Annotated in this window: 51 protein-coding genes and 1 tRNA gene; 28 read left to right on the plus strand and 24 right to left on the minus strand. The window is 57.3% G+C overall.

Annotation, left to right across the window (positions count from 1 at the left end; translation table 11 throughout):
• Window positions 1-625: 625 nt before the first annotated feature.
• On the minus strand, window positions 626-3088 hold the full coding sequence (locus WCS52_16170; GenBank protein MEI6168718.1) for a DUF4962 domain-containing protein: 2463 nt from the start codon (window positions 3086-3088) through the stop codon (window positions 626-628).
• 507 nt (window positions 3089-3595) lie between these two features.
• On the opposite strand from WCS52_16170, the gene WCS52_16175 reads away from it, so the two are divergent.
• Complete coding sequence (locus tag WCS52_16175; GenBank protein MEI6168719.1) at window positions 3596-3856, plus strand: TIGR03905 family TSCPD domain-containing protein; 261 nt, start codon at window positions 3596-3598, stop codon at window positions 3854-3856.
• Between the two features lie 6 nt (window positions 3857-3862).
• On the opposite strand, the gene WCS52_16180 is transcribed toward WCS52_16175, so the two are convergent.
• Window positions 3863-4303 (minus strand): type II secretion system protein, encoded by a 441-nt coding sequence (locus tag WCS52_16180; GenBank protein ID MEI6168720.1) that lies wholly within the window; start codon window positions 4301-4303, stop codon window positions 3863-3865.
• Between the two features lie 154 nt (window positions 4304-4457).
• On the opposite strand from WCS52_16180, the gene WCS52_16185 reads away from it, so the two are divergent.
• The 5 genes from WCS52_16185 to WCS52_16205 all read left to right on the plus strand — a co-directional run bounded on the left by WCS52_16185 (window position 4458) and on the right by WCS52_16205 (window position 8417).
• On the plus strand, window positions 4458-4883 hold the full coding sequence (locus WCS52_16185) for an Rrf2 family transcriptional regulator (protein ID MEI6168721.1): 426 nt from the start codon (window positions 4458-4460) through the stop codon (window positions 4881-4883).
• Window positions 4884-4894: 11 nt separating this feature from the next.
• Window positions 4895-5116: a NifU family protein gene (locus WCS52_16190; protein MEI6168722.1), complete on the plus strand. Its 222-nt coding sequence runs from the start codon at window positions 4895-4897 to the stop codon at window positions 5114-5116.
• Between the two features lie 73 nt (window positions 5117-5189).
• Window positions 5190-6152, plus strand: coding sequence for a hypothetical protein (locus WCS52_16195; GenBank protein MEI6168723.1), 963 nt, complete (start codon window positions 5190-5192; stop codon window positions 6150-6152).
• Window positions 6153-6183: 31 nt separating this feature from the next.
• Entirely contained in the window at window positions 6184-7050 is an 867-nt protein-coding gene (locus WCS52_16200; GenBank protein MEI6168724.1) for an ABC transporter ATP-binding protein, read from the plus strand.
• On the plus strand, window positions 7050-8417 hold the full coding sequence (locus WCS52_16205) for a hypothetical protein (GenBank protein MEI6168725.1): 1368 nt from the start codon (window positions 7050-7052) through the stop codon (window positions 8415-8417). The genes WCS52_16200 and WCS52_16205 overlap by 1 nt, the downstream gene beginning before the upstream one ends.
• 75 nt (window positions 8418-8492) lie before the next feature.
• On the opposite strand, the gene WCS52_16210 is transcribed toward WCS52_16205, so the two are convergent.
• On the minus strand, window positions 8493-8903 hold the full coding sequence (locus WCS52_16210; protein ID MEI6168726.1) for a phosphoribosyl-AMP cyclohydrolase: 411 nt from the start codon (window positions 8901-8903) through the stop codon (window positions 8493-8495).
• Between the two features lie 87 nt (window positions 8904-8990).
• Here WCS52_16210 and WCS52_16215 point away from each other — a divergent pair.
• Window positions 8991-9067 (plus strand) — tRNA-Val (locus tag WCS52_16215).
• Between the two features lie 64 nt (window positions 9068-9131).
• Here WCS52_16215 and WCS52_16220 read toward each other — a convergent pair.
• The 6 genes from WCS52_16220 to WCS52_16245 form a co-directional block, all read right to left on the minus strand.
• Entirely contained in the window at window positions 9132-9752 is a 621-nt protein-coding gene (locus WCS52_16220; protein ID MEI6168727.1) for a hypothetical protein, read from the minus strand.
• A gap of 148 nt (window positions 9753-9900) precedes the next feature.
• The gene (gene rplT / locus WCS52_16225; protein ID MEI6168728.1) at window positions 9901-10272 is read right to left on the minus strand and encodes a 50S ribosomal protein L20; all 372 of its coding nucleotides are present in this window, start codon (window positions 10270-10272) and stop codon (window positions 9901-9903) included.
• A gap of 21 nt (window positions 10273-10293) precedes the next feature.
• Window positions 10294-10503 (minus strand): 50S ribosomal protein L35, encoded by a 210-nt coding sequence (gene rpmI, locus WCS52_16230; GenBank protein MEI6168729.1) that lies wholly within the window; start codon window positions 10501-10503, stop codon window positions 10294-10296.
• Between the two features lie 120 nt (window positions 10504-10623).
• Window positions 10624-11265 carry a translation initiation factor IF-3 gene (gene infC / locus WCS52_16235; protein MEI6168730.1) on the minus strand — a complete coding sequence of 214 codons (642 nt, stop codon included), beginning with the start codon at window positions 11263-11265 and terminating at the stop codon, window positions 10624-10626.
• Between the two features lie 3 nt (window positions 11266-11268).
• Window positions 11269-13050 (minus strand): threonine--tRNA ligase, encoded by a 1782-nt coding sequence (thrS, locus tag WCS52_16240; protein ID MEI6168731.1) that lies wholly within the window; start codon window positions 13048-13050, stop codon window positions 11269-11271.
• Between the two features lie 101 nt (window positions 13051-13151).
• Complete coding sequence (locus tag WCS52_16245) at window positions 13152-13556, minus strand: biopolymer transporter ExbD (protein ID MEI6168732.1); 405 nt, start codon at window positions 13554-13556, stop codon at window positions 13152-13154.
• A gap of 154 nt (window positions 13557-13710) precedes the next feature.
• Between WCS52_16245 and WCS52_16250 the strand changes: the two genes are divergently transcribed.
• The 3 genes from WCS52_16250 to WCS52_16260 all read left to right on the plus strand — a co-directional run bounded on the left by WCS52_16250 (window position 13711) and on the right by WCS52_16260 (window position 16027).
• Window positions 13711-14016, plus strand: a complete 306-nt coding sequence (locus tag WCS52_16250; protein MEI6168733.1) for a hypothetical protein — start codon at window positions 13711-13713, stop codon at window positions 14014-14016.
• 3 nt (window positions 14017-14019) lie between these two features.
• Window positions 14020-14298, plus strand: a complete 279-nt coding sequence (locus tag WCS52_16255; protein MEI6168734.1) for a hypothetical protein — start codon at window positions 14020-14022, stop codon at window positions 14296-14298.
• A gap of 133 nt (window positions 14299-14431) precedes the next feature.
• Window positions 14432-16027, plus strand: a complete 1596-nt coding sequence (locus WCS52_16260) for an NAD(P)/FAD-dependent oxidoreductase (protein ID MEI6168735.1) — start codon at window positions 14432-14434, stop codon at window positions 16025-16027.
• An 18-nt stretch (window positions 16028-16045) separates the two neighbouring features.
• Here the strand turns inward: WCS52_16260 and thiE are convergent, their stop codons facing one another.
• Genes thiE through thiS form a run of 4 tightly spaced genes read right to left on the minus strand, consistent with a single transcriptional unit; the run spans window position 16046 to window position 18837 of the window.
• Complete coding sequence (thiE, locus tag WCS52_16265; GenBank protein ID MEI6168736.1) at window positions 16046-16717, minus strand: thiamine phosphate synthase; 672 nt, start codon at window positions 16715-16717, stop codon at window positions 16046-16048.
• The gene (gene thiH / locus WCS52_16270; GenBank protein MEI6168737.1) at window positions 16714-17841 is read right to left on the minus strand and encodes a 2-iminoacetate synthase ThiH; all 1128 of its coding nucleotides are present in this window, start codon (window positions 17839-17841) and stop codon (window positions 16714-16716) included. Before thiH ends, thiE begins: the two co-directional genes overlap by 4 nt.
• On the minus strand, window positions 17841-18629 hold the full coding sequence (locus WCS52_16275) for a thiazole synthase (protein ID MEI6168738.1): 789 nt from the start codon (window positions 18627-18629) through the stop codon (window positions 17841-17843). Before WCS52_16275 ends, thiH begins: the two co-directional genes overlap by 1 nt.
• Window positions 18630-18636: 7 nt before the next feature.
• Window positions 18637-18837, minus strand: a complete 201-nt coding sequence (gene thiS / locus WCS52_16280; protein ID MEI6168739.1) for a sulfur carrier protein ThiS — start codon at window positions 18835-18837, stop codon at window positions 18637-18639.
• 123 nt (window positions 18838-18960) lie between these two features.
• On the opposite strand from thiS, the gene WCS52_16285 reads away from it, so the two are divergent.
• The 13 genes from WCS52_16285 to cydB all read left to right on the plus strand — a co-directional run bounded on the left by WCS52_16285 (window position 18961) and on the right by cydB (window position 35604).
• A complete protein-coding gene (locus WCS52_16285; GenBank protein ID MEI6168740.1) occupies window positions 18961-20970 on the plus strand; it encodes a response regulator in 2010 nt (669 codons plus the stop codon).
• 19 nt (window positions 20971-20989) lie between these two features.
• Window positions 20990-21946, plus strand: a complete 957-nt coding sequence (locus WCS52_16290; GenBank protein ID MEI6168741.1) for a UDP-glucuronic acid decarboxylase family protein — start codon at window positions 20990-20992, stop codon at window positions 21944-21946.
• A gap of 9 nt (window positions 21947-21955) precedes the next feature.
• Window positions 21956-22483 carry a GrpB family protein gene (locus WCS52_16295; protein ID MEI6168742.1) on the plus strand — a complete coding sequence of 176 codons (528 nt, stop codon included), beginning with the start codon at window positions 21956-21958 and terminating at the stop codon, window positions 22481-22483.
• Between the two features lie 162 nt (window positions 22484-22645).
• On the plus strand, window positions 22646-23287 hold the full coding sequence (locus WCS52_16300) for a TetR/AcrR family transcriptional regulator (protein MEI6168743.1): 642 nt from the start codon (window positions 22646-22648) through the stop codon (window positions 23285-23287).
• Between the two features lie 64 nt (window positions 23288-23351).
• A complete protein-coding gene (locus tag WCS52_16305; protein MEI6168744.1) occupies window positions 23352-24761 on the plus strand; it encodes a KamA family radical SAM protein in 1410 nt (469 codons plus the stop codon).
• A 7-nt stretch (window positions 24762-24768) separates the two neighbouring features.
• Window positions 24769-25761, plus strand: coding sequence for a D-alanine--D-alanine ligase (locus tag WCS52_16310; GenBank protein ID MEI6168745.1), 993 nt, complete (start codon window positions 24769-24771; stop codon window positions 25759-25761).
• On the plus strand, window positions 25758-27326 hold the full coding sequence (locus tag WCS52_16315) for a GNAT family N-acetyltransferase (protein MEI6168746.1): 1569 nt from the start codon (window positions 25758-25760) through the stop codon (window positions 27324-27326). Before WCS52_16310 ends, WCS52_16315 begins: the two co-directional genes overlap by 4 nt.
• Before the next feature lie 143 nt (window positions 27327-27469).
• On the plus strand, window positions 27470-28246 hold the full coding sequence (locus WCS52_16320; protein MEI6168747.1) for a TlpA disulfide reductase family protein: 777 nt from the start codon (window positions 27470-27472) through the stop codon (window positions 28244-28246).
• Window positions 28243-29193 carry a hypothetical protein gene (locus tag WCS52_16325; GenBank protein MEI6168748.1) on the plus strand — a complete coding sequence of 317 codons (951 nt, stop codon included), beginning with the start codon at window positions 28243-28245 and terminating at the stop codon, window positions 29191-29193. Before WCS52_16320 ends, WCS52_16325 begins: the two co-directional genes overlap by 4 nt.
• Window positions 29194-29207: 14 nt before the next feature.
• Complete coding sequence (locus WCS52_16330; GenBank protein ID MEI6168749.1) at window positions 29208-31226, plus strand: PhnD/SsuA/transferrin family substrate-binding protein; 2019 nt, start codon at window positions 29208-29210, stop codon at window positions 31224-31226.
• Between the two features lie 123 nt (window positions 31227-31349).
• The gene (locus WCS52_16335; GenBank protein ID MEI6168750.1) at window positions 31350-33155 is read left to right on the plus strand and encodes an ATP-binding protein; all 1806 of its coding nucleotides are present in this window, start codon (window positions 31350-31352) and stop codon (window positions 33153-33155) included.
• Between the two features lie 69 nt (window positions 33156-33224).
• Complete coding sequence (locus WCS52_16340) at window positions 33225-34574, plus strand: cytochrome ubiquinol oxidase subunit I (GenBank protein ID MEI6168751.1); 1350 nt, start codon at window positions 33225-33227, stop codon at window positions 34572-34574.
• Window position 34575: 1 nt separating this feature from the next.
• Window positions 34576-35604: a cytochrome d ubiquinol oxidase subunit II gene (gene cydB, locus WCS52_16345; protein ID MEI6168752.1), complete on the plus strand. Its 1029-nt coding sequence runs from the start codon at window positions 34576-34578 to the stop codon at window positions 35602-35604.
• Here the strand turns inward: cydB and WCS52_16350 are convergent.
• Window positions 35598-36422, minus strand: coding sequence for a nitroreductase family protein (locus tag WCS52_16350; protein ID MEI6168753.1), 825 nt, complete (start codon window positions 36420-36422; stop codon window positions 35598-35600). The genes cydB and WCS52_16350 overlap by 7 nt on opposite strands.
• Window positions 36423-36646: 224 nt before the next feature.
• Here WCS52_16350 and WCS52_16355 point away from each other — a divergent pair, with 224 nt between their 5' ends.
• Entirely contained in the window at window positions 36647-40012 is a 3366-nt protein-coding gene (locus WCS52_16355) for a protein kinase (protein MEI6168754.1), read from the plus strand.
• On the opposite strand, the gene WCS52_16360 is transcribed toward WCS52_16355, so the two are convergent.
• Together WCS52_16360 and WCS52_16365 are read right to left on the minus strand one after the other, a co-directional pair.
• Window positions 39989-40834 carry a histidinol-phosphatase gene (locus WCS52_16360; GenBank protein MEI6168755.1) on the minus strand — a complete coding sequence of 282 codons (846 nt, stop codon included), beginning with the start codon at window positions 40832-40834 and terminating at the stop codon, window positions 39989-39991. The two genes, WCS52_16355 and WCS52_16360, sit on opposite strands and share 24 nt — an antisense overlap.
• Window positions 40834-41601 (minus strand): hypothetical protein, encoded by a 768-nt coding sequence (locus WCS52_16365; protein MEI6168756.1) that lies wholly within the window; start codon window positions 41599-41601, stop codon window positions 40834-40836. The genes WCS52_16360 and WCS52_16365 overlap by 1 nt, the downstream gene beginning before the upstream one ends.
• Before the next feature lie 108 nt (window positions 41602-41709).
• On the opposite strand from WCS52_16365, the gene WCS52_16370 reads away from it, so the two are divergent.
• The 3 genes from WCS52_16370 to WCS52_16380 all read left to right on the plus strand — a co-directional run bounded on the left by WCS52_16370 (window position 41710) and on the right by WCS52_16380 (window position 47917).
• The gene (locus WCS52_16370; protein MEI6168757.1) at window positions 41710-44319 is read left to right on the plus strand and encodes a cellulase N-terminal Ig-like domain-containing protein; all 2610 of its coding nucleotides are present in this window, start codon (window positions 41710-41712) and stop codon (window positions 44317-44319) included.
• A gap of 149 nt (window positions 44320-44468) precedes the next feature.
• On the plus strand, window positions 44469-45002 hold the full coding sequence (locus tag WCS52_16375; protein MEI6168758.1) for a hypothetical protein: 534 nt from the start codon (window positions 44469-44471) through the stop codon (window positions 45000-45002).
• A complete protein-coding gene (locus WCS52_16380; protein MEI6168759.1) occupies window positions 44999-47917 on the plus strand; it encodes a glycoside hydrolase family 9 protein in 2919 nt (972 codons plus the stop codon). The genes WCS52_16375 and WCS52_16380 overlap by 4 nt, the downstream gene beginning before the upstream one ends.
• A 44-nt stretch (window positions 47918-47961) precedes the next feature.
• Here WCS52_16380 and WCS52_16385 read toward each other — a convergent pair whose 3' ends face one another.
• The 8 genes from WCS52_16385 to WCS52_16420 all read right to left on the minus strand — a co-directional run bounded on the left by WCS52_16385 (window position 47962) and on the right by WCS52_16420 (window position 53161).
• The gene (locus tag WCS52_16385) at window positions 47962-48225 is read right to left on the minus strand and encodes a hypothetical protein (protein ID MEI6168760.1); all 264 of its coding nucleotides are present in this window, start codon (window positions 48223-48225) and stop codon (window positions 47962-47964) included.
• Window positions 48226-48293: 68 nt separating this feature from the next.
• A complete protein-coding gene (locus WCS52_16390; protein MEI6168761.1) occupies window positions 48294-48419 on the minus strand; it encodes a hypothetical protein in 126 nt (41 codons plus the stop codon).
• 173 nt (window positions 48420-48592) lie between these two features.
• Window positions 48593-49690: an SUMF1/EgtB/PvdO family nonheme iron enzyme gene (locus tag WCS52_16395; protein ID MEI6168762.1), complete on the minus strand. Its 1098-nt coding sequence runs from the start codon at window positions 49688-49690 to the stop codon at window positions 48593-48595.
• 172 nt (window positions 49691-49862) lie between these two features.
• Complete coding sequence (locus tag WCS52_16400; GenBank protein ID MEI6168763.1) at window positions 49863-50222, minus strand: hypothetical protein; 360 nt, start codon at window positions 50220-50222, stop codon at window positions 49863-49865.
• Window positions 50223-50360: 138 nt separating this feature from the next.
• Window positions 50361-50822 carry a putative toxin-antitoxin system toxin component, PIN family gene (locus WCS52_16405; GenBank protein ID MEI6168764.1) on the minus strand — a complete coding sequence of 154 codons (462 nt, stop codon included), beginning with the start codon at window positions 50820-50822 and terminating at the stop codon, window positions 50361-50363.
• Window positions 50819-51109 carry a ribbon-helix-helix domain-containing protein gene (locus WCS52_16410; GenBank protein ID MEI6168765.1) on the minus strand — a complete coding sequence of 97 codons (291 nt, stop codon included), beginning with the start codon at window positions 51107-51109 and terminating at the stop codon, window positions 50819-50821. Before WCS52_16410 ends, WCS52_16405 begins: the two co-directional genes overlap by 4 nt.
• Window positions 51110-51475: 366 nt before the next feature.
• Window positions 51476-51679 carry a hypothetical protein gene (locus tag WCS52_16415; protein ID MEI6168766.1) on the minus strand — a complete coding sequence of 68 codons (204 nt, stop codon included), beginning with the start codon at window positions 51677-51679 and terminating at the stop codon, window positions 51476-51478.
• A gap of 1341 nt (window positions 51680-53020) precedes the next feature.
• Entirely contained in the window at window positions 53021-53161 is a 141-nt protein-coding gene (locus WCS52_16420; GenBank protein MEI6168767.1) for a hypothetical protein, read from the minus strand.
• 614 nt (window positions 53162-53775) lie between these two features.
• Here WCS52_16420 and WCS52_16425 point away from each other — a divergent pair.
• Window positions 53776-56706: a hypothetical protein gene (locus WCS52_16425; GenBank protein ID MEI6168768.1), complete on the plus strand. Its 2931-nt coding sequence runs from the start codon at window positions 53776-53778 to the stop codon at window positions 56704-56706.
• The last annotated feature ends 277 nt before the right edge of the window (window positions 56707-56983 follow it).

Consider the following 56983-nt stretch of genomic DNA (forward strand, 5'->3'; position numbering starts at 1 on the left):
ATGCGCATCCGCCCCTCAAAATGTACACTTGAATCTGTCACTACGTGTTATAAGGAGCATCCAGCCCCGTGGGCGGCTCGACAGTTGTCCATGCACCTTTCCACACATGGGAAGGTGCCTGCAAGGTTCGTGGGGAGCAAAAGTGCCATGCGGCCAAGGTGTGACTTCCTCAGTGGCTCATTCCCTAAGAACCATATGGACAGCGCCAATGGCAGGCAGTAGAGTTTCAGGCTGGAAAGGGAAGAATCACTATGAACTCAGCAGGATTGACTCATTTTCAAAAAAGATTATTTTCCAAGATCTCGCGATTATTGACGGGTAGAACAGGATGGATGTTGGTTCTTCTATTGTGGGCCACCGCAGTAACTGCATCGTCAACCTATGATTTGAACACAACTTGGGGTAACGGGGCAGGCACAAGCAATCCGCAGGGGCAGTGGTCAGGACCAAATCTGAAAGGCCGATTACGGGTCTGATAACAGCCTAATCGAGGGCGGCATGATCCCTATCGGTATCGCAGACACCATCTTGGTTCATGCGATAGAAGTCTTCGTGAAAACCATCGGAGTTGGGGCGACGGCCATCATCATGGTCCACCATCAGTTGAGGACGTATCCGCCCGGCGTCAGTCGTCAACGAGTTCGATGATGGTGCGCCATTGCGCGTGCTGCTGTTTCTCCCTGTTTGCCAAAGATAGAACCCGTCCCCCATTTTCCGATGTGACAACATAGTCCTTACCCTTAACGGGTTCAAAACACATCCTCGCGGAAACGCCTCCCCCGTCCAAACGGTATTCTGTACCAGACACCTTGTGAGCCGGATGCTCCAAATGGAACCTCGCCTCAAACATTACCGGTCTATCCGCCTCAAGGTCATCGACAATCTCCAGCCGGTGAGGCTTGCAGAAGCGAAACGTCCTCACAAACTTCGTCAAGCCACAATCCTGTGGATAAGCCGGCGCCACATCGCACTCAACAATATCCACGTTATTTTCCGAGCGTACTGACAGAATGCGTGGCGAGCGCCGGTCCGTCAGCCATGGAGCAAAGTCGAACCACATCCGGCCTTCTCCTTTCTGTCCCCTGCCGTCGACCAGCACGGTATTGTGATCCGAAGTGAGTTTCATGTGGGAGTAACCTTCATCCCGCAACAGGAATTGGCCGCGGCTCAGAAACACAAAGTGCCCCGCATCCGGATGAACATGCCCTGCGCCATAGTCATAGGGGGCCTGTTCCTGCCGATGCCCGAGCGGCGGGCCACACTTGATCACCAGCATACTTGCCGAATCCGTCCAGTCACTCCGATCCGAGACGATATCCAAGTCGCTGAAATGGTACAGAGTGGGCCATGTTCCAGGAGCCTTCTGCGGCAGGGCCGGATCACTCCATAGCAGGTTCAGGTAGTGACTGCTCCAGACCGCATCGACATCTCCTTCCTCGGTTTGACGGGCAAGCCATTGGGCCAAACCCGCCTGAGAAGAAAAGGGATAACGCCGGGCAAGATTATGCAGGATATGACTCGGCCCATACCAGTGAGTTCGGGGGCAATCCCCGATATCGATGAGGCTCTGCCGCTCAGTCCAAGTCCCACGGGGCAAGGCCAAATACAGGGCAGAGAGGGGGGCTAACTCCAACCCGGGATGAGCAACACCCCGACTCTCGTACAGGTTTATGCCCAAAAGATCATGCGCCAGTTCCATATATCGCATCATCGCCTCGGTGCCATACTCCCAGTACCCATACCCTTCCTGGCTGGCTCCATCCACGCCGACCTGCGTGAGCGACTCCAGGAACTTCTCGTGAGCAATTCGTATCCAACCCCTAGCCTCGTCAACTTCATCGCAAAGGGCAAAGCCCGCTGTCGCCAAACCAGCACAATTGACCCAGAGATGATTCTGCATATAGCTTCCCTGCCAATGAGTTTGTCTGGCGAGTACAGCCCGAGCCATCACGCCAGCACGCTGTTGTAGTCCCTGGCGAATGATGGCACGGGTCGCGGGCGTCAAATCGGCGTAGAGCCAGTCATATGCCAGTCCGATGCCAGCCAATTGGTGGCCGGCGGCCAAGTCCAGCCCATCACAGCCAGCCAACCCCCACGTCTTATACGACAGCGACGCCAGAATCCACTGATTGGCCGCATCCAGATATCGTTGGTCATGACTCAGGAGATAGGCCAGCGCTAGGTGAGGAATCATATTGCCGACATTACGTTGCCACAATTGTTCCTCGGAGCCGTCCCCGGATAAGTCAAGATCCTCCTTCACTTGCCGGGAATAATCCGGCGGCCCTTTCCTGAGGCCGGCATCGGCAATTCTAAACAGTGTACGCCGCGCCCAGGCCCACCGGGGATCAGAATTAATCTGTTGTCCCCGTTCACGGAGAAACTGTGCATTCATGTAGAGCCGGGGATGGACATGCGCCAGGGATGCGGTTATGGGACCACAGAGTTGACCACCGGTCAATGCGGCTTCGCCTGTAAACTCCCGGATCTCCTCGACCGTAAACCCCGCAATGGACAGGTCTATCGAGGCCGGTGACTCCGATCCCTTCTCGATGGCGGCCCAGACCCCATGGCAGTTTGGTGGCACCACGAATTCAACGCTCGTGCCAAGCCACTGCCCGGTCTTATCGGGCAATGTAGGCGGACTGTTTACCTGCATGCTGGATTTGTCATCATTCACCAGCTCAACCTTGAAATAGATCGGACGGCTTCCCTTCGGGCTCGACTCAATCCGGAACCTCATGGAAGCGCGGTACTTGTGCCCAGGTTCCACCACAATAGATGGGGACACAGCGAAATTCCAATGCGAGGGATCGTTTCCCATGAGACGGAGGATTCCGCCGTCTCCCGCATCCCCGTGGATACAAGAGATTTTTACATCCGGATGACGGGGAAGCCACCCTTGAGGACCATCTGTAAAGTCGAACTTCGCCACCGTCCTGACCACAGAACCGAATACCTCCACAAAAACGGGGAGACGCATTTCAGGAGAAGGCATCCATCCCGACGCACGCTCCTGGCCACGTGACTCCAACGACAGCCCGATGGCCATTGCTAAACACAACATCTGCATCTGATTGATTCTCATGCGTCCTCACTTATCACCATTTCACTTTCTAAAGGGATTCTCCTCCTCCTCGATGCCTTGTCAATCCTGGGGACACCCCATCCCCACGGGTTCCTTGGAGCATCCAGCCCCGTGGGCGGCTCCACAGGAGTCCATGCTCCTTTACCGGCCAATAAGGCGACCTGCCTTATTGGCCGGTAAAGGAGCAGGCAGCAACGCTAGTGGCCCTGACTTTGCTTCACCTTGACACAGCGGTAACATCCTTCTTGCACGACAGCGGATGGATAGTCCGCCGCTGAAACACAAGGAGGAGTAGAGCTCTAAGGGCCAATAGGTCACCTGCACCTGAAATGGACCTGACACCGATTCCGGCGCTGACAGAGCAGCGCCCTCCATAGAGTTCCGGAAGGCACCAATGGATCATCAAAAACATTGCTCAAGCCTTATTCACAAGCTTGAGCAGCGAACATCGCATTGACTAACCCTACGCATTGACCGCCATGACACTCTCAGTTTATCCTTCACTCCATGAAAAAACACCTCTATATCCCTGAAGGGGTCTGCCCCACAGAAATCCATTTCGAAATTGAAAATGGGATTTTGAAGCACGTCCAGTTTGAAGGCGGTTGTTCAGGCAATCTTCAAGCCTTGGCCAAGCTCGTTGAAGGCATGCGGATTGAAGACGTGCGCTCCAAACTTAAGGGGATTGATTGCGATGAACGCGGAACATCCTGCGCCGATCAACTGGCCCGGGCATTAGAAACGATCACGGGAGAATCGGACGCCTAATACGCTCTACGGCACAATGACTTGAATGTATTCGCCACCGTATTTAATGAAGTTCCCGAGTTTTGCCATCTCTTCATCCGTTCTTGATGCCCCGTATACCCCGATCCCGCAAGTCATACCCCAATTGTAATCGTAGTCCCAGTAGCCTCCGATCGGCGTCGGCTGGGTCCAATCCATGTGCTTGAGGTAAGGGGCGATTTCCGGTGGAATAATTTTCTCATTCACATCCGCCGGATAAGTCTTGTTTTCGACAATATATTGATTGATGGCCCCATCGATAATCCGCAGGTCGTTCATGAACGCGGAGTTCTGCGAATTGATCCGGGCTTTTTGAAAACTGGGGATGGCAAGGGCGGCCAGCATGCCAATAATCGCCACCACGATCATGATCTCTACAAGCGTAAACCCCAGGGAACGAGGGTATGGAACCAGACGCTGATTTTTCATGTGCTTCAACCCCTTTCTGTAGTTCAACGCGATTACATCATATTTAAAATCCAATACAAGGCTTAACACGAGTTCCGCCACGGCCGGCACATCCAACGAATCCTTGACACAACCCCTGATTGTGGATCAAAATGCGGAACAATAAAGAGGTGTTATGTTTGTAACTCGCAAAATGGATTACGGTTTAAGAATTCTTCTCACTCTGGGATGCCGGCCCAATGACCGGTTGACGAGTGAAGAACTCGCGGAAACCATCGAGGTTCCGCGTCAGTTCACCTTGAAAATCGCGCAAAGCCTGACCAAGGCTGGCATCATCAAGGCCCAACGGGGTGTGGGTGGCGGCATTCAGCTGGCCCGGGATCCCGAGACGATCACCCTTCGTGACATATTTAATGCCACAGACACCCCCAGGGCATTGAATGAATGCCTCATTGATCCGGCCTCATGTACACGCGCCTGTATCTGCGCCACCCATCAGGCACTTCAGAAAGTCCAGGTTATTCTGGACCAGCACCTGACCCGGCTCACGCTGGGGGAATTGATACGCGACCAGAAAATGTTGAATTTGAAGCAAAAATAAAAGGAGCATCCGTGGAAGCGAAAATTAGAGCGACATTGGAAGAGTTGAGAGGGTTTCTGCAGGCTGACGGCGGGGATATGGAAGTCATCAGCATTGTGGGTACCGATGTGAAACTGAAATTACAGGGCGCCTGCGGCTGTTGCCCGCACGCGACCATGACCATTAAACATGGAATTGAGCGCGCGTTGCGCGAAAAGGTCGACGAAAAGATTGTCGTCGAGCAGGTTCGCTAACCGCTTTTCTATCGCCCACTATCCGGCTCAGTGTCCTGCATGCCGGCTTAGTGGGCTCTTGATACGCCCTGCCATGATCTCACGACTCAAGCCATTCACCGCGCTTGCAGGGCTGGCGTTGACGGAATTATTCCGGCAACCGGCCACCTTCCTTCTCATCCTGACCCATATCGCGCTCACGGTGCTGGTTCCCCTGTGCGTGTCTCACCAGCTTGGGCAGCAAACACATCTGGCGGTGGACAGTGCGCTGGCCTTTGAATTCGTCATTGGACTGATTCTGGCCGGCTATGCCGCCTCGTCTACCCTGCACAACGAGTGCCGGTCCGGCACCATCCTTATCGTCTTCAGCAAACCCGTGGGCCGCCTGATGTTCTTTCTGGCGAAATTCACTGCAGTTGCCCTGCTGCTGGCCTTTTTCGTGTTCTGTTCAAGTGCGGCCGCCGTCCTGGCCGAGCGATTAACTCCTAGAAACTTTGAATTCGACCGCCTCGGATTGAGGCTCCTGCTGGCGGCCCCGTTTGTCGCCTTCATTCCTGCCGCGCTGCTGAACCTCCGGACCCGGCGTTCTTTTGTGCCCACCGCCCTATTCTTCTCCGCTCTGGTGCTAACCGCCCTGGTGCTGGTGCTGTCGGCCATTGACCGGGAGGGACACCGGGTCGCCCTGGGCAGCATGATTGAGTGGCGGATCATTCCCGCCTGCCTGCTGGAGGGACTCGCCCTGCTGCTTCTGGCGGCCATCGCCATCAGTCTTTCCACCCGTTTAGCCGCCCCCGCGACCGTCGCCACCCTGCTCCTCCTGCTGTTTACGGGCCTGGTTTCGGACCATCTGGCCAGCCTGCTGGCCACCGCCCCCCCTTCCGGTTTTTTCCTTAAGATGATCCTGCCTGATCTTCAGAGTTTCTGGCCGGCCGATCAACTTGCCGACGGCGGCCGCATTCCTGGGGCCCTGATCGGGCATGCGGCGGTCTATACCGCGGCTTACGGAAGCGGCGTGCTCTGCCTCGGCTATACTGCATTCAGGGACCGGCAGTTTTGAGAGTGTTTCGACAAAATGATTTGAAGGAAATATGATGGACGAAAAGAAAGAAGTGGTGATTGAGGCACGGAACCTGACCAAGGTCTTCCGCGACTTCTGGCATCGGCCCAAGGTCCAGGCCGTCAAGGGCATTGATCTTGAAATCAGGCAGGGCGAAATCTTCGGACTTCTAGGGCCCAATGGATCCGGGAAAAGCACCACCATCAAGATGATTCTCGGGTTGCTCCATCCCACGGCGGGTCACCTCACCGTTCTGGGGAAATCCCCCCGTGATGTGGCCGTGAAGGCCCGGATCGGCTTCATGCCCGAAGACTCCTATCTGTATAAATACCTCACCCCCGTCGAAATCCTCAACTTCTACGCCAACCTCTATGGGCTCTCTGGTCGCATCCAAAAGGACCGTGTAGCCGGGTTGATCGCCCAGGTGGGCCTCACGGCCGCCCAACACCGGCCCATTGGCGAGTTTTCCAAGGGGATGGCACGCAGGGTGGGTCTGGCGCAATGCCTGCTGAATGATCCGGATCTGATCCTGCTGGACGAACCCACTTCGGGGTTGGATCCGATTGCCTGCCGCGAAGTGAAGGATCTGTTACTAAGTCTGGCCAGGAGGGGAAAAAGCATCCTGATCTGCTCCCATCACCTGGCCGATATGCAGGATATCTGCGACCGGGTGGCCATCCTGCTGAATGGCGAGATCTGCACCCAGGGCCCGGTCAAAGACCTGTTGGTCACCCCTGACACCCTCCGCTTTTCGTTGCAATCACCGTCCCGGGAAACCCTGTCGGCGATTCTAGACTTCATTGAGCGGGAGACCGGCCAGCGGCCGCTGGTGGATCATACGGGGCGTACACTGGAATCCGTGTTTATAGAAACCGTTACGCGCCGCCCCCCCGCCTGATGATCACCCGGACCCTAGCCATTGCCTGGTTGACCCTGCAGGAAGCCATCAGGTCGAAACTCCTGCTCTCACTGGCCACCCTGCTGGTGGCCGGCCTGGTGGGCCTTCCCCTCCTGATTGCCGGCGACAATACCCTGGCGGGCCAGATACAAGTCATCCTGACCTACACGCTGGCCTTCACCACCGGCATGCTCTCCATCACCACGCTCTGGACGGCCTGTGGCGGCCTCTCCATGGAAATCCAGGATCGCCGCCTCTACCTCGTTATCACCAAGCCGCTTCATCGCTATGAACTCTGGTTGGGGAAATGGGCGGGAATGATGGCCATGAATGCGGGCTTGCTCCTCCTCACCGGACTGATCATCAGCGCCATGATCCGCTACACGATCACCCACTCGCAGGAGTCGCCCCAGGTGAAACGCGGGGTCACCCAGCAATTCCTCATGGCCCGCCAGGCCCTCACGCCCCTCACTCCTGACTGGTCGACAGCGGCCGCAGAAGCTGCCCGGAAACTGATTCAATCAGGGCAGGCCCCCGAGGGAATACCCCGTGGCGCGCTCGAGCAGAGACTGATTGAAGAAATGGGTATCCGGCGGTTCATTGTCCCGCCCGGCGGCAGCATCCAATTTGCGTTTGCCCGACCTGACCTGCAGGACCGGACGCAGGACCTGATTCTGAGCTATCGCTTTGACTCCACCCGGCCCGAGCGCAAGCCGGTGGCCGCCCGCTGGACAGTGGGGAGTGCCCCTGAAAACCGGAGTTCCTTTACCGTCACCAATTACCCCGGTCTCCCCGCCACGCTGGTTCTGGAAAACAAGGAGGCCTGGGGAACCCATGACTTATCCGTTACCTACCAGCGGCTGGACACCGGCAGTCAGGCGACTCTTATTCTGGCCGACCGAACGCAGCACCCGGAGTTGCTGGTCCCCTGCGGGAGTTTTGAAATGAATCTGATGCGTGGCCTTTTCGTCATCCTCTGCCGACTGGCCTTCCTGGCGGCATTAGGATTGGCCGCCGGGTGCCTGCTCTCCACGCCAGTCGCCATCTTTGCGGCCTTTTTCGTCATCATCCTGATGGCCTCAGCAGGCTATATTGATACCGTGGCCACCTCGGGAGTCTTCTATGTGCCCCATGAGGGGCCTGCGGAGGCACCCACCTGGCTGGACCAGGCGATCCTGCATCTATTCAGGGGGTTCAATGCCGTGACCCATCCCGTTACCCGGCTCGACCCGGTGCCACTGCTGGCGGCAGGCAGGGTGGTAAGTGGGGAACTGACCCTTCTGGCCCTGGGCTGGCTGGCAGGCCTCTACACGGCCATCACCGCCCTCATAGGCATTGCCCTGTTCAACCGCAGGGAGCTGGGGTAGTTGGTTTTGACAGAGCAAAACCCTCCATTAAGGGAATAAATGGAGGGCGCCGCTCCGTCGGCGCCGGTACCCCCATCACTGATCGATATTTTCCAGCGTCAACGTCTCTGGATTGATCCGGCGGTAGTAACAATTCCGGGGCTGGGCCTTGGCATTTTTGGTATGGCAGATGCCACCCCGGCGCGGCCGAACCGTATAGACCAGCGAGTTCTGCTCGCAATTCACAAAGGCCTCCACGAGGTCAAAGGTTTCACCGGAGGTCTTGCCTTTTTCCCACAATTCATTACGCGATGTACTCCACAGCACCACCGTGCGGGTAGCGAGCGTCTGCTTCATCGCGATTTCGTTGGTATAGGCCACCAGGATGACCTCGCGGGTATCCGCATTCTGGAGCGCAACCGGAATCACATCCGGGCACACTTTGGCGACTTTGGCGATCTTGCTGAAGTCCAAGGTTAACGCGAGACCTTCTTCTAATGCTTTCATTTATTCTCCTTAAATTTTAAATTTAAATTATCTTGAACCTCTGCTTGACACCAGATGCCGGGCACGGCATTATCCGCATCTCATTTCGGGTGTTTAGCTCAGTTGGTTAGAGCGCTTGCCTCACATGCAAGAGGTCACAGGTTCAAGTCCTGTAACGCCCACCATCCTTCGTTCCGCGCCTCCGGCTTGAACTACGGATGGTCTTCGACCGAATCCCTTTTCGTCCCCTTACCGGATACTCAGGCCAATCCCCGCGTACAGGCCATCAACATAGTTGGCTTCCGTGAAGAGGGTGAAATTTTCATTGAACTGGTAAGACAAGCCCAGCGACAAGGCCGGATTGATCTCATTCTGTTTCGAGCTGGCACCCCATCGGGTTTCAATGGATTTATGAACATAATCCAAACCGATTCCGCCATGGCAGAAAAGATGCGTCAAGACCGTCTCATCACTGAACACGACCATCCCGTTGCAACCGGTCAGTCCCAACAAATCGGTATTTGCCGAATAGCCGGCACCCCGGACACCGAGATCAATGAAATCGTTCGACATCAAGGTGTAGAGCATCCCGCCCTGAACGGCGAAATTGGCATCCCCCTCCCGGATATCAACCTGTCCCACATCCACGAATATCCGGAATTCATCCAACACCGACAGGGTGGTCCGGGCACCGTAAAAGTTCATATCCTGACCGACCACGACGCCGGGCAACAGTTCCAGATTCCCCTGATCACGCGGTGTCGCCGTATCCATCACCGGCAACCCGACCATCTGGGCCGAGGCAAGTCCGACTGATCCCAGGAACAATCCCGCCACAACCCATCCCAAAGCCAACGTCTTTGTTCTCATGCTACGCTTCTCCTTAAACCATGCGTTCTCTTTCACCGCCGCCACTGCCCCGCATACTGCCCCAACAAGGAACCGGGGTCAAGTATTCCAAAAAAAAGGCCGCCCTTTCGAGCGGCCACAACAGGTCCATACTACGTATTTACCTGAATCAAGCCGTCGCCTTCTTGGCCAGGCCCTTTTTCGCCAACAGCACGATCTGGATGAACCCATCGGGATCGTTGAAGGCAATCTCGGCCATCATCTTGCGATTCAAGTCGATGCCGGCCGCTTTCAGGCCCTCGATCAATCGGCTGTAGGCCAGCCCCTGCTCACGGCAGGCGGCGGACACGCGCAACGTCCAGAGCCGACGATAGTCGTTCTTGACATTCTTGCGATGCACATAGGCCAACCGCATCGCGCGATCAACGGCCTCGGTGGCCTGACGGAATAATTTGCTGCGTGACCCGCGGAACCCGCTGGCGGCTTTTAATCTTACTTTCCGGCGCTTACGCGACGCCGGTGCATTGGTTGCTCTTGGCATAGTCTCGTCCTTTCAATTCGTTCAGATCATTTCCGCAATACGCTTGTGATCGGTATCATGAACGACTTTACCACCGCGCATGTTCCGTTTACGTTTCCTCGACTTGCTGCTCAGAAGATGACCGCTGCCAGGACGCTGATAAATCAACTTCCCTGTGGCCGTCACTTTGATTCGCTTCGTCACCATCTTCTTCGTTTTTTTCTTAATCTTCTTCGCTTTTTTCTTAGCCATGATACTCCTCATTCCGGGGTCGACGCCACGTATTGGCACGAATGGTCCGCCATCCGGAAAAACAAGGGGGGGACTCTACCTGAGAGACCTTGCCCCGTAAAGCTTTTTCAAAAAATAACCTTAACGCGGAGGAATCGGCCTTGGCGCCATCACGGGTGACACGGGCGTCGAAACGCCGGACACCGCTGATGGAATAGGCAATCCCGTTCCCAGTCCCGCCGGGCGTGCTGCCCCGGGCGTAACCGGTTTTCCCGACCGCGGTCCCAGCACCATCACGATACTGCTGCCGATCAATTTCGGAGGCATATCCGGCTGAGCCACCTCTTCGCAGCTCTTCATCACGCGGTTGATCACCTCGAACCCGAGTTCACGGTGCGCATTCTCACGGCCACGGAAGTACAGGGAACACTTCACCTTCATCCCCTTTTCGAGGAATCCGTGAATGTGATTCACCTTCGTCTCAAAATCATGATCCGCCACATTCGCATGGAATTTAACTTCCTTCATTTCGGCGGCATGCTGATGCTTGCGGGCATCCCGCTCCTTGCGGGCCTGCTCATACTTGAACTTCCCGAAGTCCATGATGCGACAGACGGGCGGCTCAGCATTGGGCGACACCTCAACCAGGTCAAGCCCGGCACGAACGGCCATGGACATGGCCTCACTGACGGTGACCACACCGAGCATATTCCCCTGCGAGTCAAGCAACCTGACCTGCGGACACCGAATCCGGTGATTTACTCTGATAGCTTGTGGACGAATTTCCTACCTCCTTGTTACGGGGCTTTCTGGGGCCCCTCGTTTACAACCAACGGCTTTGCTCACCACTTCCTCGCGCAGCATGCCAACCAACTCTTCAACTTTCATCGTACCCAGGTCCCCGGCCGTCCGGCTCCGGACCGAGACCAGGCCGGCCTCCGCCTCACGGGCACCCAAGATCAACATATAGGGAATCTTATCCATCTGGGCGTTACGGATCTTCGCGCCCAGTTTGTCGGAGCTCCGGTCGACCGCCACCCGGAATAACTCCTGGTTCAGGGTCGCCGCCAAGGCCTCCGCCGCCGGAAGCACCTTATCATTGATGGGCAGCACCCGGACCTGTTCCGGTGCCAGCCATAACGGAAACGCCCCGGCATAGTGCTCAATCAACACCCCGAAGAACCGTTCCAGACTACCCAGGAGTGCCCGGTGCACCATGTAGGGGCGATGCTCTTTCCCGTCATCGCCGTGATAGGCCAGTTCAAAGCGCTCCGGCAGATTAAAGTCAAACTGGATGGTGCTCATCTGCCATTCCCGGCCGATGGCATCCTTGACCTTCAAGTCGATCTTGGGCCCGTAAAAGGCGCCGCCCCCCTCATCGAGGACGAAGGGAATGTGTTCCGCTTCGAGGGCCTGTTTGAGGGATTCGGTGGCCTGCTCCCAGCGGGCGGGTTCGCCCACGGCCTTGGCAGGCTTGGTCGCCAGGTACGCGGTGATTTCGGTGAACCCGAATGAACGCCAGATCTGGAGGGCAAAAGCCACCGTCCGCTTGATTTCATCCACGATCTGATCCGGGGTGCAGAAAATATGGGCATCGTCCTGGGTAAAGCCCCGCACCCGCAACAGGCCGTGCAACACGCCCGTCTTCTCGTAGCGGTAGACCGTTCCCATCTCCGCCCAACGCAACGGCAGGTCGCGATAGGAGCGTTTATGACTCTTGTAGATCTGGATATGGAACGGGCAATTCATGGGCTTGGCGTAATAGGACACGTCATCCACCTTCATGGGCGCATACATATTCTCCGCGTAGAAGCCCAGATGGCCCGAGGTCTCCCACAGGCCGGCCCGCCCGATATGCGGGGTATAGAGCAACTCGTAACCGCCCTTGAAATGCTCCTGGCGCCAATAGTCCTCAATGATCGAGCGGACACGGGCGCCTTTGGGATGCCAATGGACCAACCCCGGTCCGACATCCTCCTGGATACTGAAGAGATCCAGCTCTTTACCTAATTTCCGGTGATCCCGCTTCAGCGCCTCTTCCTGTTGAAGCATCTGCGCATCGAGATCCGCCTGGGACAAGGCCACCATCCCGTAGACGCGCTGGAGCATCGGATTGGTCTCGATCCCGCGGAAATAGGATCCGGCCACGGACAGGAGTTTGAACGCCTTCAGTTCGCCTGTACTGGCCAGATGAGGGCCGCGGCACAAGTCGAGGAAATCACCACACCGGTAGAAGCTGATGGTCTCCCCTGCCGGAATGTCATTCAGCCGCTCCAGCTTATAACGCTGGCCCTTGGCCTTCAACGCGGCCTCCGCCTGGGCGCGATCCATTTCCATCCGTTCAAACGGAAGATTGGCAGCCACGATCCGGGCCATTTCGGCCTCGATGGCAGGAAAATCCTCAGGAGTAAGACGTTTCGAGAGATCGAAATCGTAATAGAACCCGCTGTCGATAGCTGGTCCGATGTCCAACTGGACGTTCTCATACAGCCGGCAAATGGCAGCGGCCATGACATGCGCCGTACTATGGCGCAGAGTTTCTAAATCCAAGTGTATTACCTCTTCCAAAATTGATTAACAACCTGTCTATATAACAGAAATCAAAGCCCTGGTGTCAACTGTTATAAAACAGAAGAGGGACGTCGAACGCCATCCTGAACCGGTATGTTTCAGCTCCCGCCGGAACTGACCACTGAAAGATTCGTCAAACCGAGTCGGGCGCACACATCCAGGAAGCCCACCAGTTGGCCATGCTGAGATTCGCTAGTGCATTGGATGAGAATGGTTTGCGACTTATCGATGCGGGACAGCCGTCCCAGTTTTTCGGAGAGGGTCGTCAGCGACATGGCGGCCCCATTGACCGTATACCCGCCAGGGAACACGGTGACCCGGATCGCTGAGATTCCTTGCCCCCCCTCCTCGGCCATGGGACGGTATACATTCAGATTCGCCATTACGTCGACGGGGTGGGCGGTGAGGATAAAAAAGGCCAATAATTGAAACGCCACGTCAATCATCGCCGTGAGATTAAGCTCGCCTGCCTGAAACCCATTGAGTCTGCGTTGCCTGGCCATGAGAACCTCCCTCTATCCATGATTGGATCTCTTTCCCCTTATTACGCAAAATCAGGAGTTCATTACAAAATAATCCGCCTGTTAATGGATATTGCATAAGGGGCCTGTTTCGTGCAAATTCAGCAGTCAATCAAACCAACCTATGGGGATTATCATGAAACAATGGCAGTATACGACATGCGTGATTCTGGGAGCGGCTTGCGTCGCTCTAAGCGCGGTGATTATTTTCACCTCACAGAGCAATATCACCCTGCAGAACACCATTCAGGCCCGCCAGCAGCAACTGAACAACAGCGTGCTGGGCGAACAGACCCAGCAGGTCGCCAACAATATCCTGCAGGACATGGCGGCCACGGCGGCCGGCAATGAAAAAATGCGCAGCTTGCTTGCCAAATACGGCTACAACATCCCGGCCGTTTCCGCGCCGAAACCAACGCCTGCGAAAGAGGAGGAGAAATAATCCATGACCACTCAACCTGCCGTCAAATCCTATAGCGCCTTTCTTCCAGTGGTATTGATCGCCCTCGGGGTCATCACCCTGTTTTCATGGAACCTGATCATCGCCCTGAAACAGCACTCCTCCGGCCTGCGCATCAGCATCCAGCAGGAGCTCCAACTGACTCAAGCCACGCAGACCGAGGTGAAACTGAAAGCCATGATGTCGGACCTGCTTGATCTTTCCAAACAGGACAAGGACGCTCAAAAGATCGTCACCCGTTACAAAATCGCGATCAATAAATAAGCGTCATTTGGCTCGCCTGCTGAGGCGGAAAACAGTAATATGATCCTGGCGGGACGGAGAGTGCTCCTCTCCTTAAAGGTGCCTGCCGGACCCTGGCTGTAAGGCTGGGGTCTTTAGGTAGTTCCGGATTCTGATGAGAATTCAAATTCAACAAGTGTCGGTTCCCCTCATCTATGAGGACGACGTCATCCTGCAACGTGTCAGCCGGAAAATAGGGTGCTCCCCCTCTGATCTCTCCCATCTCCAGATTCTCCGCCGCTCACTGGATGCCCGGCCGCGCAACCCGGAACCGGTGTTCGTCCTCTCGGTAGCCGTTGACCTCAGTCTGGCGGCGCTCCCCAAAGAGGCGCATCTTCCCAGCATTGAGATCCTCACCCCTCTCACCCCGCCCGTCCGCCTTCCCCCGCACCCCCGACCCTCTGGTACCCCCCGCCCCATTGTCGTGGGGGCCGGCCCAGCCGGCCTGATGGCGGCGTACACGCTGGCGATGGCCGGAGCCCGCCCGCTTTTGATTGAACGCGGGGAGGAGGCCACCGCCCGCGGCGCCAGGGTGGCACGTTTCTGGAATGACGGGACCTTGGACCCGGAAAGTAATGCTCTCTACGGCGAAGGCGGGGCCGGACTGTTTTCGGACGGGAAACTCACCGCCCGCAGCAAGGAACGGGGCCGGATCCGGGAGTTCATGGAACTGCTCCACGCCTGCGGCGCCAGCGACTCCGTGCTGATTGACGCTGAACCCCATGTGGGAAGCGACCTCCTGCTGGAGATTGTGCCCCGGATACGCCAGCGCATTATTGACGCAGGCGGCGAGGTCCGCTTCGGGGCGCGGTTGGACAACGTGATTCTCGAGAATGGGCGCCTTCACGGGGTGATCATCAATGGGCAGGCCACGCCTTGTGAGGTCTGTGTATTGGCGGTCGGTCATAGTGCCCGGGATGTGTATGCCGTGCTGGCCCGGGCGGGGGTGGCGCTTTCACCCAAGCCGTTTGCCGTCGGGATCCGGTTGGAATTGCCACAAGCCACGATTGACAAGGCCCAGTACGGACGTTTTGCGGGGAGCCCGTTACTCGGTGCCGCCAGCTTCCGGCTGACCCGGCGCGAGGAACACGGACTCCGGGCCTGTTACAGTTTTTGCATGTGTCCGGGCGGCAAGGTGATCAGTTGCGCTTCGGAACCCGGCCGGTTGACCACCAATGGCATGAGCTATTCCAAGCGCTCATTGGCCATGGGGAATGCCGCCTTTCTCGTTCCCGTCGGGCCGGCCGATTATGCCGCGCATGAAATCCCGGCGCTAGCGGGGCTGGTCTTCCAACAGAAACTCGAAGAGGCGGCCTTTACGGCCGCCGGCGGCCAGTATCTCGTCCCCGCCACCCGGCTCGTTGATTTTCTGGCTGGCAAAGCCCCGAAGACACTGCCCGATCAGCGATCCTGTCCCCGCTCGGTCCCAGTTGAGTTCCGTAAAATCCTCCCCGACTTTGTCACCCGCACGTTGACCTCGGCCATTCCCCCCATGCTCAAGGAGCTGAACGGGAGCAGACTGGATGAAGTGCTGCTGTATGCCCCCGAGACCCGCAGTTCAAGTCCGCTCTGGATCACACGGAATCCCGAGGGGGAATCCATCAATACCCCGGGCTTGTATCCCGCAGGCGAAGGGGCGGGCTATGCCGGCGGCATCGTCAGCTCAGCCCTGGATGGAATGCGGGCGGGAGAAAAGATAGTTGAAAGTTGAAAGTTCAGAGAAGAACTCTTAACTTTCAACTTTCAACTTTGAACTCGCAACTTCCCTCATCAACGCCCGCGTGGCGGCTTCCGGATCCGGGGCGGCGGTCACGGCAGTAACCAGAGCGATGATGCGGGCCCCCGCCTGGATGAGGCCGGGGAAATGACTCTGCTTAATTCCCCCCATTACCGTAAACGGCACCCGCGCCACGGCGGCAATAGTGCGAAGCCCTTCCAGACCAAGATACTCGCCCTCCCAGACCTTGGTGCCCGTGGGATAAATCGGCCCGATATTGATATAGGACGCCCCTTCGTTCTGGGCCAGCAGCGCCTCCTCGACGGTATGAGTCGAAGCCCCGATGATCAACTCAGGGGCCAGACGCCGGGCCGCAGGAATGGGGAAATCATCCTGCCCCAGATGAACGCCATCCGCTCCGACGGCCAGCGCCACATCCACGCGGTCATTGATCATCAGGAGGCAGCCGGCAGATGCCGTCATGACCCTGACCTGTTCCGCCAGCTTCAGATACTCGCGCAACGGCATCTCCTTTTCCCTGAGTTGAATCAGTTTCACCCCGCCGGCCAGGGCCGCGCTCACAATCTCGCCGGTGCTCCGCCCCGCCGACAACGCCTGCGAGGTAACCAGGTAAAGCCCCGCCGCCCGGAACCGTTCCATCCGCTCTGCATGCAATCCACTCATAATTTCCGTGTTTCGATTCCGGAATAGATCCGGTCCCAATTCTTGAACACCGGTTCCAGTCCTTTGGCCCGCAACGCAGTAAAGAACGTCTCTACATCGCGGTTGTCATTCACTTGAAACTGACCGTCGGGCGACGAGGCAGGATCCCCATAGCCGCCCACGGTGGTCCGGCTGGCAATACTCATTTTGGAAACCCCGACCCCGGCAATTCCGTCTCGGAATCTGGCGCTTTCGCGGGTGGACATATTCAAGGGCACATCCGGCATGCAAATTCTGAAAGCGAAAATGATCCGGGCCAGAAGCCGCTCATCCACCGGGAATGGGGGCTGATAGCCCCCCTCCTGGGGACACACCCGCGGAAAGGAAATCGTCACCCCGGATTGCCAGTATTTCCGGCGCAAGGCGCGGGCATGGCGGAACAGGGCCAGTGTATCAAACATAGGGTCGCTGATCCCCAGGAGCGCGCCCAGGCCAACCTGACGGATTCCCGCCGCCAACACCCGGGCGGGCGCGTCCAGCCGGTTGGGATAATCACGCTTGGGGCCCCAGCGGTGCAGGGCCTCATATTGAACCGGTTCATAGGTTTCCTGATACAGCGTCACGCCGACACAGCCGACCTCGGCCAGGCCGCGATACTCGGCAGTGGTCATGGGGAACGCTTCAACGGTGACGGCTGAAAAATGGTTGGCCGCTGCCGCCACGGCGTCACGCAGATAGGCGAAATCGGCCTTGGGGGAACGCTCCCCGGTGAGCAACAGCACCTCCTCAAAGCCCATCGCCTTAAGTGCCGCGAATTCATTCAGCATCTGGGCGGGAGTCAACCGGCTCCGCGGCTGGGTGCGGTCGGCGGCAAACCCGCAATAGGCACAGCCACCGGGGCAGTAATCGGAGAGGTAAAGGGGGGCATAGAGGGAGATGGTCCGTCCAAAATGACTTTCCGTCAACCGCTTCGCCCGCTGCGCGAGCTCTTCCAACAGTCCCCCGGCGGCGGGAGACACCAGCGCGGCAAAATCCGCTTCCGTCGGGGACGAGGCGGCCAGTGCCCGCCGCACATCCAATTCGGAGGCCGCATGGGCAAGGGACAACCAGGCGGACGGATCCAACTCTGCCGGAAGCCCCTGCATCACACCTGATCCCCGGACAGGAACGACGTCAGGGGACTGGTGGCTACGGCCTGTCCGCTCTGAGCCATGAGGCCGGCCTGCCGGGCCAGCGTACCCGCCTTGACCGCCATGGCAAAAGCGGACGCCATGGCCACAGGATCACCCGCGGCGGCAATCGCGCTATTGACGAGCACCGCACTGCAGCCCATCTCCATGGACGTCGCCGCTTCGGAAGGAGACCGGATGCCGGCATCCACAATGACCGGGATCCCGCTATCCGCGATAATCAACTTGACCATTTCCGCAGTGGATAAGCCATGGCCTGACCCAATGGCCGAACCCAGCGGCATCACCGCCGCACATCCCACATCCTCCAGACGCTTGGCCAGCACGGGATCAGCCGGCATATAGGGCAACACGATAAATCCCTCTTTGGCCAGTTGTCGGCAGGCCTCATAGGTCTCGATCGGATCCGGCATCAGATGATGCGGGTTGGGATGAATTTCCACTTTCACAAACCGGCTCCTGGAGAGTTCACGACCCAGCATGGCCGCCCGCACCGCTTCCGAGGCATTACGGGCTCCGGAGGTATTGGGAACCAACGTCACGCCCAGTTTGATGAGGGGCCCCAACAAGTCATCCGACGGACGTTCCCGGTTAAACCGGCGCAACGCCACCGTCACCAATTGCGCGCCCGACGCCTTGATCGCGGCCAGCATCACCTCAACAGATGAGAATTTTCCCGTGCCTACCAGCAATCGGGACTCAAACGCCTGCCCACCCAACTTGAATGTTTTGTCGCTATTCATCACGCCATCAGCCCCCGCCCATAAATGAGAGTATTTCGACACGATCCCCGGTGTTGATTACAATGCTGGCGCGTTCAGCTCTAGGGATCATCTGTTCGTTCAGCATGAGCGCCACCGCCGCTGGATTGGCTCCCAGCTCCTGCAGGAGGGAATCCAACGTGCCCCCCCCCTTATGTTCATGCGTTTGTCCATTCACTATAATAGTCATAGAATAAATAATCATACCCGACCCCTTCTCTCTGTCAAGCCAGCCACTCCAGAGGTCACTCCAGAGATGCCCTGCGAAGCCCTCTTGACGCCGCCAGCCTAAAAGAGATAAAGTATATCCACTATGAGCAAAGGTTTTCAATCGCCTGTCAATCTGGCCTTTCGACTGGAAAGCCTGACCCAGTCACTGGCTAAGCTGGAGGCCCAGCCTTCCGCTGAATCTGAAAATGAAGCGCGCCGGTTGGTGACCCTCTTACGTGCCTCCAGCGAATTTCGCGGCATGGATTCCCTGCTTGCCGCCGCCCGGACGACGGAACAAGCCTCCTCCCGTGATTTTGTCGCCAAACTACAGGAGCTGATTGCGGAACTCCAACGGGCCATTGAACTCGCCCCCAGCCATCCCGGCATCATCCTGATTGTGTCATCCGACAAAAATTATACCGCCCGTCTGCAGGAATCCTTGAAGGCCCAGAACCTTGAGGCACTCGTGGCAGACTCTCCGCGCGTGGCGCGGGAACTCCTCGCGGGTTCCCCGGTCGCCTTCTGTATTGTCGACATCGTTCTGGCCGATCTGGACGGCCGGTCGTTCATCGCCGACTTACGCACGCATCCGGCGACTGCGGCCCTGCCGGTAATCGCCATCACGCCGAGCCCTTCCGAAGCCCACGGCCATACGCCGTTTGCTGTAACGGGTGCAGACAGTATCTTCTCAAAGAGCACCGCCCTTGAGGATGTCGCCAATTACCTGACACTGCGACTCAAACGGAGCCACATGAAAGGGTTGCAGGCGCGGCGCGATCAGGTCACCGGCCTCCCCAACCGCGCCGCCTGTCATGAAATTTTCCGTCAGCTTCAACGGTCAATTCAGGTTAATGACCCACTCGCTTTTGTCCTGGTCGGGATCCACCAGTTTTCCGCCAAGAGTACCCACTGTTCCTCCTTTGCCTGCGACGAACTCATCAGGAAAATGGGAGCCATCCTGTCTTCCGCGCTCCGGGCCACCGATGTCGTCGCACGCTGGGGGGCATCGGAATTCGCCATTCTCCTGACCGGGGAGGATCATTTCGGGGCGACGAAGGCCATTGAAAAATTACTGCCGAACCTTTCAGGCCTGACCCTCACCACCGAAACGGGGAGCATTCTCCCCATCACCGCCTGCGCGGGCATTACCATTAATGACTCCCGCACCTCGATTGAAGATGCCGCCCTCCGGGCCGAAAGCCACCTGTTCATGGCCTACAGTGATAGCGACGCCCCTTCGGGCGGTCAGCAGATTGTGTCGGACGCCGCCCCTATCTCCCACCGCGAAGAACCCGTGGCACTCTGCCTGACGAATCCAGGCATGGCCAAGGTGATCAAGCAGATTCTCGAGCGGGAAACGTTTCGTGTGGAAATTTTCCCCGACACCGAAAGCGTCTTTCAGCGCACCACGCAAACCCCGTTCAGCCTGCTCATTCTGGATGACGAACTTCCCGGGGAAAGCGGCTTCAAGTTGCTGCAACAGCTGAACGCGCAGGCCAATACCAGTAACCTGGGTACCATGATGATGATCAGCCGGCAGAGCAGCATTGAGCGCGTCATGAAACTGGGGGCGAATGATTATTTCCTCAAGCCGCCCACCATGCCGGAATTTCTCAGCCAGATCAGGCGGGTCATCAGCCACAACAGTTCCGTCAATTCCAGTCCGGCGATCACGATCATGATTGCCGATCACGAATTCCCCCAGTTATTGCTGGCAGGGACCACCCTCCACCAATTGGGAACCTGCCAGATTCTGCTGGCCAAGGGGGCGGCGGACACCCTGCAGCGGCTCAAAACCTCACATCCTGAATATCTGATCCTGAACCCCCTGATGCCCCACATCAGCCTGACCGAGTTCTTAAAACAAGTCGGTTACATGGAGTGGTTGAAACACACCAAAATTATCCTGGCCACTCCTGTGCCAACGGACCCGCTCCCCGCTTCCGACCGCCCCCTGCTGGGCGCCATCTCGCGCCCCTTCAAGCCGGTCACGCTGCTTGAGGAATTGCATCGCCTGATTCCGGCCCTCCCCAAAAACGCAAAAGGGCGTACTCCCACCGATCCCCGCCTGCTGGAACTTGAAATTCAAAGAATTCTGGCTCTCTCCGTGTAAAGCCTGTATATTGCCGGCCATGAAAACACTGACATCCAAACGCATTCTAGTCACCGGCGGCGCCGGGTTTGTAGGATCCCATCTGTGCGAAACGCTTCTGGCGCAGGGACACGAAGTGATTTGTGTTGATAATTATTTCACCGGCTCAAAGGCCAATATTGCGCATCTCCTGACCAATCCTTATTTCGAATTGATGCGACATGACGTCACCTTTCCGCTCTATGTTGAGGTAGATGAAATTTACAACATGGCCTGCCCTGCCTCGCCCGTTCATTATCAATATGATCCCGTGCAAACCACCAAGACCAGCGTGCATGGGGCCATCAATATGCTCGGACTCGCCAAGCGCGTGCGGGCCAAAATCCTGCAGGCCTCCACCAGCGAAGTCTATGGCGACCCCCATGTCCACCCGCAACGAGAGGACTACTGGGGCCATGTCAATCCCATTGGAATCCGTTCCTGTTATGACGAAGGTAAGCGTTGCGCGGAAACCCTGTTCTTTGACTATCACCGCCAGAACAAGGTGCGTATCAAAGTGGCGCGAATTTTCAACACCTACGGACCCCGCATGCATCCCCATGACGGACGGGTCGTCTCCAACTTTATCGTACAGGCCCTGCGCAATGATCCCATCACCATTTACGGGGATGGACGACAGACCCGCTCGTTCTGCTTTGTGAATGATCTGGTCAGCGGCCTGATGAGCCTCATGAACTCGTCGGATGACGTGACCGGTCCGATCAACCTGGGTAATCCCGGCGAATTCACCATGCTGGAATTGGCTGAAAAGGTCATCGCGTTCTCAGGTTCTAAATCCAAGCTCAACTTCATGCCCCTGCCCGCCGATGATCCCAAGCAGCGGCAGCCGGATATCACCTTGGCCAAGAACGTGCTCAACTGGCAACCCACCATCGCACTAGATGAGGGACTGACCCGGACGATCACCTATTTCAGAGATCTGCTGAGTCGCAGTTGAGGCAAGAACATGATTGGCCTCAAACCTGGCACAGTTAAACTGAGCCATTACACCACCCTCTGGCAAAAACGCTATCGGGCTGAAGCCCGGCGCCTGATCCGTTATACCGCAGGAGCCGGTTATCAACTCGAGCATATCGGCAGCACCGCCATTCACGGACTGGATGCCAAGCCGATCATTGATCTGGCGATGATGATTCCCAGCCTGCATCACCTCTCGCGCTGGATCAAAAGACTTGAAGACGCCGGCTATAACTACAAAGGGGAATATGGACTTCCCGGCCGACATTTTTTCACACGTGGGACCCCCGTGACGCATCATCTGCATCTCGTAGCCAAAGGCAGCGAACACTGGATGAACTGGATTGTTTTCAGGGATTTTCTGCGCACCCACCCTGAAGAAGCGGAAAAATACAATGCCCTCAAACAGGCTCTGGCAAAAAAATACAGCCATAACCGTGACGCCTATACTCAGGCCAAAACCCCTCTGGTCACGCAAATCCTCGCCAAAGCGTTGAAAAGGCAAAAAAAACATTAAAGTTTGTTGACGGTATGGTCAGTAGCGACTAAGTTGCCTCTCAACACGAGCAAAAAAGAAACCACAAGCTATTGTGGCTCTTTTCTGAAATTAGCAACAATTGACGCAACTGAAACGATAAAAGCGACTGGGCAGTCATACTTGACCGACTGGCGATTAAAAATGGACGACGAACCAGACCCTAGAACTGAGGGCAGAGCATCGCGAAGGGCCACCAAAACCCGGAACCGATTGCTGGACGCTGCCCTCTATATCTTCAATACCAAAGGGATTGAAGGTTGCGCAATTGAAGATATCACCGAAAGTGCTGATGTGGGTAAAGGCACCTTTTATCGCCATTTCATGGACAAACTGGATATTCTCCGGACCCTTCTTGATCTGGCGGCCGATGACCTGATCGGGCGACTGCCGCCTGCGGATGCTCCTGCGCTCTCCTATGAAGACCGGATTACCCAGCTTTTCAATGCGCATGTTACCTTCCTGGCCGAGCGCTCAGACCTGTTTTTCGTTTTTTTACAAGGGCAAACGATGGTCGCCACCCGCTCATCCGCCCTGCCGGGGCTTCAACCCCCGTTCGCCCGCTACATTGCCGAATTGGAACGGCGCGTCACGCCGGTCCTTCCGGTTCCTCCTGACGCCGGTGAAGCCCGGCGCATGGCCGTGACCATCAGCGCCCTGATTTGCGGCAACATTACCGTAGGCATGTCCATTTTAAGCAGCAAACATGACGTGATCAACACCCTTGAACTGGCACGACAGTCGTGGCTGGTCGGCACGTCGCAACGACTGAGGTGCGCCGTGTAGATCGGCCGTCGAGGTGTAGTTTTTCCGGAATTGAAACTGTTTTTTGAATGAAGGATTTTTTTAAATGAATAGCAATAATATGACGCAAGAATCTGTATCCGTTAAAGAAGAGCCTCCGCTTAGTAGTAGTGACGAGCCTGCAAGTACAAGCTCTGCCGCGCCCCTGACCGCCTCCACTCTCAACCCCCTACAGCATCCGAAATGGAATGATTGGCGCTGGCAGGTTCGGAACCGTATCCGGACGTTCAATGATTTGACTGAATTTTTCCCGTCGCTCAAGACCAATAAGGGCATCGCCCGGGTATGCGAAAAATATCCGATGGCCATCACCCCTTATTATGCCTCCCTCATCAAAACGACGGACCTGTCTGATCCCGTCTTCCAGATGAGTGTGCCGCAGGGTCAGGAATTGTTTGCCCCCGATTTCCTGCATGCCGATCCCCTGGAGGAAGAGGAAGATATGCCCGTGCCGGGCCTGATTCACCGCTATCGCGACCGGGCGCTCCTCATGGCGACGACCATGTGCTCGATGTATTGCCGCCACTGCACCCGGAAGCGCGTGGCCGGCTATCAGGAATCCTGTATTGATCTCGCCCAGCTCAACGCCATCACCGGCTATCTCCGCGCCCATCCGGAAATCAAGGATGTGGTCATCTCCGGCGGGGACCCGCTGACCATGGCCACCTCCCTGCTGGAACGGATTCTGGCGGCGGTGCGTTCGGTTCCCAGTGTGGACATCATCCGCATCGGCACCCGCGTGCCGGTGGTGCTACCCCAGCGGATCAATTCGGAACTGACCCAGATGCTGGCGAAATACCACCCGGTATGGGTGAACACCCATTTCAATCATCCGAACGAGATCACCCCGGAATCCACGGCCGCCTGCGCGAAGCTGGTCAATGCCGGGATTCCACTCGGGAATCAAACCGTGCTGTTGCGGGGCATCAACGACACCCCGCAGGTAATGGAAGAACTCCTGCGCGGGCTCGTCAAAATCCGCGTACGGCCCTACTACTTATTCCAGTGCGATCTGGTACGGGGGGTGGAACATTTCCGTACGCCGATCAGCAAGGGGATTGAGATCATGGAATATCTCCGCGGCCGCTTGAGCGGTCTGGCCATCCCGGCGTATGTGGTGGATGCCCCGCACGGCGGCGGCAAGATTCCCGTATTGCCTAATTATATCATCTCGTCCAGCCCGACCCACACCGTGTTGCGCAACTTCGAGGGGATGATCGTGAATTATCCCGAGCCCATGGAACCCATGGCCCGTACACCGTCTCCGGCCGGGGCGCGCAGCGGAAGCCACGGCGTCTGGGAAGTGGCCGCAGGCCATACCTCGGTGATCACCCCCGCCGGCTCCAACCGAAACAAACGCCGGGCGGCCCGCAAGTATCAGAAACCGGATGCGGGACAGGAACATCCGGAGTTCCGGATCCTGCTGGAATCGCTCATGGCGGAAGGCGGAGGGTAACCCCCGCGTGAGCTTAACCATCGGTTTGACCTACGACCTGAAACGCGACTACCTCGCTCTTGGCTACAAGGAGGAGGAAGTCGCTGAGTTTGACGCGGATATCACGATCGATACCATTGAGCGCACCATTGCAGAGCTCGGGTTCAAGACCGACCGGATCGGCCATGTCCGCGCCCTGTGCACCAGACTCGCCGCCGGGGCCCGCTGGGATCTGGTCTTCAACATCGCAGAAGGCGTGTCCGGCCGGAGCCGGGAAGCACAGATTCCCTGCCTGCTGGAGGCCTATGATATTCCCTATACCCTGTCGGATCCGCTGGTCTGCGCCGTCACCCTCGACAAGGCGGTGGCCAAACGGATTCTGAAGGCGGAAGGCCTCAACACGGCGGGCTTCCATGTGGTTCACACCGAATCCGACGTGGCGAAGGTTAACCTCCCCTTCCCTCTGTTTGCCAAGCCGATTGCCGAGGGTACCGGCAAGGGCATTGACCGCGCCTCGCGCATCACGAACGCCGCCGAGTTACGGGCCGTCTGCCAGACCTTGCTGCTGAAGTTCAATCAGCCCGTCCTGATTGAGGAATATCTGCCCGGCCGCGAATTTACCGTGGCCATCCTGGGCACGGGCCCCCAGGCGCGGGTCATGGGTACGATGGAAGTCTGTTTCCGCGACACCTCCACGCCCACCATCTACACCTACGAGGTGAAGGAAAACTACACCAGTCATGTGGATTATCACTGCCCGCCCCGGACCCCGGAGACCGAAGCCGTTGAAAGGCTGGCCCTGGACTCCTATCGTGCGCTGGAACTGCGCGACGCCGGCCGCGTGGATATCCGCTTGGATCGTGACAACCGGCCCTCGTTTATGGAGGTTAATCCGCTCCCTGGCCTGAATCCGCTCCACTCGGATCTCCCCATCATCGGCAAACTGATTGGCATGAGCTACCGGGACATTATCCGTTCCATCATCGAGAGCGCCCGGACCCGGATCGCCAAACCCGCATGAATACCCGCCTCGAACCCGTCCTCATTCTCCACCACGCGCTCCCCGCTGCAGGCACCTGCCAGAGCGTCGAGAGCGATGCAGGCGTCATGGAGGAAGTCCAGGCCGTCGTCGCCGCCTTGACCACGCTCGGCCTCCCTTTCCGCATCGTGGCCGTGGAATCACTGGCCGCCCTTCCCGGCATTCTGCAAGCGTCAGCGGAGCGGCTGATATTCAATCTGGTTGAGAATTTCCCCGGCCGGCCCGCTGATGCGATGCAGGTGCCCATCCTCTGCGAAGCGTTCGGCAAGGAATGCAGCGGGAATGACAGCACGAGCCAGGTGCTGGCCCTGGACAAGTGGCGCACCAAGGCGGTGCTGAAAGCCGCAGGCCTGCCTGTCCCCGCCGGCATCATTATCGCGCCCGGCCACGGGTCCGCCATGGACACCGCCCTGCCCCCACCCCCCTGGATCGTCAAACCCCTCTTTGCCGATGCGAGCGAGGGCATTCACGCCAGCTCGGTCATCGCCGGAGGCATTACCAATCTCATGAAAGCGGTGGCCCGGGTTCACCGCGATTTTAACCACCCCGCCCTGGTTGAACAATTTTTCGGAACCCGCGAAATCAACATTTCCGTATTTCAGGATGGGAGTTCGGTCAAGGCCCTGCCCGTGGCGGAAATTGAATTCCGGGACTTCGGCAAAGACCGCCCCCGCATTGTGGATTATGCCGCCAAATGGCATACCGATTCCTTTGAATACAAGAACACCGTCCGGGTGATTCCCGCCGTCATCGATAAGGCCATTGCCCAGCGGCTCCGGACCGCGACGCTGGCCGCATGGCATACCATGGGCTGCCGGGACTACGCCCGCGTGGATTTCCGGGTCGATGAGGCGGGCCATTTCGTGATTCTGGAGATCAATCCGAATCCGGACATCTCTCCCGACAGTGGCTTTGCCGCCGCGCTCACCTGCGCCCGCATCCCCTATCATCACTTCGTCAGAAAAGTTTGTGACAACACACGCGCCCGCCTGGCCCTGAGGCAAGTTGCCGACCGACCGGCCAAGCGCAAGGCCGGAATAAAGCGGGCAGCGAAAAAGCCCCCAGCCGGACCCAAGCCCCTCATCCGCTTCAGCGAGGCGTCTGACCGGGAGGGCATTCTGGACTTCATGAAAGGGACCGGGTTCTTCCATGAGGGCGAAATCGACGTGGCCCGCGAGGTTCTGGAAGAGGCGATTGCCAAGGGCCCTTCAGGCCACTATCAATCCTCCACACTCCTTGCGGATGGCCAGCCGGCCGGGTGGATCTGCTACGGCCCCACGCCCTGCACCAAGGGAACGTTCGACATCTATTGGATCGGGGTCAGTGCCAACGCCCAGGGGCGCGGTTTCGGCCGGGCGCTGCTGGAACATGTGGAAAAACTCATCCGCCGGGCCAAGGGACGCGTCATCATTATCGAAACCTCCGGCCGTCCTCTCTATGATTCCACCCGGGGTTTCTATCTCAAAACCGGCTATACCGAAACCGCCCGCATCCCCGATTTCTACGATCAGGGCGATGCCCGCGTCATCTACTCCAAGGCGCTTTAAGCCCGTTTTCAGATCGTAATCGTAATCCTAATCTTAATCCCTTTCGCTCAGTTGAAGGGCAGCCCGGACCCTTGCGCTCATCCCGGCCTCTCCTTGACTTCACACCACACAGGCCATAACATCCAATCCATTATGAGGTACCTATGACCGAACCCACTCTCCCACCACCCCTACCCTCCAGCCGCTCCGCCTCCGGTACCCTGGCCGTTGCCAGTTTTGTGCTCGGGCTCATTGCGTTCATTACCGGCCTGTTTGTGGTCGGGGGCGTAGTGGGGTTGATCGGGTTGATTCCGGGCATCATCCACCTTAAGACAGGCCGCACACGTGATCGCGCCCTGGCTGGCTGGGGGATCGGCCTTTCAGCGGCCGGCATAGTGTTTTCCGCCACCATCCTGACGGTGGCCTGGGTGTTCATCAGACCCCTCTTCCTGAACTCAGGACTGATGGAAAAATCCTTTGAACCTTCCCAGTGGATCGGTAAACCCATCCCGGAAATGACCCTGACATCACTGGACGGCCGCACGCTCCGCACCTCCGACTGGAAAGGCCGCCCCGTCGTGCTTGACATGTGGGGCTCCTGGCATCCGGCCTGCACCTCGGCAGTACCGGACTTTAACCGACTGGTCTCGGAAGTCTCGACACAGGAATTACAGGTCCTGGCGGTGACGTTTGAGGAGGTGGCCGACCTCGGTGAATTCACCACCAACGGGGCCTTGAGCTATCCTCTGGTTGCCGTCACGAATCTCCCTGCTCCCTTTGGCGAGGTCGACACGATCCCAACCACCTTTTTCATCAATGCCTCAGGCATCATCCGGGATATCCGGATCGGTTATGAAGGCTATGACGCACTTAAACACTCTGCACTCGACCAATCCCCGCCGAGAGTGCCGGAGGCAGAAAGACCAGGAGATAACCCATGAATAAACGCCCGCTTGTTTCAGTGCTCGGCATCAGCCTGATGGCCTTCATCGTGTCCGCGGCCGAGATGACCCATACCGACAAAGGCCTGATCGGCAACACCCGGGAGACCCGTTCAAAAGCCCTGAGCTCCTTCTGCCTGGACCTCAACGACAACCTCATCGCCTGCGACCGGGATGAAAACTGCCTGCGCGTGATCTCGCCTGATGACAAACTCATCTCCAGGTGGGACCTCGATTTTTCACCGCAGGTGGCGGTCTGCCGCACGGATGGGACTCTGGTTGTCGCCGGCTCCGGCCGGGTCGCTATTCTGGATTCGAACGGCAAAACGGTGTTTGCCAATAACCTACCCGTCCCACCCATGCCGGTCATCAAGGGCAAAAGCCAGTCCAAGGCCGAGATCACCCAACGCATCCGGCGCATGACGGAGGCCACCTCGATCGGCGCCATGGGTGACGATATCTTTGTCTGCACCCGGGCCAACACCGGGTTTACAGTCTACCGGATCACCAGCAAGCTTGAGCGCACTATTCCTGTTATCACGGGCCTTAACGGCTGTTGCGGACAGATGGATATCACGGCAAAGGACGGCAAAGTGTATCTGGCCGCCAATTGCGAATCCAAGATCGTGATGTATGACCGCGACGGCAAAAAGACCGGGTCGTTCGGGAAGGATAAGGACAACAAGGACAGTTATTTCAATGGGTGCTGCGAGCCAAAGAATGTCTGTGTCGGGCCTGACGGTTCACTCTATGTATCTGAATCCGCCCAATGTTGTATCAACCGGTTTTCCGCCGATGGCAAACTGCTGGACCGGGTCGGGATCGTCAAGGGGATCACGGGCTGCGTCCGGGTCACCGTGGCCGTAAACCGCGACGCCAGCCTCGTGTATATGCTCGATACCGACAAGCACATGATCCGCGTGCTGGCCCGCAACACCAAGCCGTAAGGAGGGGCCACCGCATGCATTCCCCGATGCCACGCCGGAATTGGCCTCTCATTGCAGGGCTCTCTTTGCTGCTCATCCAAGGCGTTCCGTTCGCCTCATGGGCTGGTTGGTATTCCCGCAACCAGAACCCTGAACCGGCGAAAACCGCCTTCCTGCTCGCCGTGGGCGATCCGTTGGCCTTTGAAAACGCCTGTCCCTGCATCAAGGGCTATGCGCAGCGGGACTACCATGTCGTGGCCGACCTCATCACCCACGAGCTCAAACGGCCGGTAGAACTGGTTTTTAGCCAGACCCCGGAGGGGGCCAGCCAGCGCGCCGGACGACAGCCCGATGTTTTCATCGGCAAAACCTCGGTAGCTGAACTCAACGCCCGAAAAACAGGCCGGCCCCTGAAATGCCTGGCCATGCTGACCGACCATACAGGAAAAACGACCCTGCAGGGACTGTTTGTCGTCAGGCAGGATGATCCCGCTCACGGGGTGCCGGATCTAGCCGGTCGCACCATTCTGTTTGGTCCTTCTGACGCGGCAGAAAAGCACTCCGCGGCCTTCGCGCTGCTCCGTGACTTCGGTCTTTCGGTCCCTGCCACCCCGCCGGAGGCGGAGCCCTGCACTGCCGCTGCCCAGGCTGTCCTTAAACGGGAGGCTGATGCCGCGGTGATCTCCGACTATGCCTGGCCGCTGCTGTCAGCCTGTGGGGCAGCAGAAAGCGGCTCCCTGCGGGTCGTGGGCCGCACCGCCCCCGTCCCCTTCATCGGGGTCTTCGCAGCGTCCAAACTGACTCCATCCGATGAGGCGGGGATTAAACGCGCCCTCAGCAACCTCTCCGGGAGCCGCCGGCTCCGGGGGAGGTTGGAAACCCGTGATGGATTTATCATGCCCCCGCCGACCTGGCCCTATGATCCTGATAACCCCGTTTCGCACGCCATCCGTTCCGGTTCACCCCGGGTACTCTGGCGTTGCCCGATGCGGAGCCAGAGCCTGGGTGGCCTGGCGGCAACGGGGGACTGGGTCATCATCCCGGATAAGTCTGAAGCCGGTAATGAAGATGTGTGGCATGGCGTGCGGGCCGACACGGGGAAACCTATCTGGACTGTTTCTTATCCCGCCGCTGCGGAAATGGACTACACCAGCGCGCCCCGCGCCACGCCGGTCATCGTCGGCGACCAGGTCTACCTGCTCGGCGCTCTCGGGGATCTCCTGTGCGTAAACCTCGAAACCGGTGCGGTGCAATGGCACATCAACCTGATCAAGCGCTATGGCGGCACCGTCCCCACCTGGGGCTTTTGCGGCACTCCTCTGGTTATGGATGACCGGATAATGGTTCAGACGGGAAACGCCCATTCAGGCCTGGTTGCCCTGAACCGGCGGAATGGACGGGAGGTCTGGCACAGCCCGGGATCCCTGCCCGCTTATGGCAGCCTGATTCTCGCCCGCCTCGGTGGCCGGCCACAGATCGTGGGGCATGACAGCGATTCGCTGGGCGGCTGGGACCCTGAAACCGGACGGCGTCTCTGGCAGCTGAAGCCAGCTCTCCCAAATGATTTCAATGTACCCACCCCCTTACAAGTCGGCGACATGCTGCTGGTCAGCACGGAAAATAATGGGACCCGCCTCTATACCTTCAACGACGAAGGCATCATCCGGCCTGAGCCCTGGGCCACCACACAACACCTGAAGCCGGATGTCAGTTCTCCCGTCGTAATGGATGGATTGATCTGGGGTGCAGATCAAACGGGAGTACACGTGTTGCGAGTGGCGTCTCAACTCACTCCTGTCTGGGAGTCGGCCGACCCCCAGTACACCAAATACATGCGCCTACTCGCCGGCCCGTCAGGAATTCTGGCCGCCGCGCTCTCAGGCACACTCCATGAGTTCGGACTCCCCCCGGGGAGGGCGATTCAACACACCCCGGTGTTTTCGCCTCTTGGTGAGTTCCTCCCCGAGATGTGGTCTCCCCCTGTAAGGGTAGGCCAGCGCCTCTATTTGAGAAGCGCGACAGAAGCCGCCTGCGTGGAACTTGCTAGCCCATGAGATCCCCTGACACCACGATGCTTCAAGCGGAAAATACGACAGATAAAATAATTGAATAACGGCTTCCCCATCTATAAAATCAAGTTTTTGAGGTAAACGACAACCGGTAACCTTTCTCCGTCTATGAAAACTGATGAACGGTTTTACAAGTGGTTGATCAGTGTGGCCGAGGGACTCACCATTGCCTTCTTTATCCTTTTGGGCTGGCAAAGCTGGCGTTCGTATCAGGACATTCAAACGCTGGTGACAACTGGATCGAGCCTCAATGAATCCAACGCCTTGATCGGGCAGTTTGACGAGGCGCTGACCATGTCGGCACGCATGGCGGCCGCCACCGGGAACCGGCAATGGGAGGCGCGTTACCTTTTGCTGGAACCCCAGCTCGATGAAGCCATCCAAACCGTTAAGAAGCTGGCACCGGACCTTGTCGCCACTAAAAGCGCCCAAAAAACCGACGAAGCCAACCAAATTCTGGTTGAAATGGAACACCGGTCATTTAAGTTAATCGAGCAGGGACAGCAGGAGGCGGCCAAGGCGCTTCTCGCCTCTCCGGAATACGAGGACGCCAAACGCACTTACGCAAGAGGCTTCCAACAGATTCGCGATGGCCTGGCCGAGCGGTCCGCCTCTCTTCTGCACGTGGCCAAGAATCGCCTGACGTTCAATCTGACATTAACGGGAATACTTCTCCCGTCACTTCTACTGCTATGGGCTTGGGTGATCCGGTTAGCACAACAACTTTCTACCAGACGGCTCGCTGCTGAAATGGCCTTGAAAGAGGCCCACGACTACCTTAACAACCTGTTCAACCATGCCTATGCCCCTATCATCGTATGGGATCCTCAATTCCGCATCACCCGTTTCAACCATGCCTTCGAGGAATTGACTGGCAGGCGCGCGAATGAAGTCCTTGGTAAATCACCGGCCATTCTCTTCCCCCCTTCCCTGGTCGCGGGGGCCATGTCATTTCTCAGCAAAACGCAAACCGGCGCACTGGGCGAGACCGCTGAACTCACCATCCAGCATCTCGACGGTTCCGTCCGCACCGTCCTGTGGAACTCCGCGACGTTGAACGCTCCCGATGGGGGCACCCCACTGGCTACCATTGCGCAAGTGAACGACATCACCGAACGAAAGCGGGTCGAAGAGGAAAAATCGAAACTTGAAGAAAAGAACCGGCAGCTCCAGAAGACTGAAAGTCTCGGGCGTATGGCTGGTGCCATCGCCCATCACTTTAACAACAAACTCCATGGAGTCATGGGCAATCTCGAACTGGCCACAGGCCTTCTTCCTGGAGGATCAACGGAGTCAGAGTTCGCCAAATGCGTCACCGAGGCATTGCAGGGCGTCCACGAAGCATCAAAAATGAGCGTCATGATGCTCTCCTATCTCGGATTAAATTGTTGCACAAAGGAACCACTGGATCTTTCAGAATGCTGCAGGCGTTACCTGCCTCATCTGATCTGCGTCTTGCCTTGGAATACCGTTTTGAAAACTGACCTCCCCGTTCCCGGCCCAACGATCAACGCAAACGCCAGCGAGATCGAAGTGGTTCTGGCCAACCTGATCACCAATGCCTGGGAGGCCCGCCGTTTCGACGGAAGCACCATCCGTCTGTCCGTGAAAACAGTCCCGGTGGAAACCATTTCCACAACACATCGTTTCCCCTTGGATTGCATCCTGCAAGAGAAGACCTATGCCTGCCTGGAAGTGTCCGATTCAGGATGCGGGATCACAGAGAAGGATATCGAATCCCTTTTTGATCCGTTTTTCAGCACCAAGTTTGCCGGAAGGGGCTTGGGGTTATCCGTTGTTCAAGGCATCGCGAAAGCATGCTCTGGCACCATCACAGTGGAAAGCAAACCGGGATCGGGAAGCACCTTCCGCGTCTTCTTCCCGGTATTTTCGGATGCTATAGCCCAATCATAATTTCCACTCCCTATACTGGACAAAATAAATCCAGTAGTGTAATAGTTGCTGAATTCAAAGGAGGAAAAGATGGATGTTGTAACCTTGAGTCGCCTTCAATTTGCCCTGACCAGTATGTTTCATTTCCTGTTCGTGCCCCTCACCTTGGGGCTATCCGTCCTGGTGGCAGCCATGGAAACACGGTATGTGCGCACGGGAGACATCAAGTTTCTTCGCATGACCAAATTCTGGGGAAAGCTGTTCCTGATCAACTTTGCCCTGGGGGTGGTGACGGGGATCACGCTGGAGTTCCAGTTCGGCATGAACTGGGCCGAATATTCCCGGTATGTTGGCGATATCTTCGGCGCGCCGCTGGCCATTGAAGCCTCCGTCGCTTTCTTCATGGAGTCCGTGTTCATCGGCGTCTGGATTTTCGGGTGGGACAAAGTCTCTAAACGGACCCATGCGCTGGCCATCTGGCTAGTGGCCATTGCCACCAATCTTTCCGGCCTGTGGATTCTCCTGGCCAATGGCTGGATGCAACACCCCGTTGGCTTCGTGCTGCGCAACAGCCGTGCCGAGATGGTCGATTTCCTGGCCCTGATCACCAACCCCAACGGGCTCATTAAATTCGGACATCAGATTTTTTCCGGCTACACGGTGGCCGCTTTCTTCGTGATGGGGATCTCCGCCTGGCATCTGTTGCGGAAAAATGAAACCGCGTTTTTCAAAACCTCCTTCAGCATGGCGGCCATTTTCGGGTTAAGCGCCTCCCTTCTGGTCGCCCTCCTGGGCGATATGCATGGCGTGGATGTCGCCAAGTCTCAGCCGGCCAAGTTCGCGGCCATGGAGTGCGTGTGGGACACCAAGCCGGGTGCTGATATGCATCTGCTGCTCTTTCCAGATGCGCAGAACGAGTGTAACTTAATTGAGATGCTCTCGGTCCCGAAAATGCTGAGTCTCATGGCCACCCACAATCCCAATGGGGTCGTCAAGGGGTTGAAGGATTTCCCGGAGGATGAGCGACCGCCCGTTCTCCCGGTCTACCTCAGTTTCAGGGTGATGGTGGCGCTCGGGGGCCTCTTCCTCCTGATCTCCCTGCTGGCCGTTTTCCTCTCCAAGCGTAATCAGCTGGAGCAGTATCCCCTTTTCCTCAAGCTTCTAGTCCTCCTCATCCCCCTGCCCTATCTGGCCAATCAACTGGGGTGGATTGTCGCGGAAATGGGCAGGCAGCCCTGGATCGTCTATGGAGTGCTGAAAACGTCCGCGGCAGTCTCAACCTCCATTTCTGTCTCCCAGGTGGTCGCCTCCCTGATCGGCTTTGTCCTGCTCTACAGTCTGCTGGGTTTTGTGGACATCTTTTTGCTCGTCAAGTTCGCCCGGAAAGGCCCGGATCGCGATGGATCCGGCCTGAACAAACCGGTCGGGAAGGGAGTCTGACATGGAACTTCAAATCATCTGGTTCGTGCTGTGGGGTGTGCTCTGGGCGGTCTATTTCATGCTGGATGGATTCGTCCTCGGCAGCGGGATGCTGCAGAATTTCCTGGCCAAAAATGACACCGAACGACGGGTCGTCATCAATACCGTAGGCCCGGTCTGGGACGGCAACGAGGTCTGGCTGATTACGGCAGGCGGGGCGACCTTTGCCGCCTTCCCCACCACCTACGCACTCATGTTCAGCTACCTTTACACCGCACTGTTGCTACTCCTCTTTTCATTGATCGTACGCGGGGTGGCGTTTGAGTTCCGCGGGAAAATGGAAGGCACTCTCTGGAAGGCCGTCTGGGATAAAGCCATTCTGGTCAGCAGTTTCCTCCCGGCCCTGTTGTTCGGCGTGGCTTTCGGGAATATCTTCAAGGGCTTGCCCATGGATGCCGCCGGCTATCATGGCTCGTTGCTCTCCCTGCTGAATCCCTACGGTCTCCTGACCGGCGTGCTGTTTGTGGTCCTGTTCCTGACACACGGGGCACTTTATCAGGCGGTGAAAACAACCGGACAACTTCAGAAGCGGGCCGTGGCGGCCGCCCGGGCCCTCTGGATCCCTCTCCTGCTGGTGGCGGTGACTTTCCTGGCGGCGACCTATCCGGCGACCCGGCTTTTTGACAACTACCTGAATATCCCTGCCCTGTTCCTGGTGCCGGGTGCCGCAGTAGCCGCACTCCTGGCGGTCCGGATCTTCCTGGGCAGGGATCAGTTATTGAGCGCCTTTGCCTCGTCCTCCCTGCTGGTGCTGCTGGTCGTGGCCACCGGACTGGTCGGACTCTTCCCGAACCTGATCCCCTCCACGCTGGACCCGCACTACAGCCTGACCATCACCAACTCCTCCTCAAGTCCCTATACCCTCATGATCATGACCTGGGTGGCGTTCATCTTTATCCCCATCGTCATCGCCTATAAAATATGGGCCTACCGTGTCTTCAGAGCCCCGGTCACCAACAAACAGGTGCTGGAGGACAAGAACGCCTACTGAATCGCGAGTCTCCTGATCACGGCGGCATCATCGCGTTGAACGGTACGGGCGAAATGGATGGCCGGTGTCCCGAAGAGCATGGCGTAATAGGCGTGATCCGCAGGGAGGTTGACCAGCGGTTTCAGCTCGGGCAGCGTTTCAAATATGGATTTGAACATCCCCCACCAGACCGTTCCCAGCCCCGCGCTCTGGGCCAGGAACTCAAAATAGGCCATCGCCAGGACCACATCCTCGCGGAAACAGGGCGCATCAGGCGGGGCAGAAATAATGAGGGCATGGGGTGCCCCGCGGAATACCCGGTCAGTACCCTCTGCGTAATACGCCGTGGCCGCGGCCGAGAGATATTCATGGATACGGCCCGTCCCGCCGGCGTCCGCCAGGGCTTTATAGACTTTTGTCCGAAGTCCCTGCATGACCGTCTTTTCGTCAATCACGGTGAAGGTCAGCTCCCGGCGGTTCACACCGGTCGGCACATTCGACAACGTGGTCAGCAGCTTCTGGATCAGGACGGGATCCACATTCTTGTCCCGGTACTGGCGGACCGTGCGGCGTGCCCGGACGAACCGACTCACCTGGTCCAGCGAGGGGAGACTCCCTGCCACCAGGGGCAGACTGTCCGCCGGGTTCCGCCCCAGGATGGACAATGCCGCCGTGGGGCAGATCGCGAGGCAGTGCTGACACTGGTAGCACTGCAGCTCCTGATCCTCTGCAATATCAGGCAGGGCGGCGCCATCCTGTTTGATGATCTGGGCCGGGCAATCCCGCACACACATTCCACATCGCGTACAAAGCACGGGATCGACTGTAAACTTAAGCATATGATGACCTCTTTCGTTCATGAATAATTGAATGCCTTACCTTACCTCATTTTTAAATCCAGCGCGATCAGGGATTCCCTGATACATAGAGCGCCCGATATCGTGCTTGCGAATATGGCTTTTTTCTGGCATTTTCCCTCACTTAAATCATTTATCTGATCCGAGTCCCTTAAAAACAAGCATTCATGACCTTACAATACATTTGCAGCAATTGTGGCGCAGAGATGAACCTCTCTGACAGCGATATTTTCAATCTCGAGCAGACGACCGGCCTGTTCCAAAAGCGTCTCCAATGTGCCGTCTGCAGCGCCTTCATCGCCATTCCCGACGCCCACCTGGCGAACCAGTCTGTCATATCCGGCTATCGGATCGGGCCGCGCATTGAAGTTGATGGGGCCCGTGAAATCTACGAGGCGGAACACATCCAGAAACGTCAAAAGGTGTCCGTTCAGGTCTTTCACTCCCCCGAGCTCAAAAGCGGGGAACCCGCCCGGCTTTTCCTGAATGCCATGCGCCACTACATGCAGATCAAGCATCCCCATCTGGTCAGCATCATGGATGCGGGGCAATTCAGCGAGGGCACCTTCTTTGCCGCCTGGCAAAGCGATGTGAGCATGTCGCTGGAACACCGGCTGTGGAATGGCGGCGCCATCGAATTGAAACCCGCCCTTCACCTGGCCACCCTTATCGGCAAGGTCCAGGAATGGCTCTGGACTGAACATGGGCTCATCTATGGCATCCTGTCCCCCCGCCGCATCCGGATCGCACCCAATAACAGTGTCCGTTTATTCAATACAATCCTGACCCCTCTGGTGCGGAACGAACCCCCGACCTTTCCGTTGGACACCCTGGGCATGCCTGGATTCATGAGCCCGGAGATGCTGACCCGGACGAATTCGTTGGACTGCCGGAGTGACATCTATACCCTGGGCGCCACCATGTATACGATGCTCACGGGAACCGCTCCTTTCAGCGGGCTGAACTCACAGCAAATCCAGGAAAGCCAGGCCAGCGCCTCTTTACCTGATCCCCGGACCCTGAACCCGGATATTCCCGCCGCCGTGGTAGAGCTGCTGAAGTCAACCTTGGCGCACGATCCAAATGATCGCCCCCAGGACTGGCCCACATTTCTTCATCAGCTTGAGACGCTGACCAGTGATCAGCCCGTTCCCGCCCCTGCCCCGATGAAACATCATTCGGTGCTCATTCAGTTGCCCCCTGAGCAGGTTCCTTCCCCGATGAAAAAAAAGGTCCTGGTCCGGCCAAACCGGATTCCGATCATGACCGTGTCCCAGCCCGCCGCCCCTCCCTCCAAGCCGGATTCCAACCCGTCACGGGCTTTCTACGGCATTCTGGCCGGCGGACTCATCGCGGTCATCGTGCTGATCGGATGGCTCGCCCTGACCGCACCGCCGCCGCCCCCCCCGAAGTCGGCGGCCCACTCCCCCACTAATGCGGCGGCGATCGCCGGCGCAATCAGCTTGCCCGCCCTGACGAATGCCCTCGCCTCTACGACGACCCCCATGAATCGACCGCCCGACAGTTCATTCGAGGCCCTCTACAAGGCCGCGCAGGAACACCTGAAAACTCACCCCACGGATTACGATGGGATGCTGGAAAGGTATAAAGTCCTGCTGGCCATGACCGAGACCCTGCGTCCCAACTGGCATTTCCAGATTCTTGAGGAACGGCGCAACATTGAGATGCTCAAGTCCTTTGCCTTGAACCGGGCCATCGAGGAAATCCGCCAGAAGGCCACGGAGTATTCCAATATGGCAGGTTATACCGAGGGCATTGCCTGGTTGAACGGCTATCAGGGACTCTTCACGAATGAGACCAGCGAATTGCGTGGACGGCTCTCCAGTAACCTCATCCTCCTGGCGCAGACCCAGACCACAACGGCTCGAGCCAAAGCGCAAATCAATCAAACGGCACTGAATGAGGCACAAACCGTGCAGCGGAAAGCCTTTCTCGCCGACCTTTCCAAAACCATTCTGAGCGGGGGAGGGCTGGAGCAGGCGCGCCCGCTCATCTTGAACTGGAATCATCCGCACGATCTGGGATGGCCCAAAGCCCAGCAGGATGAACTCCTGAAGCAAGTTGAGCTTCTCAGTAAACTTCATGAAAAAGTCTTGGAGTGCTACAAGGCCCTGATCGGCAAAACCATTGAACTGCAACTCCTTTCTGAAACGATGAGCGGAAAGTTGACCGGGGTTGAAAATCAACAAATCACCCTTCAAACACTTGCCTCCGATGGCGGGACGATTACCCTTCCCGTCCCACTTGACAAAATCCGCATGCAGGACGTATTACATCGACTCGCGGGTGCCCCCCCCTCTGAACGCCTGCTCCTGCAAGGGTTCTATGCCTGGCAACATAACGATGAGAAATTAGCCTTAGCCAGTTTTTCGGGCATGACCAACAGCCTGCTGGCCTCGGCACTGGCCACGCATATCGGACAATTAGTGGGTCAGACCCGTGAGGCGGAAGCCCAGACCGCCCTGGATGCACTGGTGGCGCTAACCGGAATCGCCCCCAGCAAGGAGGACCCTAAATCCATTGCCACCCAGATTGATCAAATTGCATTCACGGATTCCCAATGCATCAAAATCAAGGAAGCCGCGCAACACTTCACAAAACTCTATGGCACGACCACCACCGCCCAGAACGCCATGCCCATCCTGGTCGCGGTGAAAGCCGCCTCCGCCATCACCCGGAAAACCGACCTGGCCACCTTGAAGAACATGATCGAGCCGTTACGTGCCTGGCGGTCAGGTGATAAACCCCTCTTGTTTTCCTATCGCATTGATGAAGATCTCATCTATCTTGATTTGTCGGAAAACAAATCCCTGCCCAGCCTGTTATCCTTGAAGTCGCTCCCTTTTAAGGAACTGTCATTACGCAAATGCGGCATCACCAAACTGCCTCCACTGGAAGGGTTCCATATCAGCCGCCTGGATTTGAGCGAAAGTGATATCACCAATTTATCAGGCATCAGCGGGGCCTTCATCGATGAGCTCATCATCTCCGGCACACAGGTCACCAGTCTGCGCGCCCTGAAATCACTCTCCCTCCACGTGTTCATCGCAGAAAACTGCCCCAACCTCTCAGACCTTACCGGGCTGGCGACGACCAACCTGACCCGCATTGTCCTTACTGGCTCCACCATACCCGACCTGTCGTCCCTGGAGGGGGCCCCCTTGATCAGTGCGGATTTCTCAAAGTGCACCCTGCTGAATGACCTCAAGTCTCTTGCCCAGTGCCCCTTGGAGGAACTGACTCTCGCGGGGTGCAGTCGCATCTCGATGGTCTATGCCCTGAAAGGGCTCCCGCTGAAAAAACTCGACATCAGCAGCACGTCCGTCAGTGATCTGACGCCGCTGACCTATTTGCCGCTGGAGACATTAAATCTCGCCAATGCCCGAAACGTGATGGACCTGTCCCCGCTGGTCAACAATACCCACCTCCGGAATTTAACCCTTCCCGGTAAATCGGCCAACGCCAGTTGTCTCCGCCAGCACAAAGCCCTTGAAGCCATCGGGTATCCCGACCCCATCAGCTCCGACTTATACTGGAGAAGAAACCCCTGACGGAGTAAGCCGGTCCTTCAAGTCCACCAGTCGCACGCCGAAGCGGGCCGCCCAGGCGAGCGCCGTATCCACTTCGCCGGCGATGTCTTCGGGGCGATGGGCATCGGAGTTAACGACCCCCGGCACGCCCCGCTCACCGGCCAACTGCCAGAAGGGCTCCCAGGGATAGCGCCACCGCGTCCCCTGTGGCGTCTCCAGGAGTGGCTTGCGCAGGCCATAGGCATTGATTTCCAGCGGCACATCCAAGTCACGTGCCGCATCGAGCAGGTCACAGCTCGCCGCGATGGTCTCGGCATTCCAACACTCGAATAACACGCCAAAGGCGTCCGGATGCGCCATGAAGAGAAAGAGTTTGGAGCGCATGCAGTCAATGATATGGGAGACGTAGGCCGCCAACGCCTTGGGATCATTCCTCACACTGGGCTCCTCCAAACTGGTCCAGACGCCATGGAACGGGAACCAATGGACCGCCCCCACCAGATAGTCCATGCGGTAATCGTGCAACAATACCTCGCGGTAAAACGCACCCAGCTCCGCGCGGAATTCACATTCCAGGCCGGCCCACAGCCGCAGTCCCGGGAAGACGGGCCGGGCCGCATCGATCTCCGCGCGATATTCCGGCAACTCGGAGATCGCCATGCGTACGCTCTGCCAGCGGCCATCCGCAAAAGGGGTGTGGTCCGATATCCCCAAGTCAGTCAGGCCATAGGTGACGGCCGCCGCACAGTAGTCGGCCACCGAACCGGTGGCGTGCTTACAGCGGGCCGTGTGGGTGTGCCAATTGCCCGTCCACGGGAGGAGGGTCATCGGGTGACGGGTCATCAATCACGCCCCCGTCCACCCATTCGCATGCCGGGAAGAATGGCACGCATGGAGGTATTGGACGTGATTTGATTGATATAAGCCACCATGGTGGCCGCGTCCTGCTCGCTCTGGCCCATCGCCACGGCCGCATCGAAATATTCCCGATTGCGTTCGTTCTCCAGCAGCGGGGCCACCGCCACAATGTTGCTCCGCAACTCGCTGGCCACCTGTTGGCGCACTTCAGGCGGCAGACCGCTCTGCAGTTGTTGATTCAAGGACGCCGCCTGACTGAGCAGCAGGGTCATCGTGTTGTATTCTTCAAATTCCGCCTGGGGCATCTTCGAAGTGTCCCGGCTCATGAAATAATTACTCGACTGATTCCAGGCGGCCTGCATCCGCTGCTGCATCTCCTGGCGTCGCTGCTGGAACTCCGCATAACGCGGGGGATCATTCGTCCGGAACGCCTCCATCCAGGATTCCGGCGAGCCGTGGCGCCCGCGGTCAGGAGGCTTGGGCGCGGGGGGTAGCACACCGGCAACCGCTTCAGGAACCGCCGTCACCCCGGCTTGGGACTCGGGGCTCGGCGGCAGGCGATGCCCGGTCGCACCCGGCTCCACGGCGGGAACGGGGACCACCCGGGCGGCCGCGGCCATCTGGTCAAGTTGATCCAGAGCCGCACTGTATTGCCGCTGAACGTGGGCCGCCTGACTCCTGTAATAGAAGGCCAGCGAGGTCATTAGCAGAAAAACAACACTCACCACGATGATTGAATAGTTCCGGAACATGCTTATCTCTCCTGATTCTTCCTAACGTTCGGTAGCGACGTTTTATTGTATGGGTTTCCCTGATAACGTCTATTTGCTTTTTATCATTATTTCTGGCATTTTCTAGCTATGAAATATTTCACCATTGCAGCCATCATTCTCACCGTTGCCATCCACGCCGTTTCCGCCCAGCCTGAGTTCGAGGACGGACGACGAAGTGCCGGCCTGCGTAGCGCCAAACTGGCAGATCCCACTCACATTGAGCTCATGTTCGGGAGCGGACTCTCCCAGTGGAGTCTGGCCAAACATGCCGAATGGATCCAAGTGGTAAGCCCGACTGATGCCGCCTTCCAGCGAGGTGTGCCGGTCACCTCCGTCACCTTTGGCACGGCCGAGCCGGACGGAACCACCCCCGCCGGCTGGAGCGGCCCCCGCTTCACACGAACCCCGGCAACCGTGGTGCTGCCAGCCGACCAGCCGATGAAACCGGGCCAGGCGTACTTCATCCGGGTCAATGGTCCCCAGTCGCTCGCGAATAACCTGGCGGCACAATGGATCACCGGCACGGCCGCCCCTACCGGTGAAGACCGCTCTCCACGCTACGGCCTGCGTCAGGCGCGGATCGTCACCCCCACCCTGATCCAACTCGCCATCGGCCCCGGCATCGATCTCACACGTCTGGCGGATCCCAGCGGCATCGCCGTGACCTCACCCGACGATCCCGCCTTCACCTCACCGGTCCAGCCTAAACGCATTGGCCGCCGTTCCACTTTGGACTTCTACCTGCCCAATGGCTGGCCCTGGCGCCACTTTGACAACCACCTGGTGTTTATCGAATTGCCCATACCGATGAAGCCGGGGCGGCAATACCGCATTGACCTCGCCGCCAAGGCCGGGGCGGCGGTGGTATGCGGCGAAACGACCGCCACCGTCACCCTCAACGACCGCATCTCCCTCAATCCGGCCATTAAGGTCAATCAGATCGGCTACCTGCCCGACGCCACCAAGTACGCCTACCTTGGCTTGTGGCTGGGCAATATGGGCGCCTGCGATTTGTCAGGTGTCACCACCGCCTTCGAGGTCCGCGACGCCCGCTCTCATGCCGTGGTCCTCACCGGCGCTCCGACCCTGCGCCGCCGCGCCACGTTCCGCTTGGTGGACGGTAAGCAGGTACCGGTCACCCCCCCCCGTGCCGGGACCAAAGCTGAAGGGCCGGAGACGGTCTATAAGCAGGATCTGAGCTACGAGGATGTCTGGCAGGTCGACCTGTCGGCGCTCCGGACCCCGGGCCACTACTATCTCGCCCTCCCCGGTGTCGGACGCAGCTATGAGTTCAGCGTCGCCGCCGACGTCTATGCCGTGCCCTTCGCCACCGTGATGAGCGGCCTCTACCACCAGCGCTGCGGAATCGAGCTCGGGGCGCCCTGTTCGCAGATCTGGCGGGCGGCCTGTCACCGCGGCACTACGGAATACTCGACCGCCACCCTGGATACCGCCAAGGATATCCGGAGCCTGGCGACGTTCGCCACCGACGGGAAGAAACACGATCTATTTGGCGGCCACCACGATGCCGGCGACTGGAATCCACGCGCGCATCTGGACGTAGCCAAGGGGCTGTTGCTGGCATGGGAACTCAACCCCACCGCCTTCTCTGACGGCCAGCTCAACATCCCGGAGAAAAGTAACGGCATCCCTGATATCCTCGACGAGGCCCGCTGGGCACTCGACCTGTGGAGCCGGCTGCAGGACCCCGACGGAGGGGTGCATGAGTATGTAGAGTCGGAGGGCGATCCCCGCGACGGCGATGCGCCGGAAACCGATACCCTGCGCGAGTTTGCCTACGCTCCAACCGCCCGTGGCAGTTATGCCTTTGCCGCAGTATCCGCACAGGCCGCCATGGCCTGGAAAACGGCCGGCCAAGGCAAGGAAGCGGATGGATTCCTGGCCCGCAGCCGCAAGGCCTGGGATTGGGCCGAAGCGCACGACGGCGCTGCCGCCGCCGACCAGCGCGCAGAGGCCGCGGCCGCCCTCTTCCGTGCCACCGGCGAAACCGTCTTCGATACCGCCTTCCGGGCAGCATCGGTCCTGGCCCAAACGCCATCGGCCGATCTGAGCCAGTACGGAAAATATGACCAGCTCTATGCCTCCTTCCACTACCTGCGTGCGGCCAAGGCTGATCCCGTGTTGAAAGCCACCCTGGCCGCCGCCTTTGAACGCACCTTTGCCGACTGGAAGCGGGCGGCGGAAACCACGACGTACCGCCATATGCGCAGTCCCTACGCCCCCAGCAGCTGGGGCACCGGCGGCCTGCCGGTATGGCCGGAAGTCCCGGCGATGACCTCCGTGGTGGCTACCGATCCGGCCGTGCGCACCGCGGCACGCGACTGGTTACGGTTTACCGATGACTTCTCGCTGGGCTGCCACCCGATGAACCTGGTGTTCACTGTCGGGCTCGGACAGCGGTACGTCACGTCGGCCTTCAGTCATCTGATGCGAACGACGCCCCCGGGCCTGATCCCCGGCCTGATCAGCAATGGGCCGGGCGGTCACTTCAACGCCGGCGAGGCACCTGGCCAGAGCATGGCCAAATGGCCCGCCCAGAGCCTCTACCCGCCCGGTCCCTGGCCGGTGCTCTATATGTACGGGGAGGATACTGCTCCCGGGATGAATGAAGGCATCGTCGCCAATCAGGTGAAGGTGGCCCTGGCTTATGCCCTGTTCCTGCCGCCACATCCCTGATCCGTCCTCCCGGTCCAATGAAGAAATACCCCCGGTATATCGATGTAGACCTGAACGCCATTTCCACGGTGGCTCACCAGTGCTCAGGATGTTCCCACACGGACGCCTGCTGCTGCGCGGTCCATGAAGTTTGTGTCACTGCGCGTGAGATGAAAACCATTATCGGGGCACTCCCCCTGGCCGCCCGGCATTGTCCCGATCTGGAAAACGGGGAAGGATTTGACAACGTCTTCGACGAGGTGGAGCGCGGAGTGTTTGCCATTGATACCCATGAGAACGGGCTCTGCGTTTTTGCCTACCAGTCTCATTCGGGGATCCGGTGCGCCCTCCACAGTGCCGCCCTTGAGATCGGCCTGTCGCCCCACCTGCTTAAGCCCTCTTCCTGTACACTCTGGCCGCTCGTCCTGCGGTACCCTCCAGATGCCGCCCTGTCGATCTGTGACGATGCCCTTCGGTTTCACTGCAATCGCAAAGTCAAGGCGGGCCGCATTTCGCCCGAGCTACTCGATTCCCTCGAGAAACTATTGGGGGCGGCGGTCTGCGGCCAAATCCTGAAGGGCGCCCAGGCAGGACACAAGCGGGCGAGATTACGGCTACCCTCCCCCTTCCCGATGGAGTCAGGGCACCCTGTGGTTAAGCCAACCGGCAAGCCTGCATCGATCAACAAAAAGGAATACCCATGAGACCTCTGATATGCATGATTCGGACTTTTGCGATTTTCACCTTGGTGGCAGGCATGACTTCTCAAGCGGCCCCCTACTTCGTCGATCTTCGCCCCGTTGCCAATTCAAGTTTTGGGGATGACGGCCTTGCCAATAACGGCCAAGGGGGCTGGACGGATGAAGGGATCAACGACATGTTGATCTATCCCCCCATCCCCCCGGGAATCATTACCCGGAATGGATATCACTTCCAGATCATTGATCCGGCTCAGAACAACAGTCGGTCCGTCGTGCTGCTCCAAGGCCAGATCAGGGGCACCAACTACCCCGTGTCGGTCACCGTGAAGCTCCCCAACGTGAAGGGCAAGTATATCTATTTCCTGCAGAATGCCGCAGGGCCGCCCCCCGCCCTGCCACCCGACTATACCGTGGCCCGTTACACGATCCACTACGCCGATCATTCCGAGGTGGTCCTCCCCATGCGCAATAATATCGAACTCCGCCAATGGTGGTGCTCAGCCTGGTGGGACAATGCCGGAGCCCGGAGCTGGCCCATATTCACAGGCTGCAATTTCTACTCTGTGAAATGGGATCAATACATTGGCGTGTGGGCAACCGAATGGACCAACTCAGCGCCTGAAAAGGCCATCACCTCGATCACGCTGGCGTCGGAAGGCAAAGCCGTGCCGGCCATCTACGCCATCACACTTGATGACGCGGACTATTTCAACGCTCCTGATGTGAAGCTGGATTTCAAGCGACCAGAGAGCCCGCCGGAAGGATTTTTCGATGAGCGGATGGCCATTGAGAACAAGGCCATCCTGAAAGGGATGACTGAACTCGGCATGGCTCAAGGCATCCGGAAAACGGAAATCATCCGGCCTGACCTCCTAGCCGTGACCCTCGACGGGATCGTGGCAGGGGGCCCCGGCCAGGGCGAAGCCAAAGCCCGAAAGCTTCAGAGCCCGGACCATTTTACCCTTTCAAGCACTGGCGACCCGGCCTTCGCCCCTGGCATGCACCCCGCGCGCGTCGGCCGGCTCTCGTTCGACAACTGGACCGGGGATATCGGAAGCTTTCCGGGTAATCATGTCTACTGGCACACCTATTACCTCCAACTAACGACCCCCTTGAAAAGTGGCAAGTCGTATTCCATTCAAGTGGCTGGCTTTCCCACCACGGCAACCGCGCAGACTACATTGGCGTATTCGGATCGCACCACGCTCACCCCGGTCATCAAGGTCAATCAGGCCGCGTATTCCTCGAAAAGCCAGAAACGCTACGCATATCTCGGCTGGTGGGCCGCCGACCTCGGCGCGGTCGACTATTCCTCCTTTCAGACATTTCAAGTGTTAAATGCCGATAACAATCAACGGGTCCACGAGGGCGCCATTACCCTTTCATGCCTAACCAACTCAGCGAGTGGCGAGTCGGTCTATGAAATGGACCTCGCCCCGATTCACGCCTCCGGGCGCTATTATATTTATATACCCGGACTCGGTCGCTCCGATACCTTCGGCATCGGCCAGGACGGGATGAAAGACCTTTACATAAAGACCATGCGCGGCTTCCTGGTTCAGCGTTGCGGGGCGGAGTTGACGTCCAAGGTGACAGATTACCCCCGTCATCCCTGCCATCTGACGAATTATGAAAACGGGCACCTGGTGGAACATGGCCCACCCCTGACACCCAACGAGCCGGTCCGCGAGTTCCGCGGGGGCTATCATGATGCCGGGGACTGCGATCTGTTTTACCTGCATCTGGTTGCCAGCCAGCAGATCCTGACCTCCTATGAATGTTTTCCTGCCGCCTTTGCTGACGGCGAACTGAACCTTCCTGAAAGCGGAAACGGGATTCCGGACATCCTGGACGAAGTGCTCTGGGGGCTGAAGTTCTACGCCGACAACCAGCTTCCCGACGGAGGCATCTACGCCGGCCGGGCCAATGACGAGGATTACGGCTACAAGGAGTGGAAAACCGAATGGGCGACACAGTTCGGCCCCCTTCCTCCCTTCGGGAATTTCCCGCCCTGTAATGCTTCCGCCAATATCTTTGCCGCAGTCGCCAGCCATGCGGCCAGGGTGCTTCAGCCCTTCGATCCCAAGCAGAGCAATCAATTGCTGGGTCAGGCGTTCAAGGCCTATGAATGGGGCCTGAAACACCAGTCTACGGACTACGAAACCAATGGTATTTCCTATGGCCGAATCCCTTGGAAACGGGCCTGGGCACTGGCCGCGGCCGAACTTTTCAACACTACCGGCGAGCCCCGGTTCAATACGGATTTCACCAATCTTTACAAAAACGGCGTGGCCCAGGCCTTCAAATGGGATGAAGGTTGGCAACACCCTCTTATCGCTTGGCCCTACGCCAGTAGTACCCGGAAAGGAATCGACCCGGAGGTCCAGAAGGCCACCCGGGCCGCCATCCTGAAGTGCGCGGACGTCGATGTGAAATCGATCGAGAAATGGCCGTATCGCATGAGTACTGTACGCGAGTCCGGCGGCTGGGGAAGTCTGGTAGGTGGCGGACTTTATGGAAATAAATGCCTGATGGCTTACCTCCTGTCTCATGATCAGAAGTACCTGGACGCGGCGTCACTCAACGCCGACTACCAGTTGGGCGCCAATCCGCTCTCCCGAAGTTTTATCACAGGTATCGGATCCCGCCCCCCGATCCACCCGGAACTCCGGGCCTGGCTGTACAACAAAGAGGGGGTTCCCGCTCCCGGAATTCCGGTCTTTGGCCCTGGCGGAGCAGCCAAAAGCATGGGCGGAGTCTATCCCGCCATGATTCCCCCGTGGCGAGTCTGGCGGGAAAGCAAAGTTGACTCCCTGCATAACGAGTTCGGCCTGACAGGCCCACTCGGAGATGCCGCGATGCTATACAGCTTACTCTGGGCACTGGAAGCGCAGAGTTCAGCTCCGGCGACACCTTAGCCGGAGTACTACTGTGGAACCTCTGAGGGGAGGCCCGTCAGCCATCATCCGCCGGATTTTACATTTTCCGGATCCAGAGGATAGGGAGGGCATTTGGTTACGCCTTCGATGGTCATGTTGACGAACACCGTAGCCTCCTCGTAACAAATCCGATCCACTTGGCTCGCAGGCACCTGCACCTCCCGGCCTGAAAGCATGTGGCCTACTTTGACGACCAGTTGGCGAATGGCCCAACTCTGACGATCCAGCAGGAAATCACATACATGACCAACCACTCCATCGCTCGCCTTGATTTGGTACCCATTCACGGCTTGCGCGCTTCGCAGATGCACATCGGCAGGTTCGGATGGCAAGGCGTCCGCAGGGACAGGTTCATTCAGTCTGCGATCACATAACGGATGACCCAGTTCTGATCGTCAAAGTAAAAATCCTTCACATGTCCGATGTTTCCATCTGACGCGCCGAGTTTGGCTCCATACAAATGCTTCATGCTATGTAACATAAGTTTCCCTTTCGTATTAATACCACCCTCATATTCGTCATCAGTCAGGGGGTATAACCCGCTCTGGGCGTACCCCCTGCAATAACGCCTGATCAGAGAGGGATCGTGATCTGCTCAGGTGGCCGCAAAATGTGGGCGGACATGAACGATTCGTTCGTAAAAGAAAATGAATATTATTGAACCGGGGACAGCACCACCCTGAAACCAATGCTTTTACCCGCATAATCCGGACCTGTACTGTCGCGAAAACCAACCCCAGACTCATTGGCGTAGCTCATGTAACTGCCACCGCGAAACACACGCGCATAACCCTCATAGCCCGGATACCAGTTCCAGCACCATTCCGAAACATTCCCCGTCATATCATACAATCCATAACCGGTCTTCCCAGCCTCAAACGCACCCACCGGACTGGTATAGGGGCTATCCCCCACGGCATACCTCGCGTCATAGCCCAAATAGCCCAGGTCATAGCCATATCCGCTAGGATATCCAGTGTAGTTGGCCTGATCATGATCAATCGTATCCCCCCACGGGAATCGCTTTCCAGAAAGTCCACCGCGTGCCGCATAGTGGAACTCCGCATCCGTTGGCAACCGATACCCACCAAGATTCAAGTCGCAAGTCACCGCATTATCCTGACCGCTCCGGTAGACATTGCCCCCCACCCGATAACTGACCGGCCTCCCCTCTTTTTCACTCCTGGCATTGCACCATTTCACACAGTCGAACCAGTTCACCATTTGCACGGGATGATCTTCCGCCTTGCCACTGCCAACGTTATCGAAACTGTACCCGTTGGTGATCGCCCAATTATAGACCGCGTCCCACTTCGCCTTCGTCACCAAATATTTGTCCATGTAAAACGGCATGGCGTTGTTTAGTGTGTACGCTCCGGAATCTGGATCCACCCCGCTATTGGTCCCGGCAGGAATCGGAATCGTGCCGAGCGGCAAGACGACCATCGTCGCCACCAGCCGGTAGCACATCGGTACCAGCACCGATATCGTTCCCGTGCCGTTGAGCGGAGCCGGGATAACATCAAGCGACGCTGCGGCCGCCGCAAAGTTAGTCCAGCCGCCCCCGGGCGACGAAGCCCATTCAATCCGGTAACTCGTGGCATGTTGCGCTTCATTCGAAACCCCGCCGAACGTCAATTGCCCGCTGGAGGTGAATCCCTGAATCACCAGATCGTCAGCACGACTGACGATCCCTGAAAGCATCATCCCACCCATCACTGCCAACACTACCAGCCCGCTATATCGCTTCATCCTGCCTCGCTTTCAGTCTAAGATCGGCCTAATAATTCTATCCCAACTATTGGTGACGTTAGTCCGCTTACAAGACGCAATCAATCATTTTCTCAAAACTCCACAGCCATGCGCCAGGGGCTTTTGTTCCGGCCTATAACCCCGTAAATATGAGTGTTACGCCAAGCAATCCTCAGGGCGTTTCATTCACATCTTCGTCGGCCAGATGAAAACGGTGCATCACCCGGTGCAGGATCGGTGCCAGCACGATCCCCATGATGGACAGGAAGACCAGACCGCTGAAGATCGCGTAGAGGCCGGCAAAGAGTTTGGCGGAGAAGGTGGTCATTTGATCCACGGGTCCCATTCCGGCCAGGATCATGGCGGCATTCTGAAAGGAATCAATCCACGCCAGCCCGGCAATCTGGTGGTACCCCACCATGCCGATCGAAAGGGCCACCACGGCCAGACCTTGTGAAATCCCAAAACAGGCGGCCATGCGCCAGATAAAGGTGGGTAGTGAGGCCAACGGTTGGTGATGATGCTCATACATGGGGGCAGTCTATCATGGCGCTGGAGCACTTCAACCATAACAGGCACCCAGTTGAGCCTGTCGCGGCGCGTAGCGCCCCTCCCACAGGGAATCTATTCCCACTCATCATCCTTTAGTTTCAATCCCAACGGTCGAAAATCACGGGAGGCGCAGCCGTAACGTGGATTTTCTTGTTGGCACCGCCGTATATCCATTGATCGTCTTCATAAAGTCGGATGGCGAAACAATCTGAATCCCCTTGAACTCTGCCACATCCAACAGATGTTGATCACCGGAAACGATAATGTCGGCCTTTGATTCCAAGGCACACTCCAGGATGATGTTGTCGTTCGGATCTGCGGTGATCACATTAACCCGAATAGCCGGATTGACAATATCGCAGACCGCATGCAATTCCTCAATGACCTGAAAGGCTTGTTCAGGAGAAAATCGGAACTTTGGCCGTTCCAGAACGTCACGAAGTTCATCCAAGATGGCCAAGGACAGAGAGCAATGAACCGAACCGCCGATGACAAGTTCAAGAATTGCGCGAGGGGGGCCATTAAAAAGGACTGCGGATATCAGGACATTTGTGTCCAAAACTACCCGATCCCGTTTCATCGTTTTGAAGCCTTCTGCCGCCGATGGGCGTGAATCTCTACCGCGATATCCGACTCTGTGAGTTGTCCTCGCGCAACAACGCTTTTGCCGTAGGCAAAAAGCTTGTCCCACCGCTGTTTACGGTCGATGTAGAGCCGTGCCGCTTCCCTTAGCAGTTCAGATCTCGACCTTGATTCCGCCAGCGCAAGCCGGTCAATCTCGGACAAAAGACTCCCCTGAAAGGATATATTTACCGTGGTTGATTGCATTCTCGCCTCACTTTCTACTAATAGAGTACATACAATCATTGTATATTGTCAAGATTGCTTCCCATTTGAATCCCGATCTTAGCCAGCGTGACTTTTGAGGCGTTACGAGCGTGCGAGCCGTCGCTCTCCAAAAGTTGGTTTGCGACTTCATTCATGAATTGATCAATTTGTCGTATTCGGCATGTGGGCCAACCCAGAACCAAACGATCCCTTCTGCTGAGTCAACACCGAGGGCTCTATAATTCCGGCCTACACGTGCTGACCAGAAACGGCCTGTCTTCTTGAGATGCAAAGAGGGATGGCGAGGATTTTCTTTAAGGAGGAGGAATTGTTGATCTGCTAAATCCCGAATTGTCACAGGTAGATCGTGGTAACATAACCAAAACTATGAACTTGCCTTATGACTCACAAATCGGTGCACCTTCCATCGGCCAGATCGCGCAGTGCGCGATCGGCCAGATGATCCAAAGCGCCGCTTTTCGCATCCTTTTCGATCTGCTTATCCCATAATTCAGCATCAAAGTTGTGAAACCATAACCGAAAAGCATTCAGCTGGCGCTCAGGTAAATGCGCCACCACTTTTTCAAGCTCTTTAACATCGGTTGTCATGTCAATATTTTAGCGACTCTGAATGGCATTTATCAAGGGGAATTGTTTTGTATTCATTTTTCCAGCATCATCGCCCGCGCCCTATTGCCCGAACGGTGGCGCTTTGGCTGAGGCGCGTCAGCGCCGATAGCCAGGAGCGTCTGGTTGGGGGCATTTCTGTTTTCCAGATTCGGTCATTTTGATTGTTCCTCTTGTGGGAGGCGCGCTATGCGCGGCGACTTGTCCGGTCCAGGCACCCAGTTGAGCCTGTCGCGGCGCGTAGCGCCCCTCCCACAGGGAACCTATTCCCATTCATCCTCTTTTAGTTTCAATCCCACGTTATCCATCGCTAACCTCCTATTATCATGATATCAGGCGCGCCTGATATACATGATAAAACCCAGCAAAGGACGAACGCAAGGGAACTTAGGTTTTCGGTGGAAGAAGAACCCCGCTAGCCAGTAGCCATTGCAACACCAAGGGGCTGTGCGGCGGGACATCTTGGTGTGCTTCTGTTAGTTGGTAAAAATTGCCATGTTTAGAGCTAGGAAACAAGGAAAACGGGGGTATTGAAAGATAGCGCTTGCAGAGACAATTGCCTGGGAATACCATCCCATGACAGGAAATGTGTTATTCTTGATATTGAATGAATTTACAGAAGATACCTGGGAACGTATTTGAGATAGCAGGATCCGTAGTTGGATTCTCAGGGTCGATATTTATTGCCCTTCAGATTAGGGCGGAACTAGCATCAACGGCAACGTCCATGTCGTCTGCCTTCATTTTCGGGTTCCTCCTGAACTATACATTCTGGATTCTCTACGGAATTAGATTTCGTCGATCGGCAGTCTGGCTGGTAAACGTAGTTGCCGCAGCATTTCAAACGGCACTTCTAATAATCGTACTGATGAAGCACTGATTACAGCAACATTTCCCTACGCGATAATTCGTGATTGAATCCCGGAATGAAGAGAAACATGAAGCAACCCAACCACACACTCGTGCCTGCCGTCGCTAAATGCTCCGGCGGCACAGTGTGAGCGTTCGACCATAGACAAAATGAGATTAACTGCAAAAATTAGCCATGATCCAAAGGTAAAACGGCTGATGCTCGTGCCGGAAAAAACTGGGTGCTTTGTGTTTCTGTTTGATGGAATTGAAGATGGCCCATGCTTTGCTGATCACTGGCTCAACTCACTCGAAACAGCGAAAGAATTCTGCCATAAGACATTTGGTGTTCCGATTGAAGGATGGTCAAAGATTGCGGATTCTGGTCATACAAGGACTGCTCGGCCTCCTCTTGGAAAGCTTTGGTCCCCCATCGCAAATCGGCTCCGTCGCCTCGATTCCCGGATAACTTCGTCATCCTCGCCAAGCATAGACTCCACATACTTGCGATACGACCACCTGATCCGCCTCCAATGCATGATCAAGTTGCTCAAGGAAACGCCCGTAATCCGCCGGCTCCAGAAACACCGCCGCTCGCCCGTTCCCCCGGCTCATCACATGATACTTCGCGCCCGCGTATCGAATCCTCCATGGCCTTGGCATGCCCCGCATACTTCTCCCAAGCCAGGATTAAGTCAATCGTTTAATCTATATTATTAATATAGCTATACACTCACTCATCAACGACGCAGGGCACCCCACCCCAAATCCCGGTCATTTTCTAGTTTCTAGGTCTGACCCTGCCTCCACTGCCTCCCCAGTCGGCAATGCTCCAAAGGACAGGCGGGGAATGGATATCTGCAGACACGATCTTCTATCAGCGAAGGCTATCAAAACCCACGGTTTAATACCCTTATTAAATTTCGTGGTCACACCCATTTCAGGCATTTCGCTCGCATCGCCGCGATCCATCCGCAAATGCGGCGCGGCCCCCTCGCTAACCCACCGCATTATCAATGCTTCACGCGGTCATCTTTGACCATCTCTTGCCATTCAGGACCGTCTCAAACATTTCGCTCGGTCTGTCAGATAATGTTATCCGCCAATCACCTTATCAGGCGAACCCTTATACATCATTCAGGGATTACCCGATATGAATATAGAGGGCGCCTCTCTACGATCCACTCGGAATATGGGCAAGAATAATGAATTCATAAGGAGATTGCCGTGTGAAAAACATACGACGGAAGAAACTCTACTTCGGCCGCGGAAGACTGATGCCGATGCTGGTTGGTTTTGGTCTGACCCTCGCCGGAACGGTGTCAGCGCAGTTCAATGGAAATAACCAGTCAATTGTGATCAGCGGAGCCAGCAGCAACTGGGCGGGGGATTACTTCGTGGGGCGCACCAACTCTTCCGACCTGCTGCGCATCGAGAGCGGTGGGAAGCTCGCTGTCAGCAACGGGAACGGCTATATCGGTTACGCTGAGTATGCCGACAACAACAAGATGCAGGTGACGGGCAGCGGGGCCCTGTGGACTAACGACGGGAGTTTGTGCATTGGTTACGCGGGTCCGGCCTCCCAGTTATCCATCAGCGACAGTGGTAAAATCTTCTGTGGTGCCGGGATTCTAGGCTATGCGGATACTAGCACCAACAACTCGGTGGTGGTGACGGATCCGGGTACGACATGGTTTGCGGGGTCCTTGAGTGTCGGAGGCGGGGGATCAGGCAATCAACTGACGATCGCCAACGGGGCCAGGGTCATCAGCGACGTCAGTTATGTGGGTTTGTACTCCTGGAGCGGCAGCAATACGGTGCTGGTGACGGATAGCGGTTCGGTCTGGAGCAACAGTTCATACGTGTATGTCGGCACCGGGGGTTCCGGCAACCAACTTGCAATCCTTAATGGGGGCGTCGTGTGCGACACCCTCGGATGCCTGTCGCTCGACAGCCGGGGGCTAGTGTCGGGACACGGATCGGTCTGGAGCAACAGTTCCGACCTGCGCGTTGAAGGATCGGGCGTTCAGCTCGACATCACCCGCACCGGCAGGGTATTCAGTGCGAACGGTTATCTGGGCTATTACCAACCCGGTAACGGTAGTGGAGTGCTGGTGGCAGACCCGGGATCGGCTTGGAACAACGACCTTGACCTGTGGATTGGATATCAGGGGGGGGGCTATTATCTCGCCATCACGAACGGGGCCATGGTCGATAACAGCGATGGTCATGTCGGTTACTTTGATTCGAGCAGCAGCAATACGGTGGTGGTGGCTGGTGCCGGTTCGGTCTGGAGCAACCGCGGCACGTTGTACATGGGGCAGTTCGGTCCGGGCAACCAATTGACAGTCATCAACGGCGCCAAGGTGTACGACGACATCGCCGAACTGGGATCCGAGGTATCCAGCAGTAGTAACAAGGTGGTGGTGGCTGGTGCCAGTTCGGTCTGGAGCAACCGCTCCAGCCTGTATGTGGGTTCATCTGGCGGTAGCAGCCAGTTGCTGATGATCCAGAACGGCGGGGCCGTGTATGACGACAACTGCATCCTGGGTTACGATACCGCCAGTAGCAATAACACGGTGGTGGTGAACGGTCCCGGCTCGGTATGGAGCCATGCCAGCCAACTGGCTATCGGACTTTCAGGTACCGATAACCAACTCGTGATCACCAACGGAGGAGCAGTGATCAGCGCCAGTGGCGGAATCAACACGAGCAACAACAGGATTGGTGTGACCGGTTCCGGCTCAACTTGGAGCAATGTCACCTTTCTTATATTCGGCGGAAGGAGTAACCTGCTCGTGGCCAGTGATGGCGGGAAGGTGGTCTGCAACGAGGGCCGGCTAGGTGGCAACGATAACACCGTCTGGGTGACAGATCCCGGCTCAGTTTGGACGAGCCGCACTAACTTCTACGTCGGTTACCTCGGCGTGGGCAATCAACTGTCGCTGAGGGCTGGAGGTGCGGCATACGCCGATAACGGAATTCTGGGCTTCGAGGATGGTGACAGCAACAACACGGTGGAGGTGACCGGGGCCGGCTCGGTTATGAACTGCCGCAACACGATTCAGGTCGGTGTTGACGGTAACCGCAATTCTCTGATTATCAGCAACGATGGTGCTGTGTCAGTGTTGTCATCGGGTTTAGTGGTGGGAGTCGGCCAGACCTGTGAGGGCAACAAGGTGACGCTCGCTGGTGGCGCCTTGACGGGGACCAACGCGTCGGGCAACTGCGCTCTCGAGGTTCACCGCGGCCTTTTCGGGTTGAATGGCGGAGCCGTGAATGCCGATCGACTCCTGGTGACCAATGGTGCGAGTAGTGTTTTTACGTTCAGCAGCGGATCGATGAAAACGAAATGGGCCATAGTTGATAATGGCCAGGTCTTTGTGGTCGGCAATGGCATTGCCCCCGCAACCTACACCGTGACTGGAGGGACAAATATCTTTGCCAACGGCCTGAGCATCCGTACCAACGCCACGCTTGCCGGTTGTGCCGCCATCACCGGAAGTGTCCTGGTTGAGGGTCGTGTGATAGCTGATAGCTCCGCGTCTTCCTCAAAATCAGCCTTCCAGTCTGAGGGTATTGCCGCCACCCAGAACGGTCTGACAATCAGCGGCAGCGTCACCAACAACGGCTTAATGGCCGCCATCAACGGCGGGGTGCTGGAGGTTATGGGTGCGGTGGTCAACAACGGAATCATCGACATCATTAGCGGCACCACGAATTTCCATTCCACGTTTGTCAACAATGGCATCGTGCTGGACGCCGCCGGTGACGCTGATGGCGATGGTCTTCCCAACGGCTGGGAACGGGCGTACCAGTTGGATGTGCTCTCGGCCGTCGGCGCCAATGGGGCTGCCGGTAATCCTGACGGTGACGGGATGAACAACCTGGAGGAATATGTTGCCGGCACGGATCCGACGAATGCCGATTCAGTGCTGGCCATTACGGGCATCCATGGCACTTCTTCCGGCATTCGGGTGGACTGGAAAGGAGGCACGGTTGCCTGGCAGTACCTGGAGTGTGCCGATGCGCTCTACGCCACGGGCTCGCTATGGCGGTCGATCTTCACCAACCCGCCACCGACAGCCCTGACGACCAACCTCATCGACGCTAGCGCCACAAACAGGAGTCTCTTCTATCGCATCAAAGCGAAGCGGTGACCCTTTCGTAGGACACGCATGATTCCGGAGTTTGGCAACCGCGTTTCCACGTTCTGTGATGTTACGCATGAGAGTCATCATTGTGTTGGCCTATAATGATGGAGAGATCCTAGTTGGCGGGCTGGTTTTCTGTGCATTTAGGTTCGGCAACCCGATCCCACCTGTCCGTTGGAGAAGGCAGCAACGTGGGCGACGCAATCGTCGGCATTGCTCCTTATAACAGGGTGGCCGACAAAATTCTTCAGTTAGGCAGCGCGAGCCAGGGGCTTATTGCGTG

Source organism: bacterium, assembly GCA_037128595.1.
Classification (GTDB): domain Bacteria; phylum Verrucomicrobiota; class Kiritimatiellia; order CAIKKV01; family CAITUY01; genus JAABPW01.

Bases quoted from the DNA above. Each gene is read 5' to 3' on its own strand.
- WCS52_16170 (MEI6168718.1), bottom strand. From the start codon at position 3,088: ATGAGAATCAATCAGATGCAGATGTTGTGTTTAGCAATGGCCATCGGG.
- WCS52_16175 (MEI6168719.1), top strand. From the start codon at position 3,596: ATGAAAAAACACCTCTATATCCCTGAAGGGGTCTGCCCCACAGAAATC.
- WCS52_16180 (MEI6168720.1), bottom strand. From the start codon at position 4,303: ATGAAAAATCAGCGTCTGGTTCCATACCCTCGTTCCCTGGGGTTTACG.
- WCS52_16185 (MEI6168721.1), top strand. From the start codon at position 4,458: ATGTTTGTAACTCGCAAAATGGATTACGGTTTAAGAATTCTTCTCACT.
- WCS52_16195 (MEI6168723.1), top strand. From the start codon at position 5,190: ATGATCTCACGACTCAAGCCATTCACCGCGCTTGCAGGGCTGGCGTTG.
- WCS52_16200 (MEI6168724.1), top strand. From the start codon at position 6,184: ATGATGGACGAAAAGAAAGAAGTGGTGATTGAGGCACGGAACCTGACC.
- WCS52_16205 (MEI6168725.1), top strand. From the start codon at position 7,050: ATGATCACCCGGACCCTAGCCATTGCCTGGTTGACCCTGCAGGAAGCC.
- WCS52_16210 (MEI6168726.1), bottom strand. From the start codon at position 8,903: ATGAAAGCATTAGAAGAAGGTCTCGCGTTAACCTTGGACTTCAGCAAG.
- WCS52_16220 (MEI6168727.1), bottom strand. From the start codon at position 9,752: ATGAGAACAAAGACGTTGGCTTTGGGATGGGTTGTGGCGGGATTGTTC.
- rplT (MEI6168728.1), bottom strand. From the start codon at position 10,272: ATGCCAAGAGCAACCAATGCACCGGCGTCGCGTAAGCGCCGGAAAGTA.
- rpmI (MEI6168729.1), bottom strand. From the start codon at position 10,503: ATGGCTAAGAAAAAAGCGAAGAAGATTAAGAAAAAAACGAAGAAGATG.
- WCS52_16245 (MEI6168732.1), bottom strand. From the start codon at position 13,556: ATGGCCAGGCAACGCAGACTCAATGGGTTTCAGGCAGGCGAGCTTAAT.
- WCS52_16250 (MEI6168733.1), top strand. From the start codon at position 13,711: ATGAAACAATGGCAGTATACGACATGCGTGATTCTGGGAGCGGCTTGC.
- WCS52_16255 (MEI6168734.1), top strand. From the start codon at position 14,020: ATGACCACTCAACCTGCCGTCAAATCCTATAGCGCCTTTCTTCCAGTG.
- WCS52_16260 (MEI6168735.1), top strand. From the start codon at position 14,432: ATGAGAATTCAAATTCAACAAGTGTCGGTTCCCCTCATCTATGAGGAC.
- thiE (MEI6168736.1), bottom strand. From the start codon at position 16,717: ATGAGTGGATTGCATGCAGAGCGGATGGAACGGTTCCGGGCGGCGGGG.
- thiH (MEI6168737.1), bottom strand. From the start codon at position 17,841: ATGCAGGGGCTTCCGGCAGAGTTGGATCCGTCCGCCTGGTTGTCCCTT.
- WCS52_16275 (MEI6168738.1), bottom strand. From the start codon at position 18,629: ATGAATAGCGACAAAACATTCAAGTTGGGTGGGCAGGCGTTTGAGTCC.
- thiS (MEI6168739.1), bottom strand. From the start codon at position 18,837: ATGACTATTATAGTGAATGGACAAACGCATGAACATAAGGGGGGGGGC.
- WCS52_16285 (MEI6168740.1), top strand. From the start codon at position 18,961: ATGAGCAAAGGTTTTCAATCGCCTGTCAATCTGGCCTTTCGACTGGAA.
- WCS52_16290 (MEI6168741.1), top strand. From the start codon at position 20,990: ATGAAAACACTGACATCCAAACGCATTCTAGTCACCGGCGGCGCCGGG.
- WCS52_16295 (MEI6168742.1), top strand. From the start codon at position 21,956: ATGATTGGCCTCAAACCTGGCACAGTTAAACTGAGCCATTACACCACC.
- WCS52_16300 (MEI6168743.1), top strand. From the start codon at position 22,646: ATGGACGACGAACCAGACCCTAGAACTGAGGGCAGAGCATCGCGAAGG.
- WCS52_16305 (MEI6168744.1), top strand. From the start codon at position 23,352: ATGAATAGCAATAATATGACGCAAGAATCTGTATCCGTTAAAGAAGAG.
- WCS52_16315 (MEI6168746.1), top strand. From the start codon at position 25,758: ATGAATACCCGCCTCGAACCCGTCCTCATTCTCCACCACGCGCTCCCC.
- WCS52_16320 (MEI6168747.1), top strand. From the start codon at position 27,470: ATGACCGAACCCACTCTCCCACCACCCCTACCCTCCAGCCGCTCCGCC.
- WCS52_16325 (MEI6168748.1), top strand. From the start codon at position 28,243: ATGAATAAACGCCCGCTTGTTTCAGTGCTCGGCATCAGCCTGATGGCC.
- WCS52_16330 (MEI6168749.1), top strand. From the start codon at position 29,208: ATGCATTCCCCGATGCCACGCCGGAATTGGCCTCTCATTGCAGGGCTC.
- WCS52_16335 (MEI6168750.1), top strand. From the start codon at position 31,350: ATGAAAACTGATGAACGGTTTTACAAGTGGTTGATCAGTGTGGCCGAG.
- WCS52_16340 (MEI6168751.1), top strand. From the start codon at position 33,225: ATGGATGTTGTAACCTTGAGTCGCCTTCAATTTGCCCTGACCAGTATG.
- cydB (MEI6168752.1), top strand. From the start codon at position 34,576: ATGGAACTTCAAATCATCTGGTTCGTGCTGTGGGGTGTGCTCTGGGCG.
- WCS52_16350 (MEI6168753.1), bottom strand. From the start codon at position 36,422: ATGCTTAAGTTTACAGTCGATCCCGTGCTTTGTACGCGATGTGGAATG.
- WCS52_16355 (MEI6168754.1), top strand. From the start codon at position 36,647: ATGAACCTCTCTGACAGCGATATTTTCAATCTCGAGCAGACGACCGGC.
- WCS52_16360 (MEI6168755.1), bottom strand. From the start codon at position 40,834: ATGACCCGTCACCCGATGACCCTCCTCCCGTGGACGGGCAATTGGCAC.
- WCS52_16365 (MEI6168756.1), bottom strand. From the start codon at position 41,601: ATGTTCCGGAACTATTCAATCATCGTGGTGAGTGTTGTTTTTCTGCTA.
- WCS52_16370 (MEI6168757.1), top strand. From the start codon at position 41,710: ATGAAATATTTCACCATTGCAGCCATCATTCTCACCGTTGCCATCCAC.
- WCS52_16375 (MEI6168758.1), top strand. From the start codon at position 44,469: ATGAAAACCATTATCGGGGCACTCCCCCTGGCCGCCCGGCATTGTCCC.
- WCS52_16380 (MEI6168759.1), top strand. From the start codon at position 44,999: ATGAGACCTCTGATATGCATGATTCGGACTTTTGCGATTTTCACCTTG.
- WCS52_16390 (MEI6168761.1), bottom strand. From the start codon at position 48,419: ATGTTACATAGCATGAAGCATTTGTATGGAGCCAAACTCGGCGCGTCA.
- WCS52_16395 (MEI6168762.1), bottom strand. From the start codon at position 49,690: ATGAAGCGATATAGCGGGCTGGTAGTGTTGGCAGTGATGGGTGGGATG.
- WCS52_16400 (MEI6168763.1), bottom strand. From the start codon at position 50,222: ATGTATGAGCATCATCACCAACCGTTGGCCTCACTACCCACCTTTATC.
- WCS52_16405 (MEI6168764.1), bottom strand. From the start codon at position 50,822: ATGAAACGGGATCGGGTAGTTTTGGACACAAATGTCCTGATATCCGCA.
- WCS52_16410 (MEI6168765.1), bottom strand. From the start codon at position 51,109: ATGATTGTATGTACTCTATTAGTAGAAAGTGAGGCGAGAATGCAATCA.
- WCS52_16415 (MEI6168766.1), bottom strand. From the start codon at position 51,679: ATGACAACCGATGTTAAAGAGCTTGAAAAAGTGGTGGCGCATTTACCT.
- WCS52_16420 (MEI6168767.1), bottom strand. From the start codon at position 53,161: ATGAGCCGGGGGAACGGGCGAGCGGCGGTGTTTCTGGAGCCGGCGGAT.